Here is a 46713-nt window from a genome sequence, read left to right on the forward strand (position 1 = left end):
TGCGGACGCCACGTCAGAAGGAGCGGCGGACTCGTCGGGCCTCGTCACGTTCGACATGGGCGGGACCTCCAGCGACGTGAGCCTCGTCCGTGACGGCGAGGTTGAGCGCACGACCGAGGCGAAAATCGCCGACCGGCCGGTCGGCGTCCCGATGGTGGACGTGACGACCGTCGGCGCGGGCGGCGGGAGCGTCGCGTGGGTGGATGCGGGCGGCGCGCTCCGCGTGGGGCCACGGTCTGCGGGCGCGACCCCCGGTCCGGCCTGCTACGGGAAGGGCGGGACCGAACCGACCGTCACCGACGCGAACGCGGTGTTGGGGTATCTCGGCGGCGACACCGCGCTCGGTGGCGAACTCTCCCTACACCTCGACGCGGCGCGCGAGGCGCTGGCGGACCTCGCCGACGAGGCCGACCTGTCGGGACCGGTCGAGGCGGCCCGCGGCGTCTACCGCGTGGCGAACGCCAACATGACCCGTGCGGTCCGGGCGGTCACGGTCGAGCGCGGCCACGACCCGCGTAACTTCGCGCTGGCGGCGTTCGGCGGCGCGGGACCGATGCACGCCGCGGCGCTGGCCGACCGCCTCGACGTGGGCCGGGTCGTGGTGCCGCGGGCCTGCGGCGTCCTCTCGGCGTTCGGCCTGCTGGCGGCCGACGAGACCCGCGACGCGGTTCGAACCTACCGGACGCCGCTCGCCGACGCCGATTCCGAGAGCATCGAGGAGGTCCTCGGGGAACTCGCCGACGAGGCCCGCGCGGACCTGCGGAACCCCGACGCCGCCGCAATCGCCCGAGAGGCCGACCTCCGGTACGCGGGCCAGAGCTTCGAGCTATCGGTGGCGGTCGGCGACGAGTTCGACCCGGCGGGGATGGCCGAGCGGTTCCACGACGTTCACGCGGCCTCCTCGGGCTACCGGATGGACGAGGAGGTCGAACTCGTCGGCCTCCGGGTGCAAGCCACCGTCGCGCGCGAGACGCCCGCGGTGGCCTACGAGAGCGCGGGCGAGGCGCGCGTCGGCGAGCGCGAGGCGACCTTCGGGGGAGAGGTCCGCGAGACGCCCGTCTTCCGCCGGGAGGCGCTCGCGGCCGGGCGCGAACTCGCGGGACCCGCAATCTGCGAACAGGACGACAGTACTGTGGTCGTGCCGCCGGAGTGGCGCGCCGAGGTACAGGCCGATGGGACGCTGGTGCTGGAACGGGAGGGCGAAAAATGACCGATACCGACGATACTGACACCACCGACGACGCCGACACCACCGACGACGCCGACATCGACTCCGTGGAACTCGAAATACTCCGGAATCAGTTGGAGAGCGTCGCCGAGGAGATGGGCCGCGTCCTGATTCGTGGCGCGTACTCGCCGAACATCAAGGAGCGCCGGGACTGCTCGACCGCGCTGTTCGACGCCGCGGGCCGGATGGTCGCGCAGGCCGAACACATCCCGGTCCATCTCGGCGCGATGCCCGAGGCGGTCGAAGCCGTGCTGGACCGCGACCCCGAACCCGGCGACACCTTCGTCGTCAACGACCCCTTCGCTGGCGGGACCCACCTGCCCGACGTGACGCTGGTGTCGCCGCTCGCGCCCGACGAATCCGACGGCGAAATCGTCGGCTACGCGGTCTCGCGCGCCCACCACGCCGACGTGGGCGGGATGAGTCCCGGAAGCATGCCCGCCGGTGCGCGAGAGATTTATCAGGAAGGTCTGCGCCTCCCGCCGGTCCGCCTCGTCGCGGGCGGCGAGGTCGTCGAGGACGTGCGCGACCTCCTGCTGGCGAACGTCCGGACGCCTGACGAGCGCCGCGCGGACCTGCGCGCCCAACTGGCGGCTAACGACCGCGCCGAGGAGCGCGTCGGCGAACTGCTGGCCGACCACGGCGACCGCCTGCTGGCGGCGTTCGACGCGGTGAGAGACTACTCCCGCGAGCGCGTCGAGACCGAACTCCGAGCCCTGCCGGACGGCCGGTACTCGGCGACCGATTTCTTGGAGGGCGACGGCGTGAGCGACGAGGACGTGCCCGTCGAGGTGACGGTCGAAATAGACGGAGCCTCACTATCTGTCGATTTCGCGGGCACTGCCGACCAAGTGGCGGGCAATCTCAACGCGCCGCTGGCGGTCGCCAAGAGCGCGGTCTACTTCGTCGTCCGGTCGGTCACGGACCCGGAGATTCCGCCGAATCACGGGTGCTACGCGCCGGTGTCGGTCAGCGCGCCGGAGGGGTGTCTGCTGAACCCGTCCGCGCCCGCCGCGGTGGTCGGCGGCAACGTCGAGACCAGCCAGCGCGTGACCGACGCGGTGTTCCGCGCGCTCGCCGAGGCGGTGCCCGACCGCGTGCCAGCGGAGGGACAGGGCACGATGAACAACCTCATCGTTGGTAGTCGGTCCGGCAACTTCACGTACTACGAGACCATCGGCGGCGGGTCCGGCGCGCGCCCGAGCAAGGACGGCATGGACGGCGTGCAGGTCGGGATGACCAACACGCTGAACACGCCGGTCGAGGCGCTGGAAGCGGAGTATCCGCTCCGAGTCGAACGCTACGCGCTCCGGTCCGACAGCGGCGGCGACGGCCGCCACCGCGGCGGACTGGGACTGGAACGCTCGGTCACGGTCGAGGAGGCCGCCACCGTCTCGCTCCTGACCGAACGCCGCCGTCACGCGCCCCAAGGTCGGGCGGGCGGCGAGGAGGGCGCGCTCGGGGCGAACCTCCTCGGCGGCGAGCGCGTCGGCGCGAAGACGACCCGCGAGGTCGAGGCCGGGACGACCGTGACGGTGCTGACGCCGGGCGGTGGCGGCTACGGCGACCCGAGCGAGCGCGATTCGGACGCGAGAAAGCGCGACCGCGAGGACGAGAAGGTCGGCGACCGCGAGTAGTCGTTGAAGCTATCATTTTCGTTCACCAGCGAACGCTCGGCCAATCACCCGCCGTTTGGGTGGACTGAAAGGGGCCGCACGCTCGCGTGCAGTGTAGTCGTCTGACCGACCGCTATCCGGAGCGAGCGGTTGCGCGGCGCTTCGCGCCGGATTTGCGAGCGGTGGAACCGCGAGCAAGGGAGCGGAGGATATGTCGGTCAGCGACCGCGAGCGTGCGGGGGCTTTCTACGACCCCGACTCCGACTCCGACCTCGACTCCGACAGCACCGACAGCACAGACGACGATTCCGGAGGCTGAGAACGCAACAACGACAGCACAGCCACGGACTCCGACGACCGAGACCGCAATTGTGACTTCGAGTCCGACGACCGAGACCGCATTGCGACTTCGAGTCCGACGACCGAGACCGCACCGCCGACGACGACGGAACCGACTCGGAGACACCCGAATAGCCACCGGAAGGCAGAACCACTAAGTTATCAATCCTGCAACCTACCCTCGTGGACCGTGATACCGTACGCCCCGTCGTACTCGCGCTGTTGGCAGTCGTCGCTATCGGCATCGCCGCCGCGACGCTGAACTCCGCGGTCGTCACCGACGGCTCGGGCGGGTTCGGCGTCGGCCAGCCGAGTTCCGACGCGGGCGCACCGAACGGCAGTCAGCCCAGTTTCGAGTTGGGCAACCAGTCGTCGAGCGGCGATGTCGGGCCGCCGCTGGACCTCCCGTGCTACCCGGTACTCGATACGTGGTGGGCCATCGGGCTTCTCCTCGCGGGGTTCGCGGGCGGCGCGTACGTCGCCTACCGGCGACTCGGGGGACTCGGCGTCGTCGCCTACGCCGGGCCGGTGGGCATCCCGCTCCTGTTCGCGCACGCCATCCTCACCGTCTGTAGCGACCCGGCACCGGAGGCGACGAGTGCGTTCTTCGACCGAGGGAACGTCTCGCTCGTCCCCGAGGGCGGGAGCGGCGTGCCCGGCGGTTCGACCGGGACGAGCGTCACCGACCCCTCCATCCTCCTGCTGGCCGGACTCGGGGTCGCGCTCGTGGCCGCCGTCGCGCTCCTGTTCGTCTCCTCAAGCGGCGAGGAGCCCGACGAAGACGACGAGTTCGCCGACCCCGGCGACGAGACCGACGTGCGCGCGGTCGGTCGGGCCGCGGGCGAGGCGGCCGACCGAATCGAGACGACGACCGACGTGGACAACGAGGTGTTCCGCGCGTGGCGGGAGATGACCGACCACCTCGACGTGCCCAACCCCCAGTCCAGCACGCCCTCGGAGTTCGCGGCCGCCGCGGCCGAGGCGGGCATGGCCCGCGAGGACGTGGACCGACTCACGACGCTGTTCGAGGAGGTCCGGTACGGCGGCGAGTCGCCGACCGAACAGCGCGAGGAGCAGGCGCTCGACGCCCTCCGACGTATCGAACGCGAGTACGCCGGACGGGCGGAGATGTTCCGCGACGACTCCGGCGATTCCGAGGAGAGCGACGCCGAGTCGGGAGGTGACGACGAATGAGCGAGCAAAACAGCCACCCGATTCTGACGACCATCGGCGTCGTCGCGGTCACGGTCGGCCTGCTGATGCTGTTCGTCCCCGGCTTCGCGGCCGCCATCGGCACCGGCTACGCCGCCGTCACCGTCGTCGGTCTGTTGGCGCTGATGCAGGCGTTGCGCGTCGGTCGCTCGCGGATGGCGACCGAACTGGACGCCGCCGAGACCGACGACGTGGAGACCGTCGAAGCGATGCCCACGCCCGGCGACGAGTTCGACCGGGCGGTCGCCGAGTTGCGCTCGGGACCGCGCCGGAACCTCATCCGCGAGCGGGCCGACCTCCGCGAGACGCTCGAAACCGCGGCGCTGACCGCCGTCGCCGACCGGGAGAACTGCTCGCGCGAGGAGGCCCGCCAGCGCGTCGAGGCCGGGACGTGGACCGACGACCCCCACGCCGCGGCACTCCTCGGCGGGGACGACGCCCCGTCGCCGCCGCTGTTCGACCGGCTGAAGATAGCCGCCAGCACCGAGTCGCCGTTCCAGTACCGGATTCGCCGGACCGCCGACGCCGTCGCCCGGAAGGCGGGCGTCGAACCCGGCGACGTGACCACGGCAGACGACGCGGGTGGGGGAAGCGAATCGGACGGGAGCGACAACCGATTCGGTGGCGGGACGACGGACGCCGCGTCGGGTGACCGCGATTCGGACGCCTCCGCGAACGAGAGCGCCGGTTCGACCGACGCGACCGCCCGGAGCGACGCGACTGCCGACCGAGGGAACGCGAGTCCCGACGACGCGGACCGAACGGAGGCCGGAGCGTGAAGTCGATTCGTCGGACGAACCGCTGGCGGGGTATCAGCGGCGTCGCTCTGCTGGCGGGCGCGCTCGGCGTCCTGTTCAGTCGGCCGCTCGTCCTGCTGTCGGGCGTCGTCGGCGTCGCGTTCGCGGCTTACGCCCGGACCGCGGGCACGCCCGACCCGTCACTTGACGTGACCCGAACCGTGAGCGACGACGAACCCCTGCCCGGCGACGAGGTGCAGGTGCGGCTCACCGTCGAGAACGTCGGCGACTCGATGCTCGCGGACGTGCGCGTCGTGGACGGGGTGCCCGAGGCCCTGCCGGTCGTTTCGGGGTCCGCTCGGCTCGGGACCGCGCTCCGACCCGGCAAGTCCGCGACGCTGACCTACGCGGTCGAGGCCGAGCGCGGCGACCACGAGTTCGACCCCGCGACGGCTATCGTTCGGGACTTTAGCGGTGCCATCGAGGTCGAACAGGAGGTCGGCGACGAGACCGCACTCCGGTGCGTCCCGAAGCTGGGGACGACCGTGGACGTGCCCCTGCGTACTCAGACCACCCAGTACACCGGCCGAGTCACGACCGACGCGGGCGGGTCGGGCGTCGAGTTCCACGCGACCCGCGAGTACCGGCCGGGCGACCCCATCTCGCGAGTGGACTGGAACCGCCTCGCGCGCACGGGCGAGGTCACCACCATCGACTTCCGCGAGGAGCGCGCCGCGAGCGTGGTCGTCCTCGTGGACACCCGCGAGAAGGCGTATCTGGCTCGGGACGCCGAGTCGCGCAACGCGGTCCAGTACGGCGTGGACGCCGCGGGCAAGCTGGTGACGAAGCTACTGGACGCGGGCGACCGCGTGGGACTGGCCGCGCTCGGTCCCAAGTCGTGCTGGCTCGCGCCCGGCGCTGGCCACGACCATCAGGCCCGCGCCCGGAGTCTGCTGGCGACCCACCCCGCGTTCGCGCCGACGCCCGGCGACGGGATGTTCTACCCGACGACGCGGCTCAAGCAGATTCGCAAGCGCCTGCCCGCCTCGACGCAGGTCGTGTTCGTCACGCCGCTCTGTGACGACTTCGGGCCGGAAGTCGCCCGGCGGCTCGACGCCGAGGGCCACCTCGTGACCGTCGTCAGCCCGGACCCGACCGCGACCGACACTGCGGGCCAGCGGTTCGCCCGGACCCAGCGCAAGCACCGCGTCTCGGAGCTTCGACAGGCCGGGGTTCACGTCGTGGACTGGGACGTAGACGACCAGCTGGGCGTCGCGTTGGCTCGGATGGCGAGAGTGACAGGAGGTGTCGCGTGATGAGCGACACCGACTGGTGGAAGAGAGTGACAGGAGGTGTCGCGTGACCCGCGAAATCGACCGCTCGCCCGCCCGTCTCTCGTCGGCGCTCGCGGTCAGCGCGGCCGCGCTCGCGGCGGGCACCAGCGCGCTCACGACCAGCACGGCGCTCGCGGTCGGCGTCGCCGGACTCGCCGTCGTCGCGCTCGGCGTCGTCCGCGGCTCTCGGCGGGCCATCACGCTCGGCGCGACGGCACTGCTCGTCGCCGCGTTAGTCGGCGGCCTGTTCTCGGGAGCGCCGTATCTCCTCTTGCCGGGCATCATCGCCACGGTACTCGCGTGGGATTTCGGCGAGCAGGCCATCAACGTCGGCGAACAGTTGGGCCGCGAGGCCGACACGACCCAACTGGAGATAACTCACGCCGCGGGGAGTACGGTCGTCGGCGTCGGTGCCGGGGCGCTGGGCTACGGCATCTATCTGGTCTCGTCGGGCGGCCAGCCGGTGCCCGCGCTCGTGTTCCTGCTGTTGGCCGCGGTAGTGCTGACCTCGGCGCTCCGGAACTGAGTGGGTCGCGGACTACTCCGCGACTCCTCGGGATGTTCCGACTGCTTCCCGGAGTCCGACGCCCGCGAGGAAGCCGACCGTCCCGACGACCGCACCGTACGTTCCCGCCGCGAACAAGAGGAGTCCGAGCGCGAACGCGACCGACGGGTCCCCGACGGCGGTGCTCGTCGACGTGAACGCGAACCCGACCGGCACGAACTGGATGGCTGCGATGAGGCAACTCACGAGTAGACCGCTGTTGTAGTAGCCGTGTACCGCCGCGCCGACAAACGTACTCGCGCCGACCGATGCGAGATAGAGATTCGGTCGGTACCAGTCGGGGAGGGTTCCGAATCGGACCACGGCAAAGGGTATCGAATAGAAGACCGCGAGCGCCAGCGCGAGCGCGACTGCTCTCAGTGCGTGTGTCCTTCGTCTCCCGAGGAGGGAAGCACGTACGGGACGGGTCTTCGCCGACATTTTCTCGGGCTATTCGGCCCCGAACCCTATAGTTTAGGACTCTGTAACGTACACCTGCGGCGTCCCCTGCTACCGCTGTAATCGAAGCCGTCGCAACTGGCGCTCGACCTTCCGGGCCTGCTCCTCGGCGTTCGGGTCGAGGTCCGAGAGTTCGGGTCGTTCGCCGTTCTCCTCGTCGGTCCCGGACTCCGACTTCTCGCCTGCCTCCCCCGCGGCGTCTTCGTCCATACCTCGGGTTGGTCGCCGAGTTGATATAAAAGCGAGCCAAGCGGAGTGAAAGTGAAATACGAGTCAGTTCCCGCCTGCCTCGTCCAAGGCTTGCCGGAGGTCCCGAAACAGGGCCTCGTACTCGCCGGGCGTCAGCTCGTCCTCGATTTCCGCGAGCTGGTTTCGAACGTCTCGCAACTCCGCCTCGATTCGGGCTCGGGTACCGACCTGCGCTTTCTCGCCGCCACGTATCGTCGGGTCGTTCCGACAGGTCACGAGCCGGTAGTACCGCCGGAGGAGTCGGTTGTACGTCTGTCGCCTGACGAGTCTGCCCAGAATCGTCCGGACCTTCCGCTCGGTGAGTGGCCGACGAACGCACTCGTCGAATCCGAGTTCGAGTACTTCGATGTCGGCGTCCGCCGAGAGAACCACTCCCGCGGGTGCCTCGATACCGCGCTTGCGAAGCTTCGAGACTAGTTCTTCACCGGGCATGTCCGCGCAGTGTCGGGGAATCAGTATCGCGTCCACGTTCGCGTCGGCGAGGGCAAGCGCGGTCTCGCCGTCGTCGGCGGTCGTTACGTTCGCACTCGACAACCACCCGGTACACGCCTCCGTGACTTCGCCGACTAACAGCGCGCTTGAGTCGCGGGCGCAAGCGTCTGCCGTCGTCTGCGGTTCGGCACCCATTTCGATTCAAAGTAGTAATTCACCCCGGCATATATTTTATTCATACTTTTTAATATCCGAACCGTTGTTTACACTCTTCAGGAAAGTACCGATATGTGATGGTTTCGCCGCCCCGGTCGCGCTCCTACTCCACCGTCGGCACCGGCACGTCGTCCAGCACGCGGTCCACGACGGAGGACTTCGAGACGTTGTTGACCTGCGCGTCGGGCGTCAGGACCACGCGGTGCGCGAGGACGGGGTGGGCCACGCGCTTCACGTCGTCGGGAGTGACGAACTCCCGGCCGTTCATCGCGGCGTAGGCGCGGGTCGCCTCGAAGAGGCGTTGAGTCCCGCGCGGGGAGACGCCGACCTGCACGCGACGGTCCTCGCGGGTCTCGCGCGCGACGTTCGCCATGTACTCCAGCAGGTCGTCGTCCACGCGGACCTCCTCGGGGACCGCGCGGAGTTCGGTGACGAGTTGCTCGTCCAGCACGGTGCCGACCGACGGACTCTGCTCGCTCCGGCCCGCGCGTCGGCGCAGGAGTTCGTACTCGCCCTCGACCTCGGGGTAGCCGATGGAGGACTTGACCGCGAAGCGGTCCACCTGCGCTTCGGGCAGGGGGAAGGTTCCCTCCTGCTCGACGGGGTTCTGCGTGGCGATGACGAAGAACGGCTGGGGGAGGTCATGTGTATCGCCGTCCACCGTCACTTGGCCCTCCTCCATCGCTTCCAGCAGGGCGGCTTGGGTCTTGGGCGGCGCGCGGTTGATCTCGTCGGCGAGGACGACGTTCGCGAAGATGGGACCCTCGTTGAACTCGAACTCGCGGTCCTCCTCGTTGAACACGTGCGTTCCGGTCACGTCCGCGGGGAGGAGGTCCGGCGTGAACTGGACCCGCGAAAAGGAGAGGCCGAGCGCCGACGCGAAACTTCTGGCGGTCAGGGTCTTGCCGGTGCCGGGCACGTCCTCCAGCAGGGCGTGTCCGCCAGCCATCGCGCCCAAGAGTACGGTTTCGAGGAACTCGCGGTCGGCGATGACGGCGCTTCCGATGGTGTCGAGGACGGCTTCGCACTGCTCGTTCGCCTCGGTTACGTCCATACGCTCCTCGGTGGCGGCCCGCCCGCTTGAAGGTGACGGTAAGCTGACTGAAGCGTTCGGAATCGAAATCACTAAGTCCGAGAGGGCAGTAGGGTGGAGTGAGCCGAGGTAGCCTAGCCTGGCCAAGGCGGTTGCTTCGAGAGCAACTGTCCTCTACGGACACAGGCGTTCAAATCGCCTCCTCGGCGCTTTTCCAATATTCCACTCTATCAGTTGCTGTTATTGCTATTTTCGAGTGAAAATCTTCGTGGAGAGTCATTCAGCCCCGCACTGTAGTCGAAATAGTCAAGTAAGACTGGCTTCGAACACTTGCTGTGGCCGAGGAGTACGACCACCGAACTGCCGTCACGCGACTCGAAGTCGAGGAGCGCGACCGGCGACTCCTCGAAGAGACGATAGACCAGTGGCGTCAGGGATGCCAGATAGCGACGAATCTGGCGTGGGATTCGTGCGACGGCAAGCGAGCGATTCAATCGCTTGCCTACGACGACATCCGCGAGCGGACCGGCCTGAGTAGCCAGCACGCGGTTCTGGCCACGCATCAAGTCGCAGAAGCGATTTCGACGTGTCTCGAACAGCGCGAGAAGGGAATCGGAACCTCGAAACCCCACTTTACGGCCCCAACAGTCCGATACGACGCCCGGACGATGACGCTGTTCGAAGACGGGTCAGTGTCGCTCACGACCGTCGAGAGTCGCGTTCGGTGTGACCTCGCACTTCCCGACGACTCGGACGGCTATCAGTTCGAATATCTGGACGACGAACGTGGGAACTGACCGAAAGTACCCTAACAGTTCGGGACGGCGACTTCTTCCTCCATCTGGGCTTTCGCCGACCGTCGAAATGCGCCGACGACACCGCCGAGAACGGAGCGGTTCTCGGGGTTGACCTCGGCGTCGATAATCTCGCGGTCACGAGTACGGCCGCGTTCTTCTCCGGTCGAGAACTCGACCATCGGCGTCGCCAGTTCGAAAAGCGCCGTGGGCGACTCCAGCAAGTAGGGACCCGGAGTGCACGTCGAACACTGAAGCGGGTCGGCGAGCGCGAGCGTCGATACGTCCGAGATTATCTCCACTGCGTCGCCAAAGGAATCGTCGCCGAGGCCTGGAAGTACGACTGCGGGACCATCGCCTTCGAGGACCTGACCGACATTCGCGAAACGCTTCCCGAGGCGAACTGGTTTCACCTGTGGGCGTTTCGACGACTCCACGAGTTCGTGGCCTACAAAGCGAGCGACTTCGGTATCGAGACGGTCGAGGTAGACCCCGAGTACACGTCTCGCCGATGTTCGGAGTGCGGTCACACCTCGGAGCGAAATCGCCCTCGGCGAGACCATTTTCGTTGTCAGAACTGCAAGAACGAAGCCAACGCCGACTACAACGCGGCGAAGAACGTCGGATTGCGGTGTGTCCGTCGCGGCCTTCAGTCGTCACGGCGGACGGGCGTCGGTCGATGCGCCCTCAAGTCCGGAACGCTGACGCCGACCGGGGGATTCACCCCCTACCCCGACGGGTTCGAGGCCGAGTTCGCGGACGAGTCCCTCGCGGACAGTTGATATCTCCTTCTCGGCGTTTTCGATGCAGGAGCTTCATTTAAAACAGGAACATGAAATTGTGGACTCCGAGGAATCCGTACCAGACCGCGGCCGAGGAGTACGTCACGACCCGGAACGCCGCCGGATACCCGTCGGGTGCCCACGAGTCGGGGACCAGTCGGGCGACGGCCTCCCCGCTCTCGGCCAGCAGAGCGACGCCGACGACGGCGAGAACGACGGTGACGAGGACGCCCTCGACCATCCCGAACTCGCCCATCAGCGTCCGCGTGAGCCACATCGACTCGTACACGTCGTCGCGGAGCGAGAGGACCGTCACGGTGCTGACCGCGTCGAGGAGTTTCCCGACGACGAGGAGTACGAGCAGGCCGAGTCGGTCCGCGCCGACCGCGAAGCGACCGCCGCCGACGGCGAAGGTCGAGGAGCTGTTCGACACGACGCCAGCGACGCCGCCGTCGGCCTTTGTTATGGACCGGAAATACGGCGGGTAATCGCGGGCCAATCGGAATCAGGCAGTGGTTGCGGAGAGTAACGACTCGCTACGCTCGCTCAGTTGAGTCGCCAGAGTTCGTAGTTGAGCGCGGTGGCGAATCCGACCCACAGCAGGTAGGGGACCAGCAGGGCCGTCGCGCGCCGGTCGATGCGGGCGAACGCCGCCATCGTCGCCAGAATCGTCGCCAGCAGGACGAGGATGACGACCAGTCCGCCGAAGATGGCCTGCGCGCCGAAGAACGTCAGCGTCCACGCGGCGTTCAGGACCAACTGGACGCCGAAGACCCCGAGCGCGACGGTGCGGAGTCGGCCCTCGTCGCTTTGCCAGACGAGGTACAGCGCGACGCCCATCAGCAGGTAGAGCGTGGTCCAGACCGGGCCGAACAGCCAACTCGGCGGCGTAAACGCGGGCTTGGCCAGCGTCGGGTACCACGTCGCCACCTCGTCGGCCGTGAGGATGGAGGGGACGATTCCGGCGAGTTGGCAGACGAGGACGCTTCCGACGAGGAGTGTCCAATCGACCCCCTCGCCGTCGCCGCCGCGCAGGGTTTCGGTGACGTTCATGAGTCCCTGTAGGACGCCGAGGAGGAAAGAGATGGAGGGTCCGGGAAATCGTGGTCGGGTATCGGAACTTTCAGCACCGGTCTCCTCGTTGCTGTCGGTATGTCACCGACCGTGGACGACCTCCGAAACGAGATTCGGACCGCAGTGGGCCGGTACGAGCGCGTCGAATCGACCGGCTTCACCAAGGAGGCGCTCGCCGCGATTTGCGAGGCCGTGGACTACGAGGCGGAGACGAACCGCCGTCCGTCGAAGTCCCGGATGCGCGCCGGGATTCTGTGGAAAGTCGGCGAGTTGGAGAGCGACGACCCCGAGGAGGCCCCGAGTTCGTTCCGGAAGGCGGAGTTGGAGGCCATCGCCGAGGCGCTTCGAGACGAGGAGTGACACGCGAGAATTGTAACGACGTATTGGATAACGAGACCGCCGAAAACGTCGCAGTGAACGCCTCGAAAGCCCCCGCCCGCTCGCGGTCGCTGAACGACATCTCCGACGGACGTAGTTGCGTCGGAGAGAGGTCGCTCAGACGACTACACTGCACGCGAGCGGGCGGCCCCTTTATCCCACCCGACAGTGGTCTATTCGACCGAGCGTCTGCCGGTGGTTTGACCGGTCGAGCGTTCGCTGACCTGTCTGGTCGAGTGCGTCCCGTCGTCTGCGTCACCGAGCGTCCGCCGACCGGCGGGTCGTCGGCCCGCCGGTCGGCTCGCGCGTCCGGAACGGACCGCTATCGAAGTGTTCGAGGTTCCGCTACCGTGTTAGGGAAATGAAAAATATTGCTTTTGAAACGCTACGTCTGTGTCGGGGCGTCAGTCGTCGGCGGGCGCGGGGTCGGCCTCGTCGTCCGCCACGAGGAGGCGGTCCAGCGCGTTCACCATCGCGGTGACGCTGGCGCGGGTGATGTCGCCGTCGCTGGCCCGGACCGTCACCGAGCGGTCTCCTCGGGACATCTCGACTTCGACCGTGACAACCGCGTCCGTGCCGCCGGTGATGGCGTCCACGTGGTAGGAGTCGAGGTCGGCCTCGGCCGCGACGGCCGCCGAGTCCCGCGAGTCCGAGACCGCTTCGCGGACCGCGCTGACCGCGGCGTCCACCGGGCCGTCGCCCGTGCCGCTGGCGATTTGCTCGTCGCCGTCCACGTCGAGGCGGACGCTGGCGGTCGGTTGCGGCCCGCCGCTGGTCGCGGTGAGTTCCAGTAGCGTGATGCGCCGGTCGCGCTCGCGGCCCCGCACGTCGTCGGCGATGGCGAGCAGGTCGGCGTCGGTCACGCGCTTTTCCTGCTCGGCGAGTCGCTGGACGCGCGCGACGACCGCCGCGAGTTCGTCGTCGCTGACCTCGACGCCGTGTTCGGCGAGGGCGGCCTTCGCGCCCGCCCGGCCGGTGTGCTTGCCGAGGACGAGGCGTCGCTCCCGACCGACCTTCTCGGGCGGGTAGGGTTCGTACATCCGCTCGTCCTTCAGCGTGCCGTCGGTGTGGATGCCCGACTCGTGGGCGAAGGCGTTCTCGCCGACGACCGCCTTGTTCGGCGCGAGGGGCACGTCGGTCGCGTCGGCCACGACCCGCGCGAGGTCGTACAGTTCGGTCGTCTCCGCGGTCTCGACGCCGTAGCAGTGGTCGAGCGCGATGGCGACCTCTTCTAAGGCGACGTTGCCCGCGCGCTCGCCGACGCCGTTGACCGTGGCGTGGACGAGGTCCGCGCCCGCCGCCACGCTGGCGAGGGCGTTCGTCACCGCGAGGCCGAGGTCGTCGTGGGTGTGCGTGCTGGTCGGCCCCAACTCCGTGAGCCGCGAGACCGCCTCGTAGGCCCGCTGGGGACCGGTGTGGCCCACCGTGTCCGCGAAGCAGAACCTGTCGGCTCCGGCGTCGTGGGCGGCCTCGGCGAGTTCTTCGAGGAACTCGAAGTCGGCCCGCGAGCCGTCCTCGCCGATGACTTCGACCCAGAGGCCGTGGTCGCGGGCGTACGCGACCAACTCCTCGGTCGTTTCGACCACCTCGTCGCGCGAGGAGCCCACCTTCTCCTCGACGTGGCGGTCGCTGGCGGGGACGACGAGGTTCACGCCGTCCACGTCGCAGTCGAGCGCGAGGTCCACGTCGCGCTGGACGCCGCGCGCGAAGCTGGTGACGCAGGCGTCCAAGCCCAGTCCCGCCACGCGCTCGATGGTCTCGCGCTCGCCGTCGCCGGTGCAGGCGCTCCCGGCCTCGACGACCGAGACGCCCGCGCGGTCGAGCGCGGTCGCTATCTCGGCCTTCTCGGCGGGGGTGAGCGAGACGCCCGGCGCTTGCTCGCCGTCCCGGAGCGTCGTGTCGAGAAGTGCCACCTCGCGGTCCGCGAGTCGCCGGTCGCGTTCGCGCCGGTCGGTCCGCTCTCCGTCGCGGTCGCGTCGTTCCGCGCGTTCTCCGTCCTGTGCGTCGCCGTCTGCGGGAGGTGTGTTATTCGGGGAACCCCCGAATAAATCGTTCACTGGCCATGATTGACCACGCCGTCCCTTTCACGGGGGAGTAGTTAAGGGGGCCTTTGTGACAGGCCGGTCTGTCGGACCCGAATCCGTCTGTTCAAGTATATTACCTCCCATCGTGTTGTAACGGGTATGGAGAACGTCGTTTCTCGAAAGAGTGACGAGGAACTCGTTCGCTTCGCGCTGGCGAAGTACCGTCACGGTGAGGTCGGCATGCGCGGGGCCGCCGACATCGCGGGACTGAGTATCGCCGAGATGATGACGGAGGCCAACGAGCGCGATGTCCGCCAGAACTACGACGAAACGGACCTCGAATCCGACGTAGCGAATCTCGGCAATCGGACGTAGAGTAAGGGCTGACCCTACTCGCTCGCGTCGGCCGTCGGCCGGTCCGCCGCCACCGGAACCTCCCACGCGAGGACGGCCAGCGAACCGGCTACCAGCACTCCTCCGGCTATCGCCAGCGCCAGCAACGGCGACGAGAAGTCCGAGACCGCGCCGCTGGCCAACTGGAACGGAATCACGGTCAGGCCGCTGACCATCGCCATCGCCGACAGGACCGTCGCCCGACCCAGCGACTCGGTGCGGTCGTTGACGTACTGGCTGGCCAGCGCGCGGGTGGTGTCCGCGATACCGCGCGCGAGCAGGAGAACTGGAAGCGCGAGGACTGGAACCAGATACATCCCCGCCAGCGCCGCGCCGACCGCGAACGGGAGAACGAGGAACCACGTCCGGAGACCGATTCGCTTCTTGATGGCTCCGGCGTAGTAACTGACGGCCGCGCCGACGAGGCTTATCCCGGCGTAGTACCAGCCCAGTAGCGACTCGACGCGGCCCGGCGCGACGCCGAGGTCTATCACGACGGTCTCGAAGATGGGCTGGACGAACATGAAGACGAGATAGAGGACCGCGGCGAACAGGACGTAGTAGTAGACCACGAACGCTCGAATCCGCCGGTTCGTCACGGTCTCGCGGACGATGCGGACGCTCCGGCCGAGCGAGAGGTCCTCGTCGTCGGTCTCCTCGTAGGTCTCCGAGTCCGACAGCGACAGCAGGACCGGAAGCCCGAGCGCGGTGACGCCCGCGGCGACGAAGAAGGGGTACGCGAGGTCCACGCTCCCGAGGTAGCCGCCGACGACGGCCGCGACGACGCCCGTCAACAGCGAGACCGACTCGCCGCGCCCGCGGACGTGCGAGAAGCGGTCCTCCGAGAGGTCGTCGGTCAGGGTGTCGTAGAGCCACGCGTCCTCGCTCCCCGACCGGAAGTTGTAGCCCATCGACCAGCAGACGTAGAGGCCGAGGAGCGCGGGGAACGACTCCGCGAACCCGATGGCGACGAGCGTCGCCGCGATGACGCCGGTCCCGACCAGCAGGCTGTCGCGCCGCCCGATGCGGTCGCCGACGTAGCCGGTCGGCACCTCGCCGAGGACGGTCGTGACGTTGTAGGCCGCTTCCAGAAGGGCGATTTGCGTGAACGACAGCCCCTGCGCGAGGAAGTAGAGATACATCACGGGGCGGTAGAACTCCACCGCCTTCGTCGCCTTGTAGAGGTAGTACTTGAACACGGCCGACTCGGGGAGTCGCCCGGAGCGCCCACGTTCGGTCATCTGCCGGAAGGACGTTCGTGGCTCCTGATATGTCCTGTTAAGACCGAATCGGGCGAGTCGTAATAATTCGGCCGAGTCGGCCGCTATCGCCGTACGCTTATATTCGACGCCGCACAACCCACTGGCGATGAAGGAGACGCCCACCGGAACCCCGGTCGGCGTGGACGACCCCTACGACCACGCAGGGGTCTGTGACCACCTCACCGACGAGGGCAAGTGTCGCTACGCCTTCGAGCATCCGGAGCAGGACCCCGAGTTCGCCCGCGAACGTCGCCGTGACGAGTTGCGGTGTCCGGCGGCGGACCCCGACGGGGATTGGGACTGGGAGGAGTGCCCCCACTACCGATGCCGGAACCGTGAGCGCGAGTGCGTCCGGTGCGGACTCGGCGAGCGCCGGATGGCCCACTCGGACGAACGGCCACTCCTCGAAGAACACCATCTCTCGTACGCCAGCGAGGGCGAGACGCTCGGCCACGAGATTACCGTCCTCCTCTGTCGGTGGTGCCACGCGAAGGTCCACAAGTCGTGGGCGCGCATCGACGACGACGCGAACCCAGACCCCGAGGCCATCGCCGAGAAGGAGGGCCGACGCTCGCGCGAACAGCGCGAGGCGGGGTTCGAGTCGGCCGCCGAGCGGTTCGACGTGGGCGACGCGGACGACGGCGACGAGTAACGAACCGACGACGAGTAGCGAACCGGTCGGCGACGAGATACCGGCCGCCGGAGAGCGGGCCACCCGCCGGACGGCGGTGGCAACAACCCTTATTCGCGTGCCTTCCCTTCCACGCACGTGACCGACGACTCGACCTTCGACAGGCGTTCGTTCCTTCGGCGGGCGAGTGGCGCAGGACTGGCGGGATTCTCCGGATTGACCGGATTCGGGTTCCGCGCGCGAGGAGTGGACGAAAGCGAGACGACCGGCGGACTGGCCGACGCAGACCAGCGCCGTGACACCAGCGAGGACCGGGACCAAACGGGCGCTATCGACTACTTCGAGGCCGTGCTTCCGGTGGGAGACGTGCTTCGTTCGGACCTCCTCTACCGCATCGTCGCGGTCGGCGACCCGATTCAGCCCGGCGTGCGGCCGCCACCCCGCTGTTTCCCCGAGGAAGAGAAACAGTGGCGCGCTCGGGACGCCCTCGTGGTGAAACCGACAGAGACGACCGGACTCTTCGGCGACGGGGACGGTATCGGCGCGGTGAACCGAACGCGGGTCCACCTCGAACGGCCGGTCGAACCCCGGACGCTCTACCGCATCTCCGGCGGCGAGTACTGCGGCGACCACGCGACGGTGACGGTCCACGAACTGCCCGAACGACTCCGGGAGTACACCGAGAAGGAGCGAATAGTCAGCTTCTTCGAGGACTCCTCGAACAGCGAGACGACCGGAAACGGAACTGCGGGCAACTGAATCCCCGAAAACCGCATCTCTGAGAACGGACGGTCGGCCGGGGTGGGCACCCGAAGAGGCGAGTTCTTTTCTCGCTCACCGACGGACGTGAGCTATGAGTCACGCGACCGAACTCGGCCACGTCCACCTCAAAGTCCGTGACGTAGACCGAGCGATAGCGTTCTACCGCGACGTGCTGGGCCTCGACGTGACCGAGCGCGTCGGCGACTACGCCTTCCTCTCGTGGGGCGAACAGCACCACGACCTCGCCTTGCAGGGCCTCGGCGACGACGCGCCCGGCCCCGGCCGCGGCGTCGGTCTCTACCACGCCGCGTTCGAAGTCCCGGACGCCGACGCGCTCTCCGAGACGTACCGACGACTCCGCGAGCGCAGCGTCGAGGTCTCGCCCGTGGACCACGGCATCAGCAAGGCGCTGTACTTCGACGACCCGGACGGGAACGGACTGGAGGTCTACCTCGACACGCGCGCCGCGACCGACCGCGAGGAGTGGGGCGGCGAGAACTCCCGGTTCGACCCCGAATCGCTCGGTCGATAGCGTGACCTCCGGTCGCGTCTTCGAACTGCTTTTGTGGGCCTACTCACTACGCTCGGGCAATGACTCGCATCGTCGTGGTGGACAACCACGGGCAGTTCACGCACCTCGAACATCGCGCGCTCCGGGACATGGGCGTCGAGACCGAAATTATCGACAACACGACTCCGGCGGAAGACATCGACGCCGACGGACTCGTCCTCTCGGGCGGTCCCGACATCGAGAATATCGGCAACTGCGCCGACTACCTCGACCTCGACGTGCCCGTGCTGGGCATCTGTCTGGGCATGCAGGTAATCGCCGACGAGTTGGGCGGCCGAGTCGGCGAAGGCGAGTACGGCGGCTACGCCGACGTGACCGTCGAGATTCTGGACGAGGAGGACCCGCTGGTCGGGTCGCTCGCGCCCGAGACCCGCGTCTGGGCCAGCCACGCCGACGAAGTCAAGGAGGTCCCCGAGGGATTCACGCGAACCGCCCGAAGCGACGTGTGCGGCGTCGAAGCGATGGCCGACCCCGACCGCGACCTGTACGGCGTCCAGTGGCATCCCGAGGTCGCCCACACCGAGGAGGGCGAAGAAGTGTTCGAGAACTTCCGCGCGATTTGCGAGTGACCGCTGGAGCGACGAATCGCCGGAGCGCCGAACCGCTGAACCGTTGAACCGCCGAACCGACGAGCTATCAGAATTTTTATCTAGCGAACGCCGAGTAGTATCTTTTATCCTTCCCGGACGAAAGACCCGAGTATGACAGCGACGCAGGGCGACCTCGCCAGCCTGTCGCGGTACATCTTCCGCGCGCCGCAGTGGTACGCCAGCGTGGCGTTCGCGCTGGTCATCGCGGCGGTCGCGGGCGTCGGTGCGTTCGACTCTCGGTTCGTGCTGGAAGACGCGTGGCAGGGAGTCTTCTTCATCGGCGTCCCCACCGTCGCCGCCAGTCTCCTGACCACGCCCGTAGACCGCTACCTCGGCGGCCAGTTGACCTACAACCGGTCGTCGCTGCTGGCGCTGACCTGCGAGGGCATCATCGTCGCCATCATGGCGGCGGCGGGAGCGATAGCGGTCCTCACACCGAAACTCGGCCAGCAGTTCGTCTTCGACGCGCTCATCGTCGGCGTCGCCTCGGTGTTCGCGCTCCGCCTGCTGGTCGTGATGGCCGTCTCGGGCCGGTCGGTCCTCGTCGCCGCGATTCCCGCCAGCATCCAGACCGCCGTGGCCGCCCTCCTCTTTTTCATCTACAGCGGGACGATGAAGTACCTCTACGTCGGCGGCGGGCCGCTCGTGGAGGTCGTCTTCATGCGCGCCGACGAGGCACCGCCGGAACTCGGCGTCATCGTCCCGGTGGATTTCGCCCTGCTGGGCGTGATGTGTCTCATCTACGGGTCGGCAGTCTGGGCGTTCGTGAAGTTCATCGACCGGCCGTGGGAGCGGAGTCTCGGCGTGAGCGTCCTCGATTTCCTCCGGGGGTTCATCGGCCACATCGCCGAGGGGACCAACGAACTGGAGGGCTTTTTCGAGGAGATCGGCGAGGAGGCCGTGGTGCCAGTGACGGTTCTCTCCTTTCGGAGTGCCGACGACCACAGTGAGAAGGCCCGATTCGTCCTGCCGATGATTCACCCCGGACCGATGGGGGAAATCGGCGGCGGCAACCTCCCCGAGCGCGTCGCCGAGTCGGCCGAGGGCGTCGCGTTCCCGCCCCACGCGACTGCGGGCCACGACTTCAACCTCGTCACCGAGAACGAGGTCGAGACGCTCATCGACACCGCCGACGACGCCTACGAGGACATCGAGTACCACGACACCGCGACTCGCGCAGTCCGCGTGCAGGAAGGCGACGCCAAGATGATGGGGCAGGCGTTCGGCGACGACGCCCTGTTGGTCGCGACCTACTCGCCGGAGTTCGCCGACGACGTGGAGTACGCGGTGGGTCTCTCGGCGGCCGCGGAGGCCCGCTCCGCTGGCGTCGAGGACGTGATGCTCGTGGACGCACACAACTGCAACAACGGACTCGAAGGCCCGGACCTCGGCCACGTCTACCCCGGTAGCGAGCGGTCGTTCGAGATGATGCAGGCCGCGGGCGAGACCGGCGACGAACTCGCGGTCGCCGAGCAGGCCCCGGTCCGGATGGGCGTCGCGTGGGACGAGACCGACTGGGAACCGCTGGACGGCATCGGTCCGCTCGGCGTGCGGGTCTCGATTCTGGAGGTCGGCGACCACCGCACGGCCTACGTCCTCGTGGACGGCAACAACATGGAACCGGGTCTGCGCGACCGCATCGTCGCGCGACTGACGGGTGAGGGTGGCGATGGCGACGGCGAGGCCGGTGGGGACCCTGCACCTGCCGCCGTGGCGGCCGACGGCGCACGGCTCCCCCGAATCGACGCGGCCGAGGTCATGACCACCGACACCCACGTCGTCAATCAGGTCGAGGCGTCGAATCAGGTCGGCGAGGCCATCGACCGAGACGAACTGGTCGCGCTCGTGGACCGACTCGTCGCCGAGGCCGACGACGACCTCGAACCGGTCGAGGCGGGCATGGCCAGCGAGCGCGCCGAGGTGACGGTGTTCGGCAACGACCGGACTGAGACGCTGGCCAGCCACGCCAACGCGGTCATCTCGATGGGTGCCGCGCTGGCCGCGACGGTCATCATGGCCGCGATGGCGGTGAGCCTCCTCATCTTCTTCCTCGCCTCGTCGTGAGTCGGTGCGACGGGACCGCGGCCCGAAAGGGAACTCCGAGCGTGACGACGCCGATTCCGGAAGCGGAGAAACGTTTAACAGTTAGTTAAACCAATGTCCGGTATGAAAAATCGGCGGCTCGTTCCGGTGGGGGTGGCTGTCGTCGGGTGTGCGGCCATCGTCGTCGGCGTGTATCAGGGCCTGATACACGTCGCGCCGGGATACGAGGGAACCATCGTGTCCGGGTGGGGCGGCGACCTCAATCACGAAGAACTGCTCCTCGCGCAGTTGGGGGCGGTCGGCGTCGGCGGTGCGGTCGCCGCGACTCGGTGGAAGCGCGCGGCGACCGTCCCACTCGTGACGGGGGGTATCGTCCTGTTCTACGCGCTCCGAGCGGTAGTCGGTCTGTTCCTGTCGCCGACGAGACCGCTCTATCGGGAGTTCTCGCCTCCGGCCCCCGGCTTCGAGGGCGAGACCGTCGTGTTCGTCCTCGGTGCGGAGCCGTTCCTGCTCGCGGCTGGTGGACTGTTGCTCGCGGGGAGCGGTATCGCGGGGCTGAGACGGCGAACCCCCGGCGAAGAAGGCGACGGGACGACGCTCCTCTCGTCGCAAGCGTAGCCCTCTCCGAGAGGGTCCCGCCGTAGAATCGGCCGGGTCGCTCCCGCCGCGGAATCGGCAGAGTCGAACTTCGGGAGGGCCACCGGACTCGACGCTCACTCCGGATTCGATTCGTAGTCGTCGCCGACCTTCACGGCGAGGGCGTCCTGCCGGGCGTCGAGCGTGACTTCCTCGAACTCCCGAATCTCGCCGTCGAGGCTGAACGTCACCGACTCGCCGTCGCGGCTCTCGAAGTCGAGGCGTCGCGCGTGGAGTTCCGTCACGTGGTCGGTCTCCCACTGGAAGACGCGCTGTTCGACGTACTCCACGAGCGCGTCGTGGGGCGGGAGCGACTCGATGACCGCCACTTCCAGCAGGCCGTCCTCGGCGTCGGCCTGCCCGCCCTCCTCGGCGAACTTCCGGGCGTTGCCGACCAGAATGGCCTCGGCCTCGCCGACCCACCGGGCGTCCGCGCCGTCGTCGCGCACGGCGTCGATTTCGACCCGGAGGCCGTCGAAGTCGATGGCCTCCTCGATGCCCGCGACGACGAACGCGACGGGACCGAGGCTGTTCTTGCGCTCGTGGGTCGCCGCGGCGCTCGCGTCGGCGGGTAGGCCCGCGATGGCCGAGAGGAGGAACGGCTCCTCGTCGGCGACGCCGAGGTCGAGGCGGCGGGTCTCGCCGTCGTCGGCGACCTCGAAGCCCGACGCGAGGTCGGCGATGCCGAGGTCCCCCGCCAAGAAGTTCTCGGTCCCGGCGGGAATCACGCAGAGAGTCACGGAATCGAGCGCGTCCGCTCGGACGAGACCCTGCACCACCTCGTGGAGCGTGCCGTCGCCCCCACAGACCGCCAGCGTCTCCACGCCGTCGGCGGCGGCCTCCTCGGCGAGGAGGGTGCCGTGGCCCGCGCGCTCGGTCTCCACGACCGGGAAGTCGTACTCGTCGGCGAGGTCGCGGACGCGCTCGACGTGGGTGCCGCCGCCGCTGGTCGGGTTCAAGACGAGTCGGCGGTCGGTCTCGCGGGTCATGCCTGCGCTACGTGCCAGTCGCGTAAATGCTCGGAGGCCGAGGAGTCCCGCCCTCGATAGGTCCCTCGGGCGAGACCTCCGGGAGGAAGTCGTCGCCGAGCGCCCTCCTCGGCGTGTCAGTCTCGCTCGATACGTCTTTATCGCGCCCCGGCGCGTACGATTTCGCGGTGGGGAAATGACGGCACACGAGATAGACCGCGACGCGGTCGCGTCGTTTGCGGCCGACTTCGCAGGGGAGGTAGTAACGCCCGAGGAGGACGAGCGGTACGAACAGGCGCGGCACGTCTGGAACGGGATGCGAAACGAGCGCCCGGCGGCGGTCGCCTACTGCACCGGGGTCGCGGACGTGCGCGCCGCGGTGGCGTTCGCCCGCGAGGAGGACCTGCGACTCACGGTCCGTGCGGGCGGCCACGGCGTCGCCGGAAACGCGGTCGAAGACGGCGCGCTGGTCGCGGACATCTCCGGGATGGACGAGGTTCGCGTGGACCCCGACGAGCGGACCGTCAGGGTCGGCGGCGGCGCGCGGTGGGCCGACGTGGACCGCGAGACCCAGCAGTTCGGACTGGCCGCGCCCGGCGGCGTCGTCTCGGACACCGGCGTCGCGGGCCTCACGCTCGGGGGCGGGATGGGTCACCTCCGGCGGAAGCACGGCCTGTCCTGCGACAACCTCCGGTCGGCCGACGTGGTGACCGCGGACGGCGAGTTGGTCGTCGCCAGCGAGGAGCGCAACCCCGACCTGTTCTGGGCGCTCCGGGGCGGCGGCGGCAACTTCGGCGTCGTCTCCTCGTTCGAGTTCGACTGTCACCCGGTCGGTCCCGAGGTCGAGACCGTCTTCGTCTGGTATCCCGGCGACGCGGCCCGCGAGGTGTTCGCGTCGTTCCGGGAGTACGCCCGCGACGCGCCGCGGGCGGTCAGCGCGCTTCCCTTCTACGCGTGGGTGCCCGAACTGGACGAGTTCCCCGACGAGTCGTGGGGCGACCCCGCGGTCGCGTTGCTGGCCTGTTACGCTGGCGACCCCGACGAGGGCGCGACGGTGATGGAACCGCTCCGGGAGTTCGCCGACCCGGTGGCCGACCTCAGCGGCCGGATGCCCTACGTCGAACTCCAGTCGATGCTCGACGAGGACTACCCGAAGGGTCGGTACTACTACTGGAAGTCGCTGTATCTGGACGAACTGAGCGACGAAGTGATAACGAAGATACTCGCCCACGCCGAGGAGTGCCCCTCGAAACTGACGACTATCGACCTCTGGCAGTTGGGCGGCGCGGTCGCCGACCCCGACGAGGGCGCGGACGCGACGGCGTTCCCGAACCGCGACGCCCCGTACCTCCTCAACTACGAGGCCAACTGGGACGACCCGCGGGAGACGACCGCGAACGTCGAGTGGGCGCGCGAGAGCGTCGCGGAGCTACGGGACTCGGACGCGGTTCGGGGCCAGTACGTCAACTTCCCCGGCATGGGCGAGGACGCGGCGCGCGTGGCCTACGGCGACAGCTACGACCGACTCGCCGAGGTGAAAGCGACCTACGACCCCGAGAACGTCTTCCGGGGCCACCAGAACGTGACGCCGAGCGAGTAGGCGACCGACGGCGCTCGCTCCGTCCGTCGTCGGAGTATTCGCACCGTTCGTCCTACTCGTCGTGTATCAGCGTGTTCTCCACGAGGTTGCCGTAGCCTCGCTTGAGACGGGCCGAGGTGGCGTTCTTCGAGATGCCGAGTTCGTCGGCGACCCCCTGCAGGTCGGTCTCGCTCGGGACCTCGAAGTAGCCCGTGTGGTAGGCCGCGACGAGCGCCTCGTACTGTTCGTCGGTGACGCCGTACTTGCCCAGTGCTTCGGGGTGAGCCGATTCGGTGAGGCGCTTGAGTTCGAAAAACAGGTCGTGTGCCGCGGTGTAGTCCTGAAACTCCGAGAGGTCGTCGCTGTCGGGAAACAACATTTTGACCGTCCAGTCCCCGGCGTCGCTGGTCGCTTCCAGTACCGTCGCACCGGTCGCCGAGACGGCGTAGACGATGCCGCCGGAGCTTTGAGTCCACGTGACCTGATAGAGGCGCTGGTCGTCGTGGGTTTCGATGGCTCGCGGGTCCCTCACGGACGGGTCGTCGGCTAACGCGGCCTCGAACTCGCCGAAATCGACGCCGCTCACCCAGAAGAACGGCGTCACGTCGTCGTCCTCGACCGCGACCCGCTCGATTTCGACGTGTACGTCGGGTAGCGCGTCGAGCGTCCACGCGAGCAGAAAGTCGTCCGCGGGAACCTCGAACTCGGTAACTATTCCCATATCGGTGTCGGTGAGTACGTAGCGGTCGGCCGCAATCAGTGTATCCGTTCCCGACGGATTCGTCTCATTCGTCGTGGACGAGCGTGTTCTCTACGAGGTTGGCGTATCCCCTGTGGAGGCGGGCCGAGGCGGCGTTCTTCGAGATGTCGAGTTCGTCGGCCAACTCCCCGAGCGACACGTCGCCGGGGACCTCGAAGTAGCCGTTCCGGTAGGCGGCGACCAGCGCCTCGCGCTGTTCGTCGGTGACGCCGTACTGGCCGAACGCCTCGGGGTGAGCCGAGTCGTGGAGCCACCGCAACTCGAAGGAGAGGTCGTGGGCCGCGGCGTAGTCCTGAAACTCCGAGACCGCCTCGTCGCCGGGAAAGAGGAGTTCGACCGACCAGTCGGTCCCGTCGCTCTCGGCCTGTAGAATCGTCGCATCGACCTCCGAGACGGCGTAGACGATACCCTTGGTGTTTCGCTCCCACTCGACCTGATAGAGTCGCTGGTCGCCGTGGTCTTCGAGTTCGACGCTCCGCTCGACGGTCGGGTCGTCCGCGAGCGCGGCCTCGAAGCCCTCGAACTCCTCGCCCGCGACCCAGAAGTACGGCGTCACGTCGTCGTCCTCGACGGCGACCCGCTCGATTTCTATCTGCATCTCGGGCGCTCGCTGGAGCGTCCACCCCATCAAGAAGTCGTCCCCCGGCACCGTGAACGCGGTCAACACGCTCATTGCACACTTCTCCGTCGCGTCGCACATTAATTGCTCGCTTCGTTTGATTCCCTCCGCGCGCAGTTCCCCGCCGGTTGCTCGACTCCTCGTTCTGCTCCGTCGAGCGACGCGACTGGGGAATCGGCGTCGAAAGAACACCGCAAGGTACCCCTACCCGCGGTGTTCACGGCATTTCGGGCGCTGTAAATAGGTCTTGTGGTGTCCGGGAGCGTCGGCGCGCGGCCCCGGCGGCGACTGCGTACCGACCGCCGAGGAGGCCGGACGCCCGACGGCGGGAGGAGACTGGGCCTTCGAGCGCGGGAAGTCAGATACAAGCCCTCCGACCACCAAGCACGCTCGAATGCGCGAGGCGTACCCAGTCGAGGAGGCGGTCGGTATCGAACACTTCGTCAGCGACGGCGACGGCGTGGGCGGGCGACTCAGAGCGTCGCCGGAGGACTTTCGCGTCCGCGAGATAGAGCGGTTCGACGCCGAACCCGCCGACGCCGACCCCGGAGCCTACGCCCATCTCGTCGTCCGGGCGACCCTCCGGGAGTGGGACACCAACGACTTCGCCAAGCGCCTCGCCGACGCGCTGGGAATTAGCCGCGAGCGCGTCTCGTGGGCCGGAACAAAGGACAAGTACGCCGTCACGACCCAACTGTTCACCCTCCGGAAAATCGACCAGTCGGACCTCGAAGGCGTGTCCATCTACGACGCCGACCTCGAAGTACTGGGCCGCGCGGGGCGCGGACTGGAGTTCGGCGACCTCGCCGGAAACGAGTTCGAGATTACGGTCAGCGACCCCGAGCGCCCCGAGAACGCCGAGGAGGTCCGCGACCAACTGACCGACTGGGCCGACGAATCGCCGGGCGCGGTGGGCGTCCCCAACTACTTCGGCCAACAGCGATTCGGGAGCCGTCGCCCCATCACCCACGAGGTCGGCCTCCACGTCGTCCGCGGCGAGTGGGAGGAGGCCGTCAGAAGCTACGTCGCCAACCCCTACGAGACCGAACCGGAAGACAGCCAGCGCGCTCGCCGCGAGGCCGCCGACGCCTTCGCAGAGCGCGACTGGCAGACGGTCTTGGACGCCATCCCGCCGCGTCTCGGCTTCGAGCGCGCGATGGCCAACCAGTTGGTCGAGTCGGGCGGCGACGGACCGGAAGACTTCCGCGCGGCGCTCGAAGCCGTGCCCTCGAACCTCCAACGACTGTTCGTCAACGCCGCCCAGTCGTTCGCCTTCAACCGCATCCTGAGCGAGCGACTTGCTCGCGGGCTTCCCTTCCATCGCCCGGTCGCTGGCGACGTGGCCTGCTTCGCCGACGAGGTCGAGGGGCTGGCCCTGCCGGACCCCGACCGCGAACAGCGCGTGACCGAGCGCCGGGTCGAGACGGTCGCGCGCCACTGCGAGCGCGGTCGAGCCTTCGTGACCGCGCCGCTGATCGGGACCGAGACGGAACTCGCGGACGGGGAGCCGGGCGACATCGAGCGCGAGGTGCTGGCGGACTTGGAGTTGGCTCCAGAGGACTTCGACCTGCCGGGGGAGTTCCACTCGACGGGAACCCGGCGCGCGATTCTGGTTCGGTCCGACCTCGACATGGACGGCGCGACCGCCGGAAGCGACGCGCTGACCTTCGAGTTCGCGCTCCCGAAAGGGTCGTATGCCACGGTCCTCCTCCGGGAGTTCCAGAAGACTGACCCCGCCGAGGAGTAGCCTCAAACCATATCCCGGATGGCGTCGTAGCAGTCCCGCCACGATGAGTTACGCCAACAGAACCGAGAGCCTCCAGCGGCAGATAGACGACGCCATCGCCGAGGGGTGGCGAATCGAGTCGGAGACGCCCGAGCGCGTCGTCCTCGTCAAGCGCAACGTCGGGAGCCTCGGCGTCCACTTGATTCTGGCCCTCCTCACGGGCTGGTGGTCGTTCGGTCTCGTCAACCTCGTCTACGGCGCGTACAAGTATCTGAACGACTCCCAGCGCCGGGTCCTGCGCGAGGGTACTGCCTGCCCCGAGTGCGGGGCCTCGGTGGCCGCGGACGCAAGTTACTGCCAGAACTGCGGCACCGAACTCCCGCCCGCGGCGGTCGAGTCCGAGACCACGAGCGCGAGCTAATCGCTCGCGGGCAAAGTCCGAAAAGCGCGGAAGTTAAATCCGTATCCGAGTAACGTCCGCCCATGAAGTGTCGGCAGTGTGCGTCCCCGCTGGAACGACCGGGCGACTACTGTCTGGTCTGTCGGACGCCAAACGCCGACGCCGTGGTGCTGGAACTCGACCGGGACCGCGCGACGCTGACGATGTTAGACGACGAGGAGGTCGTCGGCGAGAGCCACGTCACGACCACGCCCGAGGAGGGCGGCGAGGCGGGCGTCGTGGAACTCCGGAACTTCGCGGGTCGGGTCGCCGACGAGGTGCGGCGCAAGCGCCCCGAGGAGGTGTACGCCGCGGGTGACCGCGACGTGCTTCGAGCGACCCGGAGCCAACTGCATCACGAATTCTATCGCATCGGCGACGGCGGCCGCGCGAGCGGCGGGACGACGGGCGACGACGCCGACGGCGGGAGCGGCGGGGGCGCGGTCGAGACCGTCCTCGCGCGCCGCGGCGACCGCGCGCTGGAGGTCGTGGAGGCGGCTCCGGCCGAGAAGTTGGGCGGGAGCCACTCGACGCTCATCGGCGACCGGGCGGGCCGGACCGCCATCGAGACGGTGGCGGGCCACCCCCACGTCAAGAAGATAATCCCCGGCCCCATCGACGCGGGCGGGTCGGGCAGTCGGTCCGGCGTCCGGGCGAAGGCGACCCGCGCCGACGAGAACGGCAACGTCCGGATGCTCCTGCGCGACGGCTCCAGCGTCCAAGAGAACCGTGTCGTCACGACCGCGATGGACCGCGAGCGCGGCGAGCAGATTCGGGCGGACCTCAACGACGCGCTGGCGGAAGCCGGTCTTCAGCCGGACTGACCAGCCGACCGGTCGCCGAGAGCCGCGGTAAGCCGTGATTGTCCTGCAAGTCGGATTTCAAGCCGGATTACGCCCCGCGTAGCTTTGGGGCTGGCGCGCGTCGCTGGATTCGACCGCGCCGACTTCTGACGAAAAGCCCCAACCTTCTTGGGGATGGTAATTATATCTAATTACGCAATGGTCAGCCACTACGACGCGGTCCTCGCGGCTATTCCACTGCTCTCCGGGGGAGGGTTTCTGGTCGGCCAGTTGACGGGGCTTCCGGGCGCTATCGCGGGCATGGTCGCCTCGCTCGCGGTCATCGGCCACGAACTGTTCAATCCGCCCGCCGACGCCGCGGAGTGACGGCCGACTCGGGGAGTCGGCCGACCGGGGGTTCCGGGAGTCGAACGCCGGAAGTCGTGAGTCGTGAGTACCGACCGTCGAACGTCCCGCGTATCGACCGTCGAACGTCCCGCGTATCGACCGTCGAGCGAACGCCCGCGGTCGGCACCGCGCGCAACGAAAATTGCGGCCCGGACAGCGGTCGTTTCCCTCACCAGCCGACGGACACGACACGAAGTCGTCACGAAGGCAAGCGGACCGCGGATGGCGACCGGTCGGCGGGAACCCCGTAATCGAGCATCCCGGCAGTCTTTCGGCCTGATGGCCCGTTCCCGTACCGAGGAGGTCCCGGAAGTCCGAAACCTGCTCGTCGTGCGACCAGTCGCCCCAACGCGAGATTCCGGCCCGCAAACTGGCCCGAACCGTCTGGTTCGCTTTTAGCTTGGTCCCGCTTCGATGGGATAGAGACATGGGAACAGATACCAATCGAAAGCGCGACTCGAACCGACTGCGAGCGGTGGCCCTCGCCGTCTGCGTCCTCGTCGGCGGGGTCGCCCCGGTACTCGCCGCGAGCGGCGGCGGCACGGTCCAGCAGGCAGAGAACTCGACGGCACAGGGAACGGAGAACGCGGACCTCCTCGGGGGTGCGCAAGCGGTCGCCAGCGACTCGCTCGTGACGGCGGACGCCAGCGAGCTAGCGACCGTCGAACTCGCACCGGCGGTAGCGGAGGGAGCCGATATCGGGCCGCGAGCCTCCGAGGAGACCCCGCGAATCACCTTCGGCGCGGCCGCGCAGGGACTTCCGCAGAACAAGCTCGAAGCGATTCGGAGCGGGCTACGGGAAGCCTCGGTTCTCGCCCAACGGCAGGGCGCTGACGTGACGCAAGCGCAGGTCGCGGCCGCGCGCGAGGGTGCGGTTGCGGGCGTGCAACAGAACCAAGAGGCGAACGTCGAGCAGATTCAGGCCGCGGTGCAAGGGTCGGCGCTCGGCGCGCTGATTCAGGCCCAAGACGCCGACATCGACCAGACCCAAATCGCGGCGGGCGTCGAGGGCGCGAGCAAGGGCGCGCTGAGCCAGCGCCAAGACGCGACGGTCAAACAGCTCCAGTCGGCGGGGTACGGCGCGAGCCACGGCGCGCTCGCCCAGCGCCAGAAGGCCGACGTGACCCAGATTCAGAAGGCGGCGTCGGGCGCGTCCAGCGGCGCGGTCTCGGGCGCGAAGGAGAAGAAGACCGACGCCATCGGCAAGATTCGAGAGGCCGCCCAAGGCGGAGCCTACGGCGCGATGGAGAAGGGCGAGGAGAAGTCCGACGAGAAGGTGAAGTACGCCGCGCTCGGGGCCGCCAAGGGGTCGATATCCCAGAGCCAAGAGGCCAACGTCAAGCAGGTGCAGGTCGCCGCGGTCGGTGCCAGCACCGGTGCCATCGAGCAGAGCCAAGCGGCCACCGTCAAGCAGGTGCAGGCGGCCGCGCAGGGCGCGGCGAAGGGCGGCGTCTCACAGAGCCAGAAAGCCACCGTGGACCAGATTCAGGTCGCCACGCAGGGCGCGGCGAAAGGCGCGGTCTCCCAGTCGCAGGTCGCCAACGTCAAGCAGATTCAGTACGCCGCGCAGGGAGCATGCGAGGGCGCGCTGAGCTACTGCCCCGTCTGCAAGGGGTCGGTCACGATTCAAGTGAGCAACGTCAACATCATCCAAATTCAGATCGCGGTCCAGCAGACTGCGGCCGTCACCGCGAAGGAGGCCGCGCGCAAGGGCCAGACCAAGCCCTACGAAATCGTCAAGCAGGGTCGGTACGGCTGTCAGAAGCGCATCGGACTCCTCGACCCCGAGAACGAGGGCTACCGCGTGAACGACAGCGACGGCGACGGTCTGCTGGACGACCAAGAGGAGACCCTCGGAACCGACCCCGAGAACGCCGACACCGACGACGACGGACTCACCGACAGCGACGAGGTGTTCGTCTACGACACCGACCCGACCGAGGCCGACACCGACGGCGACGGCCTCGAAGACGGGACGGAAGTGGACCAGTACGACACCGACCCGAACGACCCGGACACCGACGGCGACGGGATTCCCGACGGCGAGGAGGTCGCCCAGAACAGCGACCCGCTCGACCCCAACGACCCCGAGGAGACCGACACCGACGACGACGGACTCACCGACGACCGCGAGCAGGACCTCGGCACTGACCCGACCGACCCCGACAGCGACGACGACGGCGCGACCGACGGCGAGGAGGTGGACGCGCTCGGGACCGACCCGCTCGAAAGCGACACCGACGGCGACGGTCTCGGCGACTTCGAGGAGGTAGACCAGTACGACACCGACCCGACCGACGAGGACAGTGACGACGACACGGTTCCCGACGGCGAGGAGATAGAGCAGGGGTCCGACCCGAACGACGCCAGCGACCCCGCGGAAGTGGACGCCGACGGCGACGGACTGGCCGACGCCGAGGAGCAGGCGCTCGGCACCGACCCCCAGAACCCCGACAGCGACGCCGACGGACTGGAAGACGGGACGGAGGTCAACGTCGAGGGCACGGACCCGCTCGACCCCGACAGCGACGACGACACCGTCTCGGACGGCGAGGAGGTCCAGCAGGACAGCGACCCGTTGGACAGCAACGACCCCGCCGTGACCGACACCGACTTCGACAACCTCCCGGACGCCGAGGAGGAGGCCATCGGGACCGACCCGGACAATTTGGACACCGACGGCGACGGTCTCTCGGACGGCGAAGAGGTCGCCCAGAACACCGACCCGCTGGACGAGAACGACCCCGAAGGGCTAGTCGGCGGGCCGGTGACGACCACGCAGACCGCGACCACGACGACTGGAACCGCAACCACGACGACTGGAACCGCAACCACGACGACTGGAACCGCAACCACGACGACTGGAACCGCAATCACGACGACCGGGACTGCGACGACTACGACGCCCACCGAGACGATTACGACCGAGACCGCGACGACTACGACGCCGACGGAGACGACTACCGGAACCGCAACCGCGACGGTTACGACCACCACGCCGACCGAGACGACTACGACCGCGACCGCTACGACGGTAACGCCGACCGCGACCATCACGACAGCGACCCCGACCGAAACGACTACCACAGCAACTGAGACGACTATCACGACGACTGCGACGCCGACCGGGACCGCTACCGCCACGCCGACCGAGACGACTACCGCCACGCCGACCGAGACGACCACCACGACGCCGGGCGAAACGACGACGACAGCCGCTGAAGGAGTCGATTCGGACGGCGACGGACTGACCGACGCCGAGGAGCAGGAGTTCGGCACCGACCCACAGAACCCCGACACCGACGGCGACGGTCTCTCGGACTTCACCGAACTCGTGGAGTTGCCGAACCTCGACCTGCGGGCGACGGACCCGACGAATCCCGACACCGACGGCGACGGCCTCTCGGACGGCGAGGAGTTGCTCGGCGCGTCGCTGAGTGACCCGACGACGCCCGACACCGACGGCGACGGCCTCTCGGACGCCGAGGAGCGCGACGCGGGAACCGACCCGCTCGAAGCAGACACCGACGCCGACGGCGTGGTGGACGGCGAGGACCAGAACCCGACCCAAGCGGACGGGACCGACTTCGGACCCGAGGCGGCCGACTCCGACGGGGACGGTCTGACCGACCAGCAGGAAGTCGAGGAACTCGGCACCGACCCGCAGAACCCCGACTCCGACGGGGACGGCTTGACCGACTTCGACGAGGTAATCGGCCTGCCCGAGGCGGGACTGAACCCGACCGACCCGACCGACCCCGACTCCGACGCCGACGGCTTGCAGGACGGCGAGGAGATTCTACAGGAACCGATCAGCGACCCGACCGACCCCGACACCGACGACGACGGCTTCACCGACGCCGAGGAGGTCCAGCAGGGGACCGACCCGCTCGACCCGTCGAGCGTGCCCGATGGCGTCGGGACGACGACCGAGACGGCGACTGCGACTACCACGACCGAGACGGCGACCGCGACGGAGACGCCGACGACTACCACCGCAGAGACACCGACCACGACGACGGAAGTCGAGACGCCCACCACGACGGAAACTACGACGACCACGACGGCACAGCAACCGGCCGACTCGGACGGTGACGGCCTGACCGACGACGAGGAGGCACAGGTCGGCACCGACCCCCAGAACCCGGACACCGACGGGGACGGGATTCCCGACGGACAGGAGATTACCGAGTTCGGCACCGACCCGACGAACGCCGATTCCGACGGCGACACGATACCCGACGGGCAGGAACTGCAAGTCGGCACCGACCCGACCGACCCCGATTCCGACGACGACGGCGTGGGCGACGGCCAAGAGATAACCGAGTTCGGCACCGACCCGACCAGCCCCGACACCGACGGCGACGGCCTCGAAGACGGCGAAGAACTCGCCGTGGTCGGGACCGACCCGACGAATCCCGACACCGACGGCGACGGGATTCCCGACGGCGAGGAGGTCCAGCAGGGGACCGACCCGCTCGACCCGAACGACCCCGGCGCGGGCGGCACGACGACCGCGGCGACGAACGGGTAGAACGGTCGAGGCGGGGCGGTCCGACCGCCGTCTCGACTCAAAGGCTTTATCAGCGCGCCGGGACAAATCCGCAGTACTATGGCCGAAAACACGAAGAGCCGAACCGGAAGCGCCGGACGCTTCGGCGCGCGATACGGCCGCGTCTCCCGCAAGCGCGTCGCCGACATCGAGAGCGACATGAACGCCGACCACACCTGCCCCGACTGCGGTACCGACGACGTGGACCGGCAGGGAACCGGTATTTGGCAGTGCAGTAGTTGCGGCTACAAGTTCGCGGGCGGGACCTACCGCCCCGAGACGCCCGCGGGCCGGACGGTCACGCGCTCCATCCGTGCCGCGCTCGGCGAAGACGAAGAATGAGCTACAAGTGTTCGCGGTGTAAGCGCGACGTGGAACTCGACGAGTACGGCGGCGTCCGCTGTCCGTACTGCGGCCACCGCGTCCTCCTGAAGGAGCGGAGCCGCGACGTGAAGGAAGTCGAAGTCCACTAGTCCGCTTCTCCTCATGGGCGACTTTTCTAACGACTCGTCCCGACCGCACGACGCCACGCTCCGATTCGGGTACGAGTCGCCCGGCCGTGCCCGCGTCGTGGCCCGCGCCGTCGCCCGAGAAGTCGGCGAAATCGACGGCGACCGCTCGGCGGCGACGGTCGAGCGCGACGGCGATTCGGTAGTCGTCCGCGTCGTCGCCGACGACCTCGTGGCGCTCCGCGCTGGCTGTAACACGTGGGGGTCGCTGGTCGAAGTCGCCGAGCGAACGTCGGAGTTGGCGTAGACGAGCGAACCCGTCCGCTACGACCGGGCGGCGTCTCGCCACCCCGAGCGCAGAATCCGGAGGACGTTTCCGCCTCCTTTTTATCTACAGATTATTTACACTACCGTGATGGAGATACATCCCGAGGAGTTGTTTTCCGCGCCGGGCGGGTGGGAGGACGCGAAGTACTCCGTCCTGAATTCACTCGTCTTTCTCGGTCTCTACGCGTACTCGGAACTCCGGTACGATGGTGGACTCGACACGATGCTCGCCATCGGCGTCGCAGTAGGAGTGGCCGGGATTACGGAACTACTGCCGACGAATCGACGGCTGTTGGCGAGTGTACTGCGAGTGGTAGCAATCGGGAGTCTCGTCGCGTTGTTGCTACGGTCCGTATTTATCTTCGTGTCGTAATCGACAGCAGGAGGAGTCCGACCGGAGATATCGGAAATCGCAGTGTGAGGTTCTACAGATGCCCATCACCCTCGTTTCTGCTCCGTCAGTCCACGAGAAGCGGCTCCATCGAATAGAATCGAAAGCGGGGGTTTTTCCGTCCGGGCCGCATTCCCGTAGGTATGCAGGGTAACCTACCACCGGAAGCACAAGAGAAACTCGAAGAACTGCAGGACCTTCAGGAGACCGCACAGCAGGTCGCCGCCCAGAAGAACCAAGCCGAGACTCAGCTCAACGAGGCCGAGACCGCTCTCGACGAACTGGAAGACATCGACGAGGACACCACGATGTACCGAGAGGTCGGCGAGCTGTTCGTCGAGACCGGCTACGACGAGGCTCAGGACGACCTCGACGAGAAGGTAGACAGCCTCGAAATCCGCGTCGAGACCCTCGAAAAGCAGGAGGAGCGCGTCCAAGAGCAGTTCGAGAGCCTCCAGTCCGAGCTTCAGAACATGCTCGGCGGCGGTGGCGGCCCCGGCGGCCCGCAGGGACCGGGCATGGGCGGCGGCGCTGGCGGCGCGTAAATGCCGACCGATGACGAAGTCGTGCAGACGGCCGCCGAGGCCGCCGAGGGACTCATCTTCGCTCGGTTGAAGAACTCGGCGGTGAAGGACTTCGACGTGACCGTCGAGTTCGAGGAGGGCGTCCTCGACGTGGACGTGTACCTCAACGCGCCCGAGGCCGACGACGACGAGGAGATAGCCGAGGACGCCGCACTGGCGGCCCAGTCTGCGGTAGACGAGTTGTTCGCCGACGCCGAGGAGTGACCTCGGACCCGGTTTTTTCGCGGTCGTTTCCCGCCCGGTAGCGGTCGCTTCGGCTCAGTACAGCGAGAGGTGGCCGGTCACTTTGTCCACGAGGTCGTCGTCGGCCGGACCGACCGCCAGCGCCGTGACCGTGCCGGGGTCGAGTTGGGTGTGACCCGCGTCCCGGACGATGGCGTGGGGAATGCCCTCCGCGCGGGCCTTCTCGGCGAGTTCGAAGAGTTCGCTCTCGCCGTTCGCTTTCACGACGACTTTCTTCTGGCCTCCGCCCTTCCAGCGCTTGCGGGCTTTCGTGCCGGTCTCCTCGTAGGCCGACAGCGAGGCGTGGGCGACCTGTGCGGCGAGCTTTCCTTGGCCCATGTCGATGTCGGCGCGGGCGACGATGGTCTGTTTCATGCGAAGTCGAACGCGTCGGGACGTTAAATCGGTGGCTACTCGTCGCTCCTCGACCCAACACGACACGCGACCGACAGAATCATGTGGTCGGGTTCTGCACGGTCGGGCATGGTCCTCAACGCCCTCCTCCGTCCGGACGAGTTCTTCGCCGAACGCGCGCCGGGGCTGAGCCTCGGCCGCGCCGCGGCGGTCGTTTTCGTCGTCGCCGTGGTCTCGACCGCCGTGGTCGGCGCGTTCGGGTGGACGCTCAGCCAACGTCTCACCGCGACGACCGAGATACCCAACGACGAGCGCCCGCCCGATTGGGTGTGTGAGGACGAGGCCGACTCGGAGGTAGAAGAGATGGTGCAGGACGGTTGCGACGAACCGAAACAGAAGACCGTCGTCGTCGGCGACCTGCTGTGGGACGCGTTCAGCGAGCGACTGCCACTGGTGTTCGTCGGCGTCCTGCTGGCGTGGCCCCTCTACGGCGTCGCGCTCCACGTCGGTTCGGCGCTGGCCGGGGGAAGCGGGTCGTTCACCGACACGCTCGCGGTCGCGGCGTGGGGCATGTTCCCGAGCGCGTTGCAGGCCGTGGTCGGATTCGGACTCCTGTACGCCGCGCTCGGTGGCATCGACCTCGCGGGGTCGGACCCCGAGATGCTGGCCTCGCAGATACGGTCGCTGACCGAGCGCGCGCAGGGTGATACGGCCCTCCTCTCGCTTGCCGGGGCGGTCTGGCAGGGGTACGTCTGGACGTTCGGCCTGAAGCGCGCCCGCGACCTCTCGACCGGCGGTGCGGCGTTCGCGGGTGGCGGCGTCGCCGTCGTGGTCTTCCTGTTGAGTCTCGTCTGAGTCGCCGGTGAATCTCGCTCGGGTCGCTGTCGAGTCTCGTTTGAGCCACCGTCGAGTCTCGGCTCCGTCGCGCTCGTGGGCGCTCCCGGCGGATTCGGACCGCCACGCTTTACCTCCCTCCCGCCTCCCCTTCGAGTATGATACTCTCGGACGCCGACATCCTCGACCGGATGGAGGCTGGCGACCTCGTGGTCGAACCGCTGGACGACCCCGACTTGCAGATTCAGCCCGCGAGCGTGGACCTGCGACTCGGCCGCGAGTTTCTGGAGTTCCAGCGCACGAACATCCCCTGCATCCACCCGACGAGCGAACAGGAGGTCTCGGAGTACGTCACCGAGACCGTCGTCGAGGAGGGCGACGACTTCATCCTCCATCCCGGCGACTTCGTGCTGGGGACGACCAAAGAGCGCGTCGAGATTCCCGCCGACCTCATCGCCCACGTCGAGGGCCGGTCGTCGCTCGGTCGCCTCGCGGTCGTCGTCCACGCCACCGCGGGCCTCTGTGACCCCGGTTACGAGGGCCAGATTACCCTCGAACTGTCGAATCTGGGGACCGCGCCGGTCGCGCTCGAACCCGGCATGCGCGTCTCCCAACTGACGTTCACCGAACTCAAGACGCCCGCCGACCGCCCGTACGGCGAGGAGCGCGGGTCGAAGTATCAGGGCCAGTCCGGACCGCAGGCCTCGCGCATCCAGAGCGACCACGAGTTCGGCGGCGACCAGAAGTCGGGTGATTCGGCGTGAGGTTCGCCGAGGAGATCGTCGTCGAGGAGTTCCTCCCGACGGTCCGGTCGATGCTCGCGGAAGACCTGCGCGACCGGGGCCTGACCCAGAGCGAGGTCGCGGACCTGCTGGGCATTAGCCAGAGCGCCGTCTCGAAGTACGCCAACGGCGAGGTCGAGCGCAACGAGCGGGTCCTCGCCGACGAGCGCGTGCGGAACCTCGTCGCGCGACTCGGCGAGGGGCTCGCGGAGGGGACGATGAGTCGCGTCGAGGCGCTGGTCGAGATAGAGATTCTGATTCGGCGACTCGAAGACCGGGACCTCGTGGCCGAGATTCACGAGGCCGAGATGCCCGAACTCGCGGGCCACGGCGGCGATTTCAACGTCCACGACCCCGAGGGCGACCTCCGGACGACCGAGCGCGTCCGGTCGTCGCTCCGCCGAGGCCTGACCATCGTGGAGAGTACCAGCGGGTTCTCCTCGCTCATCCCCGCGGTGGGTTCGAACCTCTGTGAGTGTACGCCCGACGCCGACGGCATCGACGACGTGGCGGGCGTGCCGGGCCGCATCTTCGACGTGAAGGGGCAGGCGACCATCCCCTCCGAACCCGAGTTCGGCGTGAGCGAACACGTCGCCTCGCTCCTGCTGGCCGCGCGTCGCCACGGGAGCGACGCCCGCGCGGCGCTGAACGTCCGCTACTCGCCGGACATCGTGGCGGCGCTCGAAGAGTTGGGCCACGCCACCGCCGAGTTCGAGGCCGAGTACGACGACTTGGACGCGGTGGTCGGCGCGGCCCTCGCCGAGACGCCCGACGCCGCCGTCCTCTATCACACCGGCGGCTACGGCATCGAACCCATCGTCTACCTGCTGGGCGAGGACGCCGAGGAGGTCGCGGTGATGGCGCGCGAACTGCTCTGAACGCTCAGTCCAGCGGTCGGTTCCGGAGCAGAATCTCGCCGTCGTCGCGCTCGTCCACCGAGTCCGAGTCGAGCGCGAACGCCTCGTCGTCGGCCTCGTGGCTCCCCCAGTCGAGTTTCGCCTTGAGTTCTTCGGCGAGGCTCGGGTCGGGTTCGACGTACGCGTCGCCGCCCCGGACTTCGGTGACGACGCCGATTTTCTTGCGGTCGGCGTCGAAGACGGACGAACCCTCGTCGGCTTCGGTGAACTCCATGCGCCGAGTTCGACCCGCTGGCGGAAGACGGCTACGGCCGGTCCGCTGGGTCTCGCCACGTCCCCGGTCCGCCGAGTCTCGCGGTGCCTTCGGTCCGACGGAGTTCCCGACACGTGTCCCTATTCCTACGCGCTCCGACACGAAAACGGGTGCGTTTATGTCCCCGCACCAGCCTTGCACACGCATGGACGCGAGTCGTTCGCTTCGGTGGGCAGTCTACTACGTCGTCCTCGCCGGAATCGCCACCGCGGTCGGCGGTGCGCTGGTCGGCGGAGGAGTCGTCTTGGGCATCGCAGACGGGTACGGGCAACTGGCCGACGGCGCGGCGCTGACGACCGCGCTGGCGACCGCCGCGCCGGGTCTCACGCTGGCGCTGTTGGGCGTCGTCGTCTGGGCGGTCGGCTCCGTCACGGCGTTCGTGCGGGTGTTCACCGCCGCCGTCGAGGAGCAGATGCGCGAACGCTTCGACGGCGAGCGGGTCAAGAGCGAGATTCTGTCGGTGCTGGACGAACGCCTCTCGGAGGTCGAACACGATGTCTCGGAGACGCGCCGTCAGATCTCGGAGTTGAAACGCGAGGAGTCCGCCGACGAGTTCCAGTTCGGCGAACAGCAGTAGCCGACGAGCGGAGTCGAACCCGCTCCGGGAGCGGCCGCTCGGGAACATAAAGCAACTGTAGAAAACGTATTTTGTTTCCGAGAGCAATCTATAGGCATCTTTGTGAGCTATTCGCGGAGCGGGGCAACTTTTCTACCGGCGCGGCCCGAGTCACCGACCATGAACGACGCCGACCGTGCAGGTTTGGAGACCGAGGCCGACCACCCAAACTCGGAGACCGAGGCCGACCACCCAAACTCGGAAACCGACGACTACGCGGCGGTCGTCGCCGAGGCCGACCGCGACCTGCCGCCCGAGACCGTCGCCGCGATGGTCGGCGAGATTCGCCCGTCGTGGTCGGTCCGGGAGGCCGCGCCCGCCGAGGAGGGAACCGACGTGGTGTACTTCGTCACCGCCGAGATGCCCGACGGTCCCCGCGAGTGCGTCCTGAAGGCCTGCGAGTTCCTCGACCCGCGGGCGTTCCGGCCCGAACCGCACCTGATGGAGGCGGTCGGCCGCCGGACCGAGATTCCCGTCCCGGCGGTCGTCGGCGCGGTGGACGACCACCCCGACCTGCCCGCGCCGTGCTACCTGATGGAGCGGTGCGACGGCGCGGTCCGCGAAGGGGCGGCCCGCGACCTCCCGGCGGCCGCCATCGAGCGACTGGCCCGCGATGCCGGGCGCTATCTGGCGCAACTCCACGCGCTCGGCGAGTTCGAGGCCTTCGGTACCGTTCTCCTCGGGCGCGACGCCCGTCGGGAGGGCCGCGCCAGCGGCCTGACAGTGGCGGACCGCGACTCGCCCGCCGGAGAGCGCGTCCTGACCACCGACGAGTCGGCGACCGACTCGTGGCGCGAGCGCGTCGAGGAGGTCGTCGCCAGCACCCGCGGCGAGTTCCACGACCGGTTCGCGGACCTCGAATCCGACCTCCGGGCGGCCGTCGAGTCGCGCCTCGACGCGCTCGACGGCGAGTTCGACGCGGTTCTCGGCGACGACGACTACCGACTCGGGAACCTGCTGGTGGACCCCGAGACCGGCGAGACGCGCGCGGTCCTCGACTGGGGGAACTCCTCGACGCTCGAACCGCAGTACAACCTCGTGCTGACCGAGCAACACCTGAGCGACTGGGCGCGCCACGGCGACCCGCGCCGCGAGCGCGTCCGCGTGGCACTCCGGGAAGGGTATCTGGACGCGAGCGACCGCGACGAACGAGAGGAGGCCGCGGAGATGCACCGTCTCGCGGTCCGGGAACTGGTCGAGTGACGGCGAGGAGATGCGACGCGGATAGCGTGGAGAGGCTGTCCGTCGGGATTGAACGTCGGAGTCACAGCATCGCGACAGCAACGCGAACCGCCCTGATGCCGACTCCACGGAGTCCACCGCACAGCACCGCCACCGCACAGCACCGCGGCCGCACGCCTCGTTCCTCCCCACCCTCCTGCGGTCCTCGCTTCACTGCGGTCCTCGTTCCCTCGCGCGGATGGGCGTGACCCGCGAGCGGTCACGCCCGCACGCGCCGGAATTTCTGTCCAATCGAGCGAACGAACTCAGGCCTCGATGATGTCGTCGCCGTCGTCCATCTCGGGCACCCGCAACTCGCCGTCGAGCGCGCTGGCGGCCCGTCCGCCGACGCGGACCTCGTCGCCGACGCGAACGCGGACGTGGCCCGGCCGGTCAACGAAGTGGCCCTGCTCGAAGACCATCTCGTCGGGCAGTCCCTCGCCGTCGAAGGCCTCGAACTCCCGGAGGTAGGCCCCCGTCGCGCCGCTGGCGGTGCCGGTCACGGGGTCCTCCGGGACGCCCGCGGCGGGCGCGAACATCCGCCCGTGGAGCGTCGAGTCGCGGTCGAGCGCGTCGAAGCTGAACGCGTAGATTCCGGTCGCCCCGACCTCCTCGGTCAGGGCCTCGACCGTCCCGAGGTCGGGGTCCATCGCGCTGACGTGTTCGAGGAAGTTGACCGGCACGACGAGGAACGGGAGACCGGTCGAGGAGACCGCCAGCGGGAGGTCGGCACCCACGTCTTCCATCGCGGCGTGGTCGATGCCGAGCGCGTCGCCGACCCGCTCGTAGCTCACGTCCACGCGGCGAATCTCGGGCGCGTCTTGGGTCATCCAGACCGTGCCGTCGGACTCGATTTCGATTTCGAGGACCCCGACGTTGGTTTCGAGGCTGTGGGTGCCGGGCGAGATTTCGCCCTCCTCCAGTAGGTAGGCGTGGGACGCGATGGTCGCGTGGCCGCAGAGGTCCACCTCGGTCGTCGGCGTGAAGTAGCGGACTCGGCGGTCGGCCTCGTCGCTCGTTCGGAAGAAGGCGGTCTCGCTCACGGCCAACTCCGCGGCGATGGCCTGCATCTGGCTCTCGGCGAGTCCGTCGGCGTCGGGGACCACTCCGGCGGCGTTCCCGGCAAACGGTTCGTCGGTGAAGGCGTCTACCTGAAGGGCGCGTCGCGTCTCCATGCTCGCACCGTGGACCGCGCCGCCCTTAGTTGGTTCGTCGCCCCCGCCGCTCCCTTCCGTCCGAGAGTCAGTCCTCGAGGAGATACCCGCCAGTCACCGACACGTCGAACGACTCGCCCGCCTCCGCCGGGGCCGTCACCGATACCCTAATATCGCGGACGTACCGGCCTTCTCGACCCTCGCCGCCGTCTTCTCCGTCGCCGTCTTCCTCGCCGCCGTCTCGCCGGTCGTCCTCGCGCAACTCGAAGCGATACCGGTCGCCGCCGACTTCCAGCCACGCGCGGCCGGTCGCGGACCCGACGACGGTCGCAGTCGCCTCGACCGTCTCGCCGGGACCGGGCGATTCGCTCACCGTCAGCGACCGGAGGGTCAACTCGGGCGTGGCCGTCGGGAGCGAGACGGTCTCCTCGAAGGTTCGGAGGAACGTCGGGGTGTCGTCGCCGTCGGTTCCGTTACGTCCGTCGCCACCTCCACCGCCCTCGCCGCCGCTTTCGCCGTCACCGCCGTCTCCTCCATCGCCTGCTTCGCCAGTCAGCAACTCGACGCCGAGCGCCGACTCCACGTTTCCGATCTTGTTACAGATGGTCTGGTTCGCCGACCCGGCGAACAGCAGGCCGACGAGTTCGCCGCTCTCGTCGCGGAAGACCGGCGACCCGCTGTCGCCGCCCTGCGACATCGGCCCGGCGATAATCTGGTCCCGTAGCGTGACGGTCCCGTGGTCCGGCCCGAAGTTCACCCGGACGCTCGCGCCGACGGCTTCGACCGTCCCGGACGTGACGCCGGTCGTCCGGCCGGTCTTCGTCACGGTCTCGCCTCTGAGCGACCGGTAGTCGTCGCGGCGAATCGCGGTCGGCCACTCGTCGGGGAGTTCGTGGTACTCGGGCGCTTCCCGGTCTGGGTCGGCCGAGCGCGCGGCCACGTCCACGGTCACACCCTCCTCGACGGGGACGTATCCGCGGAGTTCGCCCACCTTGTCGTCGGGCAGACTGCCGCCGTCGCGGGGCGAGGGCTGGACGACGGGCGCGCCGAACTCCGCCTCGTTGACCAGCGCGTAAACGTGGTTGTTGCTCAGGCGAACGACCTCGCCGGAGTCGGTCCCGTCGGCCCAGTTCCCGGCCGCGGTGTCGGTCACGCGGGCGGGGTACGGCCCGGCGGTCGCGGCCGTCGAGTCGGCGTTTATCTCGCTGACGCCCGCGACGACCGGCCGGTGGCGGTCCTTGCGGTCGCTCTCGGCGTCGGGAATCTCGACCGCGGCGAGCGCGTCGAACCCCTCGCGCTCGTCGCCGTAGCCCGTATCGACCACCTCGACGTTTCGGTCGGGGACTCGCTTGGTCACGTCGTCCTCGTCGGTCAGTTCTTCGGGGTCGAGTTTCTGGGAGACGTACACCCGCACGGTGTCGGTCTCCTCGTCGTATTCGACGCCGAGTACGTTCCGGCAGTCGAGCAAGTGTTCGAAGTCTTCTGAACTCGGCATGGCACACCTCCGGGGTTTCGCACCCCGAGAGCGTAATTTGAGGGCGCGCGCGACAATAGTAGTACCGGCGGCGCGGACGATGGTATCGCCGGGACCGGTCCTGACAGCCGCGTGAACGCCCGAGGCGGCGGGAAATCCACCTGTAAACGGTTAAGTGTGCAGGGCCTCGATTTGCGAGGTGGTATGAGCGAACTCCCCGACGAGTTCAAGTGTACGATTACGAACTGGGAGTATATCTACGGTCTCTGCCGCGATGTCAGCGACCAAGTGAAACACGACTCGTTCGACCCCGACGTGGTGGTCGCGCTGGCCCGCGGCGGGTGGTTCGCGGGGCGGTGTATCTGTGACTTCTTGGGGATGGACGACCTGACGAGTCTCAAGATGGAACACTACGTCGGGACCGCCGAGAAGTCGGCGGAACCCGAGGTACGCTATCCGATGCCGGAGGGGAGCGTCGAGGGCAAGGACGTACTCATCATCGACGACATCGCCGACACCGGCGGGTCCATCGAGCGTGCCGAGGAGTACGTCACCGACCGGGACGCCGGGGAGGTCCGGACCGCGACCCTCCAGTTGCTCCAGACCAGCGAGTTCGAACCGGACTACATCGGGGAGCGACTGGATGAATGGGCGTGGATTGTGTATCCGTGGAACTTCATCGAGGACATGATAGACATCACCAGCGGCGTGATGGACAAGGCCGACGGCGACCGCTTCACGACCGAGGAGATTCGCCACCTCCTCAGCGACTTCCACGACGTGGAGCGAATCGAGATGGAGATCGCCCAACCCGACCGGATGGACGAGGTACTGGAAGAGATGGTCCGGCGGGACGTGCTGGCCGACGAGGGCGACGAGTGGCGACTCGTGGCTAACGAGGGCGTGGGGGCCTGAGGCCGGGTCGTCGCTCGGGTCCTTCTCGGACCGGCCGACGCGCGGTGCCGAGTCGAGTCCCCGGACGAACCGAACCGCCGGACGAGTCGAATTACTGAACGTTTAACTCGGTCGGCGCGAATCCCGACGACATGCGAGAGTACCTGTATCTCGGTGCCGCCATCGCCGCCGAGGTGACCGGCACCACGGCGCTCAAGTTCTCGGAGGGGTTCACGAACGCCGTCCCGTCGCTGGTCGTGGTCGTCGGCTACGTCGGGTCGTTCTACCTCCTGAGTCTCACCCTACAGGAGCTACCGATAGGGCTGGTGTACGCGACGTGGTCGGCCGTCGGCATCGTCGCCGCGGCGCTCCTCGGCGTGGTCCTGTTCGACGAGCCGATAGACGCCGCGGGACTCCTCGGGATGGCGCTCGTCGTCGGCGGCGTCGTCGTCCTGAACGTCTTCTCGGACGCCTACAACCCCGCTCACTGACGCTCGACCGGACCCGAGCGATTGGCTCGCCGTTTCCTCCGGGAGTTTCGGTCCACGGTCCGGAAGGGTAGCCGTTTAGTACCTACCGACGCGACTGTCGGGCATGACGATTGGATTCATCGGCGGCAGTGGAATCTACGAGGCGCTTCCGCTCGAAGATACCCGCGAGGAGGACGTTTCGACGCCGTTCGGCGACCCGAGCGCGCCCGTCACCATCGGCGAGTTGGCTGGCGAGGAGGTCGCCTTTCTCCCGCGTCACGGCCCGGACCACCAGCACACGCCGACGAACGCGCCGTACAAGGCGAACATCCACGCGCTGAAGCAGGTCGGCGTCGAGCGCGTGTTGTCGAGCAACGCGGTCGGGAGCCTGCGCGAGGACCTGCCGCCCCAGACGTTGCTGGTGCCCGACCAGATTTTCGACCGGACGAAGCATCGGGACGCGACCTTCTTCGGCGACGGCATCGTCGTCCACATGCCCTTCGCGGACCCCTACTGTCCGCACATGGTCGAGCATCTGGCCGACTCCTGCGACACCGCGACCGACGCAGATTCCGAGGAGGGCGGCACCTACGTCTGCATCGAAGGCCCGCAGTACTCGACGCGCGCCGAGAGCGAGTTCTACCGCGAGCAGGGCTGGGACGTGATCGGCATGACGACGATTCCGGAGGCGAAACTCGCCCGCGAGGCCGAGATGTGCTACGCCACCGTCACGGGCGTCACCGACTACGACGTGTGGAAAGAAGACAGCGAAGTCACGCTCCAAGAGGTGCTGGACAACGCCGCCGAGAACGAGGAGTCCATCAAGGAAGTCGTCGAACACGCGGTCCGGAACATGCCCGACGAGCGCGAGTGTGACTGCGGGTCGGCGCTGGAGGGGACCGTCAACACGCCCACCGAGGCGATTCCGGACGAGACCCGCGAGCGCGTCGACGCGTTCGTCGGCGAGTATCTGGACTGACCGAGCGCGACGCGGCGTCGTGCGCTCCTCGGGCATCCGTTTTCCGTCGAACGACGGAGCGAGAGCGACGAGCATCGCCCGACGCGAGGAGGGACAGGTATTCGTGTCACCGGGGCGATATTCGAGTATGCAGGTCAGCGAGTTGATGACCGAGCGGGTCGTCACGATAGATGTCGAGAACACGCTCCAACTCGCCGCGAACCGGATGCTCCACTACGGCGTCGGGAGCATCATCGTCCTGCGGGACGAGCGGCCGACCGGCATCATCACCCGGTCGGACGCGGTGGCGGCGGGCGCGAGGTCCGACGAGCCGTTCAGTCGCCTGTCGGTCGAGCGGGTGATGACCGACCCCGTCGTGACGGTCCAACCGACGGCGACCGTCAGCGAGGCCGTCGAGGTGATGACCGACAACACGGTCAAACATCTCCCGGTCGCGGCCGACGGAGTTCTCTGCGGTATCGTCACCAGTAGCGACATCGTGTACAACCACGAGGAGTTACGACACCAGATCGAAGCCATCCACGAGCGCGAACCGGCGGCCGACGCCGAGCGAGAGTCCGACGAAGAAGGAGGGTCCGACGAAGAACGAGAGTCCGAGGAGGCGGCGGACGGACACCCCGAGTCGTCGGCCTGAGAGGCGTGGACCGCCGAAGGCGACACTCGACGCAGGGTGGTCAGTCCGCAATCGCGGGCGTCTCGGGTTCGTCGGTCGCCTCGGCGTCTTCGACCCACAAGTCCTCGAACATGTCGTCCTGTTCTAAGGTCACGGTCCCGCGGTGCGAGAGGAACAGCAGTGCGAGGAACGTCTGGATGCGCGACCCGCCGACCGTCTCGATTTCGGCGTAGAGGACTTCGGTCCGGCCCTTCTCGTAGTGGGACTGCAACTCGTCGCGCACGTCGTCGATGACCGCCTCGATGTCCTCGGCGTGGGCGGTCCCGGTCACGTCGTCCGCGGAGGGTTCTTCGTCCACGCGCATGTCGTCGTCCATCCGGTAGTCCAGCGTCTGCGTGCCGCGCTGGAACCCCGACGGCGAGTCGGTCGTGTCGTAGCTTCGGGATTCTTTCCACCACGACCCCCGCTCGCGCTCGCGCAACTCGCGGACGAGTTCGTCCAGCGTCTCGGGCGACCCGCGGGCACTCTTGCGGTCGAGGCGGCGCTCCATCTCGTCTTCCAACTGCTCGATGGGGTCGAACTCGGGGAACTCGCCCTCGTCGCCGGGCGCGGGCGCGTCCGGCCCCGGTCCCCAGTCGTCCCACGGGTCGGCCTCCTCGGCTTCCTCCTCGTCGTCGTCGGCCAGCATCGCGTCGCTCTTCATCCGGAGGAGGACGCTGGCGTAGAACAGCGCGCGACCCGAGGTCCGGAGGTCCGCGCCGTCGAGTCGGTCGAGGAACTTGTCGGTGACGGTCACGATGTCGATGTCCCACGGCTCGATTTCGCCCTCCTCGGCCAGTTGCACGAGGAGTTCGACGGGTTCGGCCTCGTCGTCGTCGGCGTCCACGTCGAGTTCGTCGGCGACGATGGTCTCCTCGGCGTCGCTCCCGTCGTCGGGCGATTCCTCGGAATCGCCCCCCCCCACGCGGGCGGCGGCGGCCTCCCCCCAGCCGGCCCCCACACGGTAC

The 46713-nt window shown here is 68.1% G+C and carries 51 protein-coding genes, 1 tRNA gene and 1 pseudogene (1 of these 53 only partly in view); 37 read left to right on the forward strand and 16 right to left on the reverse strand.

Annotation, left to right across the window (positions count from 1 at the left end):
* The 6 genes from EPL00_RS02460 to EPL00_RS02485 form a co-directional block, all read left to right on the forward strand.
* Positions 1-1210: the 3' portion of a hydantoinase/oxoprolinase family protein gene (locus tag EPL00_RS02460; protein ID WP_135852000.1), read on the forward strand. The gene continues 842 nt to the left of window position 1, outside the view; the window shows 1210 of its 2052 coding nt (coding positions 843-2052); the start codon falls outside the window, past its left edge; its stop codon occupies positions 1208-1210.
* Complete coding sequence (locus EPL00_RS02465) at positions 1207-2865, forward strand: hydantoinase B/oxoprolinase family protein (protein ID WP_135851999.1); 1659 nt, start codon at positions 1207-1209, stop codon at positions 2863-2865. The genes EPL00_RS02460 and EPL00_RS02465 overlap by 4 nt, the downstream gene beginning before the upstream one ends.
* 501 nt (positions 2866-3366) lie before the next feature.
* Complete coding sequence (locus EPL00_RS02470) at positions 3367-4377, forward strand: DUF4129 domain-containing protein (protein WP_135851998.1); 1011 nt, start codon at positions 3367-3369, stop codon at positions 4375-4377.
* On the forward strand, positions 4374-5174 hold the full coding sequence (locus EPL00_RS02475) for a DUF7269 family protein (RefSeq protein ID WP_135851997.1): 801 nt from the start codon (positions 4374-4376) through the stop codon (positions 5172-5174). The genes EPL00_RS02470 and EPL00_RS02475 overlap by 4 nt, the downstream gene beginning before the upstream one ends.
* A complete protein-coding gene (locus EPL00_RS02480) occupies positions 5171-6448 on the forward strand; it encodes a DUF58 domain-containing protein (RefSeq protein ID WP_135851996.1) in 1278 nt (425 codons plus the stop codon). Before EPL00_RS02475 ends, EPL00_RS02480 begins: the two co-directional genes overlap by 4 nt.
* A 43-nt stretch (positions 6449-6491) precedes the next feature.
* The gene (locus EPL00_RS02485) at positions 6492-6992 is read left to right on the forward strand and encodes a DUF7519 family protein (RefSeq protein WP_238398109.1); all 501 of its coding nucleotides are present in this window, start codon (positions 6492-6494) and stop codon (positions 6990-6992) included.
* Between the two features lie 12 nt (positions 6993-7004).
* Here the strand turns inward: EPL00_RS02485 and EPL00_RS02490 are convergent, their stop codons facing one another.
* The 4 genes from EPL00_RS02490 to EPL00_RS02505 form a co-directional block, all read right to left on the reverse strand.
* Positions 7005-7334, reverse strand: a complete 330-nt coding sequence (locus tag EPL00_RS02490; protein ID WP_135851994.1) for a hypothetical protein — start codon at positions 7332-7334, stop codon at positions 7005-7007.
* Between the two features lie 186 nt (positions 7335-7520).
* Positions 7521-7679, reverse strand: a complete 159-nt coding sequence (locus EPL00_RS02495; protein WP_162224130.1) for a hypothetical protein — start codon at positions 7677-7679, stop codon at positions 7521-7523.
* Positions 7680-7742: 63 nt separating this feature from the next.
* A complete protein-coding gene (locus EPL00_RS02500; RefSeq protein ID WP_135851993.1) occupies positions 7743-8345 on the reverse strand; it encodes a response regulator transcription factor in 603 nt (200 codons plus the stop codon).
* A 124-nt stretch (positions 8346-8469) separates the two neighbouring features.
* A complete protein-coding gene (locus EPL00_RS02505) occupies positions 8470-9420 on the reverse strand; it encodes an AAA family ATPase (protein ID WP_135851992.1) in 951 nt (316 codons plus the stop codon).
* 102 nt (positions 9421-9522) lie between these two features.
* Between EPL00_RS02505 and EPL00_RS02510 the strand changes: the two genes are divergently transcribed.
* Both EPL00_RS02510 and EPL00_RS02515 read left to right on the forward strand, forming a co-directional pair.
* Positions 9523-9608 (forward strand) — tRNA-Ser (locus EPL00_RS02510).
* A gap of 126 nt (positions 9609-9734) precedes the next feature.
* Positions 9735-10975: pseudogene (locus EPL00_RS02515) on the forward strand (RNA-guided endonuclease InsQ/TnpB family protein).
* A gap of 37 nt (positions 10976-11012) precedes the next feature.
* Here EPL00_RS02515 and EPL00_RS02520 read toward each other — a convergent pair.
* Together EPL00_RS02520 and EPL00_RS02525 are read right to left on the reverse strand one after the other, a co-directional pair.
* Positions 11013-11408 (reverse strand): hypothetical protein, encoded by a 396-nt coding sequence (locus tag EPL00_RS02520; protein ID WP_135851991.1) that lies wholly within the window; start codon positions 11406-11408, stop codon positions 11013-11015.
* A gap of 113 nt (positions 11409-11521) precedes the next feature.
* Positions 11522-12028: a TspO/MBR family protein gene (locus EPL00_RS02525; RefSeq protein ID WP_135851990.1), complete on the reverse strand. Its 507-nt coding sequence runs from the start codon at positions 12026-12028 to the stop codon at positions 11522-11524.
* A gap of 99 nt (positions 12029-12127) precedes the next feature.
* Here EPL00_RS02525 and EPL00_RS02530 point away from each other — a divergent pair, with 99 nt between their 5' ends.
* Positions 12128-12409, forward strand: coding sequence for a hypothetical protein (locus tag EPL00_RS02530; protein ID WP_135851989.1), 282 nt, complete (start codon positions 12128-12130; stop codon positions 12407-12409).
* A gap of 422 nt (positions 12410-12831) precedes the next feature.
* Here EPL00_RS02530 and EPL00_RS02535 read toward each other — a convergent pair whose 3' ends face one another.
* Positions 12832-14340 carry an alpha-isopropylmalate synthase regulatory domain-containing protein gene (locus EPL00_RS02535; protein WP_135851988.1) on the reverse strand — a complete coding sequence of 503 codons (1509 nt, stop codon included), beginning with the start codon at positions 14338-14340 and terminating at the stop codon, positions 12832-12834.
* Between the two features lie 270 nt (positions 14341-14610).
* Here EPL00_RS02535 and EPL00_RS02540 point away from each other — a divergent pair, with 270 nt between their 5' ends.
* A complete protein-coding gene (locus EPL00_RS02540) occupies positions 14611-14826 on the forward strand; it encodes a UPF0175 family protein (RefSeq protein WP_135851987.1) in 216 nt (71 codons plus the stop codon).
* A gap of 14 nt (positions 14827-14840) precedes the next feature.
* On the opposite strand, the gene EPL00_RS02545 is transcribed toward EPL00_RS02540, so the two are convergent.
* On the reverse strand, positions 14841-16085 hold the full coding sequence (locus tag EPL00_RS02545) for an MFS transporter (protein WP_202932530.1): 1245 nt from the start codon (positions 16083-16085) through the stop codon (positions 14841-14843).
* A gap of 127 nt (positions 16086-16212) precedes the next feature.
* On the opposite strand from EPL00_RS02545, the gene EPL00_RS02550 reads away from it, so the two are divergent.
* From EPL00_RS02550 to EPL00_RS02575, 6 genes are all read left to right on the forward strand, one after another.
* Entirely contained in the window at positions 16213-16758 is a 546-nt protein-coding gene (locus EPL00_RS02550; protein ID WP_135851986.1) for a DUF7097 family protein, read from the forward strand.
* Positions 16759-16875: 117 nt separating this feature from the next.
* A complete protein-coding gene (locus EPL00_RS02555; RefSeq protein ID WP_135851985.1) occupies positions 16876-17496 on the forward strand; it encodes a hypothetical protein in 621 nt (206 codons plus the stop codon).
* 94 nt (positions 17497-17590) lie between these two features.
* Positions 17591-18031 (forward strand): VOC family protein, encoded by a 441-nt coding sequence (locus EPL00_RS02560; RefSeq protein WP_135851984.1) that lies wholly within the window; start codon positions 17591-17593, stop codon positions 18029-18031.
* 59 nt (positions 18032-18090) lie between these two features.
* A complete protein-coding gene (locus tag EPL00_RS02565; protein ID WP_135851983.1) occupies positions 18091-18639 on the forward strand; it encodes a GMP synthase subunit A in 549 nt (182 codons plus the stop codon).
* A gap of 132 nt (positions 18640-18771) precedes the next feature.
* Positions 18772-20724: a DUF2070 family protein gene (locus tag EPL00_RS02570; protein ID WP_135851982.1), complete on the forward strand. Its 1953-nt coding sequence runs from the start codon at positions 18772-18774 to the stop codon at positions 20722-20724.
* Positions 20725-20826: 102 nt separating this feature from the next.
* Positions 20827-21321 (forward strand): hypothetical protein, encoded by a 495-nt coding sequence (locus tag EPL00_RS02575; protein ID WP_135851981.1) that lies wholly within the window; start codon positions 20827-20829, stop codon positions 21319-21321.
* Between the two features lie 95 nt (positions 21322-21416).
* On the opposite strand, the gene EPL00_RS02580 is transcribed toward EPL00_RS02575, so the two are convergent.
* Complete coding sequence (locus EPL00_RS02580; RefSeq protein WP_135851980.1) at positions 21417-22328, reverse strand: diacylglycerol/lipid kinase family protein; 912 nt, start codon at positions 22326-22328, stop codon at positions 21417-21419.
* Between the two features lie 175 nt (positions 22329-22503).
* Here EPL00_RS02580 and EPL00_RS02585 point away from each other — a divergent pair, with 175 nt between their 5' ends.
* Positions 22504-23907, forward strand: a complete 1404-nt coding sequence (locus tag EPL00_RS02585; RefSeq protein ID WP_135851979.1) for an FAD-binding oxidoreductase — start codon at positions 22504-22506, stop codon at positions 23905-23907.
* Positions 23908-23959: 52 nt separating this feature from the next.
* On the opposite strand, the gene EPL00_RS02590 is transcribed toward EPL00_RS02585, so the two are convergent.
* Both EPL00_RS02590 and EPL00_RS02595 read right to left on the reverse strand, forming a co-directional pair.
* Positions 23960-24607 (reverse strand): helix-turn-helix domain-containing protein, encoded by a 648-nt coding sequence (locus EPL00_RS02590; protein ID WP_135851978.1) that lies wholly within the window; start codon positions 24605-24607, stop codon positions 23960-23962.
* A 64-nt stretch (positions 24608-24671) separates the two neighbouring features.
* The gene (locus EPL00_RS02595; RefSeq protein ID WP_135851977.1) at positions 24672-25319 is read right to left on the reverse strand and encodes a helix-turn-helix domain-containing protein; all 648 of its coding nucleotides are present in this window, start codon (positions 25317-25319) and stop codon (positions 24672-24674) included.
* Between the two features lie 340 nt (positions 25320-25659).
* Between EPL00_RS02595 and truD the strand changes: the two genes are divergently transcribed.
* The 11 genes from truD (at position 25660) to EPL00_RS02645 (ending at position 35127) form a co-directional block, all read left to right on the forward strand.
* Positions 25660-27012, forward strand: a complete 1353-nt coding sequence (truD, locus tag EPL00_RS02600) for a tRNA pseudouridine(13) synthase TruD (protein ID WP_135851976.1) — start codon at positions 25660-25662, stop codon at positions 27010-27012.
* A 43-nt stretch (positions 27013-27055) separates the two neighbouring features.
* Positions 27056-27412 carry a zinc ribbon domain-containing protein gene (locus EPL00_RS02605; RefSeq protein WP_162224131.1) on the forward strand — a complete coding sequence of 119 codons (357 nt, stop codon included), beginning with the start codon at positions 27056-27058 and terminating at the stop codon, positions 27410-27412.
* A 62-nt stretch (positions 27413-27474) separates the two neighbouring features.
* Positions 27475-28254: a DUF2103 domain-containing protein gene (locus EPL00_RS02610; protein WP_135851974.1), complete on the forward strand. Its 780-nt coding sequence runs from the start codon at positions 27475-27477 to the stop codon at positions 28252-28254.
* A 177-nt stretch (positions 28255-28431) separates the two neighbouring features.
* Positions 28432-28599 (forward strand): hypothetical protein, encoded by a 168-nt coding sequence (locus tag EPL00_RS23425; RefSeq protein ID WP_202932531.1) that lies wholly within the window; start codon positions 28432-28434, stop codon positions 28597-28599.
* A 448-nt stretch (positions 28600-29047) separates the two neighbouring features.
* Positions 29048-33154, forward strand: coding sequence for a hypothetical protein (locus EPL00_RS02615; protein ID WP_162224132.1), 4107 nt, complete (start codon positions 29048-29050; stop codon positions 33152-33154).
* A gap of 78 nt (positions 33155-33232) precedes the next feature.
* Complete coding sequence (locus EPL00_RS02620; protein ID WP_135851973.1) at positions 33233-33514, forward strand: 50S ribosomal protein L37ae; 282 nt, start codon at positions 33233-33235, stop codon at positions 33512-33514.
* Positions 33511-33645, forward strand: a complete 135-nt coding sequence (locus EPL00_RS02625) for a DNA-directed RNA polymerase subunit P (protein ID WP_135851972.1) — start codon at positions 33511-33513, stop codon at positions 33643-33645. The genes EPL00_RS02620 and EPL00_RS02625 overlap by 4 nt, the downstream gene beginning before the upstream one ends.
* A gap of 13 nt (positions 33646-33658) precedes the next feature.
* The gene (locus tag EPL00_RS02630) at positions 33659-33928 is read left to right on the forward strand and encodes a KEOPS complex subunit Pcc1 (RefSeq protein WP_135851971.1); all 270 of its coding nucleotides are present in this window, start codon (positions 33659-33661) and stop codon (positions 33926-33928) included.
* A 108-nt stretch (positions 33929-34036) separates the two neighbouring features.
* A complete protein-coding gene (locus tag EPL00_RS02635) occupies positions 34037-34321 on the forward strand; it encodes a hypothetical protein (RefSeq protein ID WP_135851970.1) in 285 nt (94 codons plus the stop codon).
* A gap of 161 nt (positions 34322-34482) precedes the next feature.
* Positions 34483-34884 (forward strand): prefoldin subunit beta, encoded by a 402-nt coding sequence (locus EPL00_RS02640; protein ID WP_135851969.1) that lies wholly within the window; start codon positions 34483-34485, stop codon positions 34882-34884.
* Positions 34885-35127 (forward strand): DUF3194 domain-containing protein, encoded by a 243-nt coding sequence (locus EPL00_RS02645; protein ID WP_135851968.1) that lies wholly within the window; start codon positions 34885-34887, stop codon positions 35125-35127.
* Positions 35128-35181: 54 nt separating this feature from the next.
* On the opposite strand, the gene pth2 is transcribed toward EPL00_RS02645, so the two are convergent.
* The gene (gene pth2, locus EPL00_RS02650) at positions 35182-35520 is read right to left on the reverse strand and encodes a peptidyl-tRNA hydrolase Pth2 (protein ID WP_135851967.1); all 339 of its coding nucleotides are present in this window, start codon (positions 35518-35520) and stop codon (positions 35182-35184) included.
* 108 nt (positions 35521-35628) lie between these two features.
* Here pth2 and EPL00_RS02655 point away from each other — a divergent pair, with 108 nt between their 5' ends.
* The 3 genes from EPL00_RS02655 (at position 35629) to EPL00_RS02665 (ending at position 37993) form a co-directional block, all read left to right on the forward strand.
* Positions 35629-36354, forward strand: a complete 726-nt coding sequence (locus EPL00_RS02655; RefSeq protein ID WP_135851966.1) for a Yip1 family protein — start codon at positions 35629-35631, stop codon at positions 36352-36354.
* 137 nt (positions 36355-36491) lie between these two features.
* A complete protein-coding gene (gene dcd, locus EPL00_RS02660) occupies positions 36492-37097 on the forward strand; it encodes a dCTP deaminase (protein WP_135851965.1) in 606 nt (201 codons plus the stop codon).
* Positions 37094-37993, forward strand: coding sequence for a thiamine-phosphate synthase family protein (locus EPL00_RS02665; protein ID WP_135851964.1), 900 nt, complete (start codon positions 37094-37096; stop codon positions 37991-37993). The genes dcd and EPL00_RS02665 overlap by 4 nt, the downstream gene beginning before the upstream one ends.
* 4 nt (positions 37994-37997) lie before the next feature.
* On the opposite strand, the gene EPL00_RS02670 is transcribed toward EPL00_RS02665, so the two are convergent.
* Positions 37998-38246 (reverse strand): hypothetical protein, encoded by a 249-nt coding sequence (locus EPL00_RS02670; RefSeq protein ID WP_202932532.1) that lies wholly within the window; start codon positions 38244-38246, stop codon positions 37998-38000.
* 184 nt (positions 38247-38430) lie between these two features.
* Here EPL00_RS02670 and EPL00_RS02675 point away from each other — a divergent pair, with 184 nt between their 5' ends.
* Positions 38431-38862, forward strand: a complete 432-nt coding sequence (locus EPL00_RS02675; protein ID WP_135851963.1) for a hypothetical protein — start codon at positions 38431-38433, stop codon at positions 38860-38862.
* A 159-nt stretch (positions 38863-39021) separates the two neighbouring features.
* Positions 39022-40104: a phosphotransferase family protein gene (locus EPL00_RS02680; RefSeq protein ID WP_135851962.1), complete on the forward strand. Its 1083-nt coding sequence runs from the start codon at positions 39022-39024 to the stop codon at positions 40102-40104.
* Between the two features lie 284 nt (positions 40105-40388).
* Here EPL00_RS02680 and EPL00_RS02685 read toward each other — a convergent pair whose 3' ends face one another.
* Positions 40389-41297: a PhzF family phenazine biosynthesis protein gene (locus EPL00_RS02685; RefSeq protein WP_135851961.1), complete on the reverse strand. Its 909-nt coding sequence runs from the start codon at positions 41295-41297 to the stop codon at positions 40389-40391.
* Between the two features lie 67 nt (positions 41298-41364).
* Complete coding sequence (locus tag EPL00_RS02690; RefSeq protein WP_135851960.1) at positions 41365-42771, reverse strand: chymotrypsin family serine protease; 1407 nt, start codon at positions 42769-42771, stop codon at positions 41365-41367.
* A gap of 183 nt (positions 42772-42954) precedes the next feature.
* On the opposite strand from EPL00_RS02690, the gene EPL00_RS02695 reads away from it, so the two are divergent.
* The 4 genes from EPL00_RS02695 (at position 42955) to EPL00_RS02710 (ending at position 45727) form a co-directional block, all read left to right on the forward strand.
* On the forward strand, positions 42955-43665 hold the full coding sequence (locus EPL00_RS02695; protein ID WP_135851959.1) for a phosphoribosyltransferase: 711 nt from the start codon (positions 42955-42957) through the stop codon (positions 43663-43665).
* A gap of 131 nt (positions 43666-43796) precedes the next feature.
* Positions 43797-44135, forward strand: a complete 339-nt coding sequence (locus tag EPL00_RS02700) for a DMT family transporter (protein WP_135851958.1) — start codon at positions 43797-43799, stop codon at positions 44133-44135.
* 103 nt (positions 44136-44238) lie between these two features.
* Complete coding sequence (mtnP, locus tag EPL00_RS02705; protein ID WP_135851957.1) at positions 44239-45093, forward strand: S-methyl-5'-thioadenosine phosphorylase; 855 nt, start codon at positions 44239-44241, stop codon at positions 45091-45093.
* Positions 45094-45220: 127 nt separating this feature from the next.
* A complete protein-coding gene (locus EPL00_RS02710) occupies positions 45221-45727 on the forward strand; it encodes a CBS domain-containing protein (RefSeq protein WP_135851956.1) in 507 nt (168 codons plus the stop codon).
* Between the two features lie 40 nt (positions 45728-45767).
* On the opposite strand, the gene EPL00_RS02715 is transcribed toward EPL00_RS02710, so the two are convergent.
* Complete coding sequence (locus EPL00_RS02715) at positions 45768-46706, reverse strand: segregation/condensation protein A (protein WP_162224133.1); 939 nt, start codon at positions 46704-46706, stop codon at positions 45768-45770.
* Positions 46707-46713 lie beyond the last annotated feature (7 nt).

The organism is Halorussus salinus (assembly GCF_004765815.2).
Lineage (GTDB): Archaea > Halobacteriota > Halobacteria > Halobacteriales > Haladaptataceae > Halorussus > Halorussus salinus.

What these genes read in the sequence shown, in the direction of transcription:
- EPL00_RS02700 (WP_135851958.1), top strand. Translation starts at nt 43,797, where the DNA reads ATGCGAGAGTACCTGTATCTCGGTGCCGCCATCGCCGCCGAGGTGACC.
- EPL00_RS02695 (WP_135851959.1), top strand. Translation starts at nt 42,955, where the DNA reads ATGAGCGAACTCCCCGACGAGTTCAAGTGTACGATTACGAACTGGGAG.
- EPL00_RS02655 (WP_135851966.1), top strand. Translation starts at nt 35,629, where the DNA reads ATGGTCCTCAACGCCCTCCTCCGTCCGGACGAGTTCTTCGCCGAACGC.
- EPL00_RS02585 (WP_135851979.1), top strand. Translation starts at nt 22,504, where the DNA reads ATGACGGCACACGAGATAGACCGCGACGCGGTCGCGTCGTTTGCGGCC.
- EPL00_RS02505 (WP_135851992.1), bottom strand. Translation starts at nt 9,420, where the DNA reads ATGGACGTAACCGAGGCGAACGAGCAGTGCGAAGCCGTCCTCGACACC.
- EPL00_RS02690 (WP_135851960.1), bottom strand. Translation starts at nt 42,771, where the DNA reads ATGCCGAGTTCAGAAGACTTCGAACACTTGCTCGACTGCCGGAACGTA.
- EPL00_RS02670 (WP_202932532.1), bottom strand. Translation starts at nt 38,246, where the DNA reads ATGGAGTTCACCGAAGCCGACGAGGGTTCGTCCGTCTTCGACGCCGAC.
- pth2 (WP_135851967.1), bottom strand. Translation starts at nt 35,520, where the DNA reads ATGAAACAGACCATCGTCGCCCGCGCCGACATCGACATGGGCCAAGGA.
- truD (WP_135851976.1), top strand. Translation starts at nt 25,660, where the DNA reads ATGCGCGAGGCGTACCCAGTCGAGGAGGCGGTCGGTATCGAACACTTC.
- EPL00_RS02560 (WP_135851984.1), top strand. Translation starts at nt 17,591, where the DNA reads ATGAGTCACGCGACCGAACTCGGCCACGTCCACCTCAAAGTCCGTGAC.
- EPL00_RS02630 (WP_135851971.1), top strand. Translation starts at nt 33,659, where the DNA reads ATGGGCGACTTTTCTAACGACTCGTCCCGACCGCACGACGCCACGCTC.
- EPL00_RS02625 (WP_135851972.1), top strand. Translation starts at nt 33,511, where the DNA reads ATGAGCTACAAGTGTTCGCGGTGTAAGCGCGACGTGGAACTCGACGAG.
- mtnP (WP_135851957.1), top strand. Translation starts at nt 44,239, where the DNA reads ATGACGATTGGATTCATCGGCGGCAGTGGAATCTACGAGGCGCTTCCG.
- EPL00_RS02550 (WP_135851986.1), top strand. Translation starts at nt 16,213, where the DNA reads ATGAAGGAGACGCCCACCGGAACCCCGGTCGGCGTGGACGACCCCTAC.
- EPL00_RS02495 (WP_162224130.1), bottom strand. Translation starts at nt 7,679, where the DNA reads ATGGACGAAGACGCCGCGGGGGAGGCAGGCGAGAAGTCGGAGTCCGGG.
- EPL00_RS02475 (WP_135851997.1), top strand. Translation starts at nt 4,374, where the DNA reads ATGAGCGAGCAAAACAGCCACCCGATTCTGACGACCATCGGCGTCGTC.
- dcd (WP_135851965.1), top strand. Translation starts at nt 36,492, where the DNA reads ATGATACTCTCGGACGCCGACATCCTCGACCGGATGGAGGCTGGCGAC.
- EPL00_RS02620 (WP_135851973.1), top strand. Translation starts at nt 33,233, where the DNA reads ATGGCCGAAAACACGAAGAGCCGAACCGGAAGCGCCGGACGCTTCGGC.
- EPL00_RS02615 (WP_162224132.1), top strand. Translation starts at nt 29,048, where the DNA reads ATGGGAACAGATACCAATCGAAAGCGCGACTCGAACCGACTGCGAGCG.
- EPL00_RS02645 (WP_135851968.1), top strand. Translation starts at nt 34,885, where the DNA reads ATGCCGACCGATGACGAAGTCGTGCAGACGGCCGCCGAGGCCGCCGAG.
- EPL00_RS02565 (WP_135851983.1), top strand. Translation starts at nt 18,091, where the DNA reads ATGACTCGCATCGTCGTGGTGGACAACCACGGGCAGTTCACGCACCTC.
- EPL00_RS02595 (WP_135851977.1), bottom strand. Translation starts at nt 25,319, where the DNA reads ATGAGCGTGTTGACCGCGTTCACGGTGCCGGGGGACGACTTCTTGATG.
- EPL00_RS02710 (WP_135851956.1), top strand. Translation starts at nt 45,221, where the DNA reads ATGCAGGTCAGCGAGTTGATGACCGAGCGGGTCGTCACGATAGATGTC.
- EPL00_RS02530 (WP_135851989.1), top strand. Translation starts at nt 12,128, where the DNA reads ATGTCACCGACCGTGGACGACCTCCGAAACGAGATTCGGACCGCAGTG.
- EPL00_RS02500 (WP_135851993.1), bottom strand. Translation starts at nt 8,345, where the DNA reads ATGGGTGCCGAACCGCAGACGACGGCAGACGCTTGCGCCCGCGACTCA.
- EPL00_RS02540 (WP_135851987.1), top strand. Translation starts at nt 14,611, where the DNA reads ATGGAGAACGTCGTTTCTCGAAAGAGTGACGAGGAACTCGTTCGCTTC.
- EPL00_RS02545 (WP_202932530.1), bottom strand. Translation starts at nt 16,085, where the DNA reads ATGACCGAACGTGGGCGCTCCGGGCGACTCCCCGAGTCGGCCGTGTTC.
- EPL00_RS02680 (WP_135851962.1), top strand. Translation starts at nt 39,022, where the DNA reads ATGAACGACGCCGACCGTGCAGGTTTGGAGACCGAGGCCGACCACCCA.
- EPL00_RS02675 (WP_135851963.1), top strand. Translation starts at nt 38,431, where the DNA reads ATGGACGCGAGTCGTTCGCTTCGGTGGGCAGTCTACTACGTCGTCCTC.
- EPL00_RS02685 (WP_135851961.1), bottom strand. Translation starts at nt 41,297, where the DNA reads ATGGAGACGCGACGCGCCCTTCAGGTAGACGCCTTCACCGACGAACCG.
- EPL00_RS02635 (WP_135851970.1), top strand. Translation starts at nt 34,037, where the DNA reads ATGGAGATACATCCCGAGGAGTTGTTTTCCGCGCCGGGCGGGTGGGAG.
- EPL00_RS02580 (WP_135851980.1), bottom strand. Translation starts at nt 22,328, where the DNA reads ATGACCCGCGAGACCGACCGCCGACTCGTCTTGAACCCGACCAGCGGC.
- EPL00_RS23425 (WP_202932531.1), top strand. Translation starts at nt 28,432, where the DNA reads ATGGTCAGCCACTACGACGCGGTCCTCGCGGCTATTCCACTGCTCTCC.
- EPL00_RS02465 (WP_135851999.1), top strand. Translation starts at nt 1,207, where the DNA reads ATGACCGATACCGACGATACTGACACCACCGACGACGCCGACACCACC.
- EPL00_RS02590 (WP_135851978.1), bottom strand. Translation starts at nt 24,607, where the DNA reads ATGGGAATAGTTACCGAGTTCGAGGTTCCCGCGGACGACTTTCTGCTC.
- EPL00_RS02610 (WP_135851974.1), top strand. Translation starts at nt 27,475, where the DNA reads ATGAAGTGTCGGCAGTGTGCGTCCCCGCTGGAACGACCGGGCGACTAC.
- EPL00_RS02575 (WP_135851981.1), top strand. Translation starts at nt 20,827, where the DNA reads ATGAAAAATCGGCGGCTCGTTCCGGTGGGGGTGGCTGTCGTCGGGTGT.
- EPL00_RS02525 (WP_135851990.1), bottom strand. Translation starts at nt 12,028, where the DNA reads ATGAACGTCACCGAAACCCTGCGCGGCGGCGACGGCGAGGGGGTCGAT.
- EPL00_RS02640 (WP_135851969.1), top strand. Translation starts at nt 34,483, where the DNA reads ATGCAGGGTAACCTACCACCGGAAGCACAAGAGAAACTCGAAGAACTG.
- EPL00_RS02605 (WP_162224131.1), top strand. Translation starts at nt 27,056, where the DNA reads ATGAGTTACGCCAACAGAACCGAGAGCCTCCAGCGGCAGATAGACGAC.
- EPL00_RS02570 (WP_135851982.1), top strand. Translation starts at nt 18,772, where the DNA reads ATGACAGCGACGCAGGGCGACCTCGCCAGCCTGTCGCGGTACATCTTC.